This window comes from Flavobacterium sp. PLA-DH12, from assembly GCF_059511845.1.
Genome location: NZ_JCAMPD010000004.1, coordinates 230,687 through 288,357 on the forward strand (window position 1 = coordinate 230,687; position 57,671 = coordinate 288,357).

Below are 57,671 nucleotides of genomic sequence, written 5' to 3' on the forward strand. Positions count from 1 at the left end.
GCTTGAAATTAGGAGTATGAAAAAAAAAGACATAATAAGCATTCCTTTTTTTATGTTTTTCTTAAAAAAAAGAAGACATGATTCCGAAGTCCCCAGTAAAGTTAGTATCCCTATAAAAAGAGCCAGCCATGAGGCTCTTGAATCGGTAATTAGAAGCACATAAAGCATCGAAAAAGAAGAAGCAAATAAAACTGTCTTATAAATCCATGTCTTTAATGCAAAGAAAACAGCTTGATATAATGCAGCTAATAATCCCATCACCATATAGATGCCTAAAAAATTAGGATTTATAAAGGTGCCAACTACGCTAAAATAATCATTTTTAGAGCTTAAAAACTCAAATTTCTGCATTAAGGCTATTATTGATTGGGCAAAACAGCATCCCCAAATTAAATATATGGTTTTATTGAAATTTTTGTTTTTAGTCTCTTGATGTCTATAAAGAAGCCTAAACAAATAAAATAAAATTATATAGCTGATAAAGACCCAGAATCCAGTATATAATGTACTATAGTATGAAAATTTGAAAAAATGGCAGCTACAATAAAAAGTGAATAGAAAAAATAATACATCGGCAGTATATATATTTAATTGTTTCCTTTTATATATATCAAATCCTTTAAAAACAGTAAAAAATGAAGTTACTGTTACAAAAAAAAGCTCTTGACCGTCTTTGATCGAAAAAAGTATAGAAGAATATGATATAAAGGGCGTTGCAAAAACCAAAATTAAAAATATCACCTCGATTATTCCTGTCAAATTTCTTACTAAAAAAAGTTTTTTGAATTCCATTATTTAAATTTCGTTAATGCTCAAATTTAACAATTTAATTAGTAGATTGCATTGCATTATTCTTGTTAAATTGAAAACTTTAAATAAATATCATGTTTTTAAGAAAAATAAATCTTTTAGCTTTACTTGCATTAACATTATGCTCCTTAATATCATTTTCTCAAGTTAAAAAGTTATCGCATGCAGATCGAACTGAAATCCTTAATTATTTTGAAAAAACTCAAAATAAGGAACTATATCAGGCGGCAGTATTTTTAACTGACAATATATCAAATCATTATTCTGTGTCTAATATTTGGTTGGATGAAAAGGATAATCCAATCAAATTTGAAGCAGCTAAATTTAAAGATATTGAAGAAGCAAAGCAAGAGTTTACTATTCTAAAAAAAGAAATTGGTATAAAGCCACAAAAAAAAATCATCCAAGATGTTGATGTAATTGATAAAAAAATGCTGATAAAAAACATTGAATTAGCATATTATTCATGGAAAAATAACCCGTGGTCAAAAGATTATGATTTCAAAACGTTTTGCGAATATATTTTGCCTTACCGCAGTATAACCGAACCTGTTGAAGATTGGAGATCAGAATACCAATTGGCTTTTGAAAAACTTTCTAATGATATGCAAAATCCGAATGATCCAGTAGAATTATGCTCAAAAGTTATTGAAAATCTAAAACATTTTGATTTTGTCACAAATCGATTCGATCCAAAACCCTTTTTAGGGCCTAGTGAACTTTTATTTTGGAGGCAAGGAACGTGTCAAGATCTTGCAAATGTGGCTTTATTCGCTTCCAGAGCATTAGGAATAGCGGTGACTTTTGATTACACGCCTCATTTTGCCGCATCTTCAAATAGGCACTATTGGAATACTGTAATTGACAACAAAGGAATTAATATTCCTTTTAATGGAAATCAAAACTATCCTTATTCTTGGAATCCAAATTCGAAGAGAATGGGAAAAGTTTATAGAGTAACTTATTCTGAACAACCAGGCAATTTAGCTAGCATAATCCCTGAAAGTGAAATCCCCAATGAGTTAAAAAGCAAAAACATTTTAGATGTAACATCTGAATATATTGACGTAAGTGATATCAATTACACTTTCAATGGCATTGAAAATGCAAAGATCGGCTACATCAATGTTTTTAATGTGGGAGAATGGAGACCAATATTTTGGGCAAAAATTATCGGCAAAAATTGTGTTTACAAAAATATGGGGCGAGATATAGTCTATTTGCCAGGCGTGTTTAATTCAGGGAAAATGAAATTAGTAAACTTCCCCGTTTTATTAGACAAAAAGGGTAAAGAAACTATTTTAAAGCCTAATTTTAAAGATTTATACACCGCTAATCTATCAAGATCAAATGAAGAAAAAAGCAAATATACGGATAACAATGCCTTTCAGATAATGAAGGGGGAAAAGTATCAATTGTTGGTTTGGAATGAAAAATGGCAGCTTGTGGAAGAGCAGACCGCACTGGAAGATGACCATATTATTTACGCCAAAATTCCAAAAAATGGTCTTTTTCTGATAGCTCCTTTAAAACCGAATTTTTTTGAAAGAATATTTACTGTAAACCCAACAACCGGCACAATTACATGGTATTAATATTTTTCTTAAATGCTGATCTGGAACATGCCTTTTATTGCAATGATTTAGAATCTTATAAATTAGTCTCTTTTCACAATATAGCTAGTGAACAAATAAAAAAATATATTCATTTGAATAAAATGGCAACAGTATTTTTAACAAGGCAGCTATTCTTCAATGCGACAAAAACTAAAATCTAAAAGGTCAGGGTTTACAGAAAATGTTTCCTAATCATCTAAAATATGCCATATAAGTTTTAGCACAAATTAAATAAAAGAATTAAAATTTAAGTAATGGCAAAATAAATATGAAATAAAAAAACATCAGCAAGCTATTCGCTTGCTGATGTTTAAAAATTGAATTTGTTTTTTTTTTGCACATCCAAAATTTAAGCTATTCTATTCTTCAATATTAGGGACATTACCCATTACTTTTATTTTTTTCAGTTTAATTTTCCGATTATTGAAATCTTCCTCATCTATTATGTAAACCTCTTTAAAATTATTAAGAAGTTCATTAATTTTTTCCATATTTAACAAATTAAGGAATTCATACGTCGCAATAAGGTCTTTATTTTTTTTTAAAAACGATTTTTTTTCATATTTCACTCCAGGGCTAAAGGAATAGTGGTGGGCAAATTGTAAAGAACCATGAGGGGTGCAATTCAATAAAAAAAAATAATTATCATATTCTTGGTTCACATTATTAGTATTCTCCTTATAGTGTAATTGAGTATTCGATTTTTTAAAATAGACATATACAGTATCCGAATTCTTTATTTTATCGAAATTCTGGCAATATGAGGTTGCGCTGTATAATGAAAACAATATTAAAATTAGCCTGGTCATTAATTGTTATTTAAATAGTTCTTAAGATAATTATTATACTGTATAAAGCTAGCTGTTTTTGATGAGTTTACAGTTGTTTGTATATTTCCCTGCGTATCAAAGGTCGCAATTTCATTTTTAAAAAAATTGCAATTTTGCAATCCATTCAAAGAAAGATTAATATACGCGTCTGTCCAATTGAATGGAGTTCCGCTTGCACCCTCAGGTATATGCATGCTTAATGTTAGCATGCCACTATTTTGTGCCGGTGTGACCAAAAGATCTTTCACCTCCGACAAAATTGTTTGCATGGTAGGAAGCATGAAATTGTAAATAAAATCATGCTGATCTTGTGTGCCAGGCCTAAAGCCGTTATAATAGGTGTTAATAACCATTTGAACATCCATATTATTTATGCTGGGAATATCCATGCCGATTGTTGGATCAGCTAATTTTATATTTAAGTAGGCATGTATGCATTCATGGATTATGGTTTTAGCAATTAGCATGGCATTACCGGTCTGCATTAGCGCACGGGAAATAATTATTTTATTATCCATTGGATTATTTGGTAAAATTATGGTTTCACCTGCTGCATTGTTTTTAGTATTTCCTATTTCAAATTTAACTCTTGGCTTGGAACTGTCATTAAACATATCAATAAACAATTCTTTGAATTTGGGTGATTTCATTAATTCACCATAAACATTCATGAAACGGGTTTGATAAAGAAAATCCGGATCATTCGGCCCCTTCGGTATAACGTTAGTTATATCGACATTACAGGGCGATTTTGCAGAAACCTCCGGATGTATTTGCAACGTATTTGACCTCATGTATTCTGCAAGTATTGACTCGGCATTAGCTTTTTGACTGTCTGGCAAGCCATTTGCAACTTTTGAAACAACATTCTGCATGAATTGCTTCCTGCCATTAGCAACATCCGGTATAACTATATCGATATAATGCCTAATTACTTTGTAAGCTTCATCCAAAGTTAATGTTTGTTTATCATATAGCTTAATAGCTACCATAAAAGGAGTTCCCGAAGAAGATGAATTTGGAGTGGTCTCGGGAGGGCTGGCCCTTGGTATTAAGGGGTACGTTACCACCGGTGCGGTGACGGTCCCTGAATTGATGTTCTGGGCTGAATTACTATTTATTCCGGCCGCCTGACTGGCTGCCTGACTGGCTAATTGCGCTGCGCTTTGCGCCGCCGCTGCCGCCGCATCCGCTTTAGTTTGAGCATTAGTGGCATTATTTACTGCCGTTTGAATTGCGGCGACTTGGGCAGCAGTAGCCTGCCCCTGAGCAGCTTGAATAGCAGCATTGGCAGCTTGAGCGGCCAATACCTGGTTTTTAAGTTCTTGGGCGTATGCTAGTGCAGCTTGTGCCTGTAATTGAGCCGCCTGCGCTTGAGCCAGCGCTTGACTGGCGGCATTCTGGGCTTGGGCTTGGTTTAAAGCATTTGCCGCGGTTTGCGCTAATGAAGCAGTATTTGAAGCATTTAAAGCCTGCTGGCCTGCCAATTGAGCCGTATTTAATGAATTGACCGATTTAGTTTCTGCTTGTGCGGTTTGAGTAGAAAAGTAGCTGCAATTAGGACATGTTTGTGTATTCTCAATATCGCCTTGAGAATAACCTATTAAAGTTGTGAAAAGAATGATTAAGCAAATGTATATTCTTCTAATTTTTAGCATGTCCTTTTAGTTTTTAAAAATAATTCTAGAATGTATTTCATTATCTACCTTAATGCGTACTATATAAATGCCAGCCTGAAGTTTGGCTCCATTTAATATATATTGATGCTTGCCAAGGTTTTGCAAGTCTTCATGTTCTAAAGTGATTTTATTTACATTTCCGTTATAATTATAAACTTCAACAGAAACTTTTGCTTCTTTTTCAAGTTCATACTCTATAAAAAAATCGCTTTGAAACGGATTTGGATATAAAACAATAAAATGCTCTTTATTGTTATTTACGGATGCAAGCTGTTCATCAGTCAATTCTTCGTCCAAACCGCCAAATGGCTTCAATATAAGATACATGGGAGGACCTGATTCTTTCCACTTTTTTGAAAAAGTCTGAAGATTGCCTATTAAATATCTGGTATCGCCTATGGCTTTGAACTTCATTTCTGAAGACAGTAACTGCCACTCTATATTATTTGAATTAGGGTCATCACTGAATGACCAATCAAAATTCATCTCATCATTCTTAAATAATAGAGTGTTGTGTTCATAAATCCCAGTATTTTCGATTTTGGCCTTGCTAATTTCTAATTTGTATGAAACCTCATTGCTTTCTATTTTAAATTCGCTTGAAATAGGTATTATTCTAGTAATTTTTTTTCCGGACCAATCAAACTCTATTAATTTGCCTTTCCACTTGCCATTTAGAAATTTTCCATCAACAGTCTTTTCTTGCTCAAATGTTCTGCTTGATTCTGCTACAGTTTGGCTGATTGTCTCTTTAGAGATTACGGTATTAAATTTAGTTTCCTTTTCTTTTAATGCCTTTTCTATAGAATAATCTACTTCTTCTTTTATATTTTCCGCAATATGCTTCAAATACATATCGCTATTTATTGTCTTGCTTTTTGTAAAATAAAGAATGGCTTTGTCTTCATTTTTTTCGACCCCATAGCCAAAATAGTAACATATTCCTAAGAAATTATAAGCCATAGGCCATGATGATAATTCAAACCATTCAATAGCTTTTTTATAATTCTGAGGAACTCCAAAACCTTTAAAATGCATATATCCTAACATATATGCTGCACGCTCATTTCCATGATCGGCAGCAACGCTAAACCAATAAATAGCTTTATCAAAATTTTGGGAGCATCCTGTTCCACGTTTATAAAAATTCCCCAAATTATATTCAGCAGGAGGAAAAGCTTTTTTTGCGGAATTACTGATTAGTTTAAAAGCTTTTTCTTCGTTTCTTTCAACTCCTAGTCCCTGACTATATAATACACCTAAAAGATTTAAGCAATTTGCATCGTCCTGATCAGCACCTGATTGTGCAAGGGATATCGATTTGGGGCAATTATTAGTTTCCCCAATATCATATAAATGAGTTTCTACATAATCGCAAATATTTACTTCATTTTCTTGGGAAAATCCTACGAAATAATTTATACAGCAAATAATAAAAATCACTCTTTTTTTCATAATTAAATATTTAAAAATTTAAAATAATTTTAAGGTCTTACCTCGCTAAATTTACGCAAGGTCTCTTTAATTCCTTTTTCATGCCTAAACTCGACAGCTCTTAGCTTTTGTTGCGATAAGTCCCAATTGTATTTATAATATTCTTCAGTTACAATTTTTTCTGTATTTTTCTCATAAATTAAATCTTTCATTATTTTGCTTTGGTCCTCCGTAAATTGATAAGCATTCTTAATAATTTCAAACTCTTTCGCTGCTTCACGGTTAATCCTATTTTGCATCTGTGACACAAAAACAGTTTTGAATTCTTCTATTTTTAATATATTGCTTAATTGTTCGCGGAAGTCGAGGTAAATAGCATATTCATCATCGCCAGGGTCATGAAAATTGAAGGCATTAGCCGCATCATTCTCTCTCCATGTTTTGAGTCGCTTATCATTGCGTTCCTGCAGGATCTGTAAAGCGAGTATGATCTGATTTATTCTTTCGGCATCTACTTTAGCTTCAGCAAGTTTTTTAATCAGAGTATCTGTTTTAGTGTTTTTAGAATAAAAGAATCCAAAACTTTTTAGCAGTTCACGCTCTTTGTCTGATGATTTTATTTTTTCTTCTGTATAATTGTTCCATGATACATTATCATCATAATTGTAATATTCTTTGATAATGATTTCATTTGTAGTAGTCTCTAATAATAGTTTTTTTAGCTTTGTCTCCTGATCTTGCAGGAACTTGTATCTCTTTTTTAAAATATTAAATTTATCATCGGCAATTATTTTTATTCGAGAATTAAATTGGGGCAGGAATAATTGTTTGAATTGTTCAATTGAGATTATTTCCGATAAAGATTTTACAAATTTTTGATTACTGTATTTAGCGGTTGTTTCTTCATCATGAAAAACAAAGGGATATTTGGCATTCAACTCTTTTTGCAGTTTTGCATCTTCAGCAATAAGCTGGTCATTTTTTACAAGTAAATCTTTGATTTGCAAAATTTGACTTTTTGACAAACCGGCTTCTTTCATTGTAATTTCAAAATTATCAATGAGAGCAGACGTTTTGTTCGACTGGCTGTAAATAAATTTAATTTGGAGTAAAAATAATACAAGAAGCAAAAAAGGTAATTTTTTAATCATATGCAATTTATGGTGTCTATATGTTTTATTTGTAAAAATTTTCATCAAAATTACAACTAAAAGCATATTTTTGTAGTATTATTTTATCAAATCAATGTAGTATTTCGTCGTTTTTGAAAAGCGAATAAAATGTGACAAAAAAGACTTGGATGTGCTAACTTAGCGTGGAGTTTTAGTTAAGGACAAATTCTTTTTTTCATCATCTTTCCTTCCGTTGTTTTCAAAATCTAGAAATAATCCCCATTCAGCGAAGAGTTCCTTGCCAAAAGCTGCAGATGTCTGTAGCTTTACGTATTTTTTTGTTCTGTTAAATTCAAAAAACTTTTTTTTTCGGATTTTTTGTTCTTAATTACAAAAAAACTTCCGATTTCTCTAGAAATAAATCAGATTTTGGCATCAGTGGAACATCAGAGTAATAAGTACAGTAAGTAGTTTATTAGGAAAAGCAATCTGTCTAGTTTTGAATAATTTGCATGTTTTCTAATTTTGAATAGTTGGTAATACAGATTCGAACCTAAACCCGGAAAGCCTTGATTTTACTGGATTTCTTTATCTTAAAAATTCATTGTGCCCCGATTTTGCCACAAAACTTAAAGCGTCTATTTTCAAAATAGATTTTAGATGATTTATGGTAAATTTGTTGCGGAAAAAAGGTTCCTCCGTGAATTATTAAAACCCTAGTAGATACTAGGCTCTATCTAAGAGCAGAGAAAAAAAGCCTACCTCAATTTTAATCAATTTCTTTTGACAAATACGAAGTTAAAAACATAGAAAATGCAAATAGTGATCTTAGATTTTCAGAATTATGGCAATCTAAAATTGATGTAGTTATATTAAGAAACATTTTAAAATTTGTTTTAATACATTGATGAGAGTGTTTTTTGGGTATTAAAAGTTGTTTTGAAAGTATTTGTTTGAAATCTTTTTACATAAATTTCAGTTTAGCAAAATTTGAAAATAGCGGCATAAAAATGTGTCTTCAATTTTAGATAAGACGATTGAATTTTCAATTGAATAGATGATGTATAAGAAAACTTTATTCTGGAAGAAACCATGATACTATATTTTTTACATACTCTGAAGCGTTATTTATAGCTGGTAGAAAAGTAATTTTTCGTTCATCAATTGATTCTACAAACGGTGCAATTTCCTTTATAATTTCTGGGGAAAATCCATAGCGAAGCAAAAGGATATGTTTTGTGTTATTAGTATTATATGTAAATAATTCAATGATTTTTTTTGCTCGATTATCATGAGTCTTTTCATAATAAATCTCAAATGCTGCTATAAAAGTATCTGATAATGAGAAAGAAATAACTTGATCCATATAATCATACGTATCATAGATTATTGAATCATAGCTGACATTTTCTTTTAGAGTTTGTGTTTTAAATAAACTAAAACTATTTTTTAAACTGCTGTCTGGTAGTTTTTTAGCGGGTTGTGAGAAAGCTGCAAAAGCATTTTTCGGCTGGTCTCTGTTTGTTATTAAACTGTATCTCATTCCCACAATTTCACTAAATGAACGACCTTGAGCACTATGAAAAAAAATATCTATTGCTTGATTAAAGACGTTTTTTTCGCCGTCAAATAGAACTCTACCAAGTGAAATTTCATAAATTCGTTTCAAATTGAATTTTAGAAAGTTACGAATATCGCGATTTTTAGATCCTCCTATGCTTTTTCGCAGATCATCTGGATAATTGTAAAAGTATGCTAAAAATTCTTGAATGTATAATAACACCGCTAATGATGATAATCGTTGAACTTTTGATTGTGGAATGTTCTTTTTATCATCAAAGGTGTCATTTTTGATTGAAGTGATTAATTCCCTTGTGTCATTTTCAGCTCCTTCCAGATGAGGTTTTTCGATTTGAGATTGTTCGCTTAGCTTAAATGGAGTTTTTATTCGATCTGAAAAAAGTTTTGCATTATTTGTAAATACATATCCATAATCAAATACCTTCTCAGCTGTAAGGCGTCCTGCTCGTCCTATTAAATTTTTAAATGCAAGAGCACGTTCATGTTCATTGCCGTCGAACCGGTTGTTTTCCAGCCATACTATATCGAATGGCATATTGATGCCCTGAGCAAGAGTACTTGTAGCAAAACAGAGTCTTGAATATTTACTTCTAATGAAATCTTCTATTAAAAATCTTACCTCTAACGGTATTGATCCATGATGGATTACAACTCCTTTCTTTAGTAAATCTACTAATGAAGATTTATGTCCGGATTTATCCGCACCAATCATATGTCGGATGTTTTCAATAATATTTAGAGCTTTCTGATTATTTATTTCAGGAAGATTTGAAATGAAATCTTCAAATCCTTCTTTAAAAGTACCACGATAAATGGAATTCTTAGAAACATATACTAGAATAGAATGCTGTTTTTGCAGTGCAAAACTTCGAAAATCTCCGTCAAATAATTCGTAGTTATTTTTTTTATATCCACCTTCAGTATATGGCGAGAAGTAATAATAGTTGTCATCTCGTTCTACAATAGATAATTTTCCGACTGATCCATGGAGATACAAGCGCCCGTAACTGTCATTGTCAACTAGTTTATGTTTCAAAAATTGGGCTTCTGGATTTTCGATAAAAGGATGTGCAAAAATTATTTTAGCATTTGGAAAATGCTTTTGCACTCGTCTGACAGAGATATCAAACATGACTCCACGCTCATTTTCTTCCGCAATTTGTGCCTCATCGAAAAAAAAGGATTTTATATCAAGTTGATCCTTGTATTTATGTAAATCTTTTGACCGCTCTGGTGTGAGTACAAATATGCGACGTAATTTTCTATCCTTAAATACTAAGTCAACAAATGACGAAATCATTACATCCTTATTGCCTTCAAATTTGCGACGCATTGAGTTCATATATTCTGCTATCAAGGCTCTTGATGGCACTACTATTACAGCATCTCCCGACTCCTCAGCCAGAAAATCTCTAATTGAATAAGATTTTCCTGCACTGGTAGGAGCTGAAATTGAAATGTATTGGTTAGAGTCAATAGCACGACGTATACTTGCCTGCACTGGAGTAAGTAATGCGCCATGTTCTTGCTGATGCTCTTTACCAAATCCTTGCATCAAAAATGAATAGAGATTTTCAGGTTTGTTGATTTTGTAAAAAAGACCAAGTGCCGAAAGTATTTTTTCTTCAAAAGTTTTAAATACTGAAAAATGAAACTCTTTAAAATAACTTAAATTTTCGAGTATGGTAGAGTCTTTTGGGCCATCTCGATGAATTATATCTAGTAGAAGGGATAAGTCCCTTTCTGGATTTTCTGAATTCTTAATTTGCTTTAGAGTCATAGCTTACACCTACAATATAAATATTTTCTGCCAGTTTCAAATTTTCGTATGCGTTCGAGTTAGATAATACATTTTGAAAGACCAGCATTGGATTAACAGCATTAATTGAAAATGCCAGAATAACTCCAAATAAATCTTTATCAAGGTTTTCTGCTGCCTTTTCTCCAGCCAATGATCCTAGATGAACGCCATCCATCAAATGTTTCTTTGCATGAATAAAGCCATCTGCCTGACCTCCAGCTCCTGAACTTTCACCTGTATTTCCGCCATAAGGTGAGGAAGATCCTGAAAATTTAGCTTCGCCAAAATTTATTATTTCATTTGTACAAACGGTATGAAAATCAAATCCTTCATTTTGCGCAAGTTTTGGCTTCCAAAGTTCAGCAATAGGAAGACATCGATGACCAAATACAACTTGCAGTGCTTTTGATGATCCCATTGAAACCATTAGTTCTCCAAATTCACTTGCAACTTTATCGTCTTCAGTTGTTGTTGTCTCGAATACTTTGATTAGAGCCTCAGCAGTCTTTTCAGCTGTAGTTTGATATGCCCTACGTGATCTTAAATCCAGATCAAAAATCCATGCATTATTCATTATAGTTGTTGAGAGTTCTAGAGCAATTTTTTCCAGATCTGCTATTTCAACGTGACATATAAAAATGTTTTCTTTCTGAGTGATACTTTTAATTTCGCTAAAGGTTGCTCCCCAAGTTTCCTCCTTAAAAACTGTTCCATAAGATAAGTTTGTCATATTTTCTTTAACTCGATTTAGTGGTATGATGGATAAAAAGTCATTTTAAAGAATACTATAGAAATAAGATATTTGGGATAATAGTCTTAATATATTTTCAATCTAAGACTAAAGATAATTTGAGTTTCTTATATTTCAGTATATTCAAATTTAATCCTAAAAGCTTTTTTTCTTAAGTGTTTTTAGTCAATTATTAATTAGGAGCTAGTCTTTTTCTTGTTTAATTAAATTTATTTTGTAGCCTACAAATAATGTTTTACTGAACTGAATGTCACTTTTGAAGCGATATAATTATTGCGATTATAGAACCACAAAAAGACACTAAAGAAATATAAAAACTCCAGTTTGTCCTTAAGCGTTCTGTTGCTATTCTTAAATATTTTTTATCTTCATAGGCAAATATTCCTTTATTCGTAATTGAATAACCAGAAGCATCAAAATTATTTCCAGAGTTGTAGTATCTAATCTCTTCATTTGCTAATAAAGAGGACATAATTATTTTAACTTGGTCGTATGATAAGTTTTGTTTTTTTACAATTTGATCTATTGTTAAAAATGTATCTCTTACACCATGTAGTTCCTCAATGTAATTTAAATCAAGATTTGCTAATATGCCTAAAGTTGAATGTTTGGTCTTAAGATAATTCATAATTGGAATTAAGATTTTATTGAAATATAGGTACAGATAATGGTTTCTAAATTATTTATAGCTTAAGTAGTTAATTTTTAAAATTTTTTTTAAAAATTATCCAAAATGTAAATGCAGCAGCAGTACTTGAAGCTAGTACTTTTGCATGAGTTGGTCTACGGTCATTTTCATTTTCATTTTCATTTTCATTTCCTTGCTTTAATATATCTGAGATGCCACGAATTACTGCAATTTCTATATTCTTTCCAGGCTGTCTTTTTGCTGTCATTGCAAATGAAAAACCTTCCATTTCAACTGCCGAAGTATCGTTATAGTGGTTTTCTATCGTTTTTCCAACTTCAGAACCTACGTCTTCAATTAATTGATTTCCTGTCGCAATAATTCCTATGTCAGCTTTTGGCTCCTCGGAAAAATCTCCTACAATTAGTTTTCGCCACTCAATGCCTCGTCGTTCTTGTTTTGCAATTTCAAGTATTGAGGTACTTAAAGTTTCCGCATCCGGTCTTGATTTTAGAGCTCCTTTTGTTGCTTTACCACCCTCGTAGGAGTAAATTTTTTCAGCGATGATTACATCTCCAATTGTAAAGTCATTGGGTTTTCTAGATCCTGCAATTCCAACATAAAACATGCATTCAGGATCAAAATTGTTTATAGCTTTTTCTGTTTCCTGTGCTGTAGCCGAGGTCTTATTGCCACATTCTCTCGTAATAATTCGAGCGATATTAAGTCCATCATGAACAAAGATTCCTTCATCGTAATAAACTCCATTTTTTTGAAATGTTTTTACGTTTTTTAAATGTGATCTCACGGCTTGAAATTCCACATTTAATGCAGTTAATATTACTATTAAAGGAAGCTCGTTTTCGGTAGGTTCTTTGAAAAGATGAATGTTTATATTTTTTGTATATTCTTTTTTCTGCCTATCAGTAAGTTGACCAGTTCCTTTTTGAATAGCTTTAATATTATTACTCAAGTAATTTTCCTTTATTTCATTTTCAATATCGGTAAATTCGGCAGCTGTGTATTTTGTCAATACAAGAGCATTTATTGACAGATTGAGAAGCTTGTAGACCGTTATTCCATTAAGGTATTTTAGATTAGTATCCAATAAATAATCCAAAATTATCCCATCATATGTATTGAGGGCCAATTTTGCAATATAACGTTCGGCGGCCTCCTTTTTAGAAGTCTGAGGTGAAAACAGGGCCTTTATATTCTTTTTTAATTCGCTATTTTCCGCTTCGTTTCTTGGGTAGATTTCTATCTCAGAAAATTCCTCTTTCAAGTAGTTGGAAATTTTGATATAATCTCGCGCATTATCTTCAATAATTAATATTTTTTTCATCAATTTCTATTGGAATTAGTATTTGAAATTTATCGTCAAATTGTCTTATTAAACATTTTTTTCTATATATAATTTGAGATATAGTATTAATAAGGCTTAAGCCTTTTTTTTCTCTTCTATTGTACATTACTCGTTCAATAGTAACAATTGAGGGCTTGAACTCAGGAAGATAGTTGTAGAGGTTGTTGGTAAATACCAAGTAGTTTTGTTCCTCTAGTGTAGATATTCGCACATCAATCATAAAATTGTCATCAGTATCAATAAAATCACTGTAAAGTTTTCTGATATTATAGAATAATTCGAATAGTAATTCCTTATAGAAGAAATCGTACCATAAGATATTTTTATTTGGATCCAAATTAACCTGCATTGAAATCTGATCAGTTTTAATCGGATCTATTTCGGAAAGATCCATATTAAATATTACATCTTGGAATTTTGTGAGGAGCTCTGTTAAAGAAGTAGGAGTCATAGATATTTTGGAAATACTCAATCTTTTTATTGTATCAGAGGCAGAACCACATTTTAAATATTCAGCAATAAATTTTAGTAGCAGGTGCTTATTTAAAATCAGAGTACCTAATATTTCAAATTTCTGGCGGACATTGTCATTATCGATTTCAATTAAAGTATCAGTATATTGTGTCACATAAGTATCAAAACTGTGAGTTATTGCTTTATTGATAATAATTTGGTTCTGTTCTTCGATGTAAGCACGAAGACTATCATTATCTAATTGCTTATTTATAAAATCATTTAGACTGTTTCTTAGAAGTAATAATTGTCTGACTCTTTTAGGATCGAATCGTACAAAATTATAATCGTCAATAATTTCTATATTATCATAAAAACATAGGACGGCAATTGGCAATGCTTGAAATTTTTGGTCCTTTGTTGATTGAATCTGTGAAATTCGTAAGTAGAATAAATTTCGAAACTTATTGTTTTCTAGCTCACAGAAAAAGCTAACGTTCTGATCGTTAATTTTATCGTTCTTTATAAAATGAAATTCTTCATCATTTCCATAAGATATTTCAAAGCATGATAAAGACTGATTGCTTTCTTCTTCCCTAATACCATTAAAGCAGTTGTAAAGTATACTTTCTGAATTTATTCCTGAGGTTTTCATTAAATTACCTCCGCATTCTCCAACAATGGCAAAGTCATCTTCATTAGTAAGCTCAATATCTTTGTTTTTATACTTAACAGCAAAAAAACCACCCCCGTTTTTAATATCTAGTATTTTACAACAGTAGTTTAAAATTGTCTCAATTTTTTCTTTTACAGTAAAATCACTCGAACCTTGATCGCTTTTATCGGTCACAATTGCGGCTTTTAAAAGAATCATATTTTCAAATGAAGCAAGCATTGGTAAATCATCATGAAATTCATTTTTCTTACCATTTAAAACTATTCTAGAAAGCATTTTAGAGGTGTAGCCAAATGAATATGTTTGAGTGTAGTTATAGAGATCTGCCTTGAATTGATCTAAACTTATACTGTCATTCAGATTTTTTAGTGAAACGCGGTTTTTTGTCCTCTTTAAAAATTTTTCAGAAGAAGAATGAAAAATAAAGGTGTTTTCTAGCACTAGCATTCTCAGCAGATTCATGAAGTCATCATTGTAGGTGTTTTTTAAATTTTTGCTAAAAATATCAATTTGAGAATCAATGATTTCTTTGACATTAATTACTGTTTGAAGGGCTTTTGACTCGTGATCTACAATAAGTTCCTGCAAGAGACCGACATAATAGGTTATGAATCCATTGGTATATACCAGTTTAGAAGCTTCATTATCCTCAATGATGCTTAATGTGGAATTTTTTTCTACGGTGGCTTTCCCTTCAAAAAGCTGCAGTTCTAAGTTTTTTGCTTTTATTTGACTTTCAGCAATTTTATAATACTGCAATTTTTTATATTTCTTAATTCCTCGTAAAACTTTTTCAATTGCCCGAAGTGTCTCAACTGAATATATAAAATTAATCTTAAGTTTAGTTCCTCTCTTCAATAAAAACTTCAGGTCTTGATACTGGGTATATTTTGTCGGTTGATCGTTCAGTTTAGCCTGAAAGAACTCGATGTCAATTTCTTCCGTTATTTTAATTTTATTGATCATGAAGATCAGTTCACTGCTAACCCATTTAAAAACACTTTCTCTAATACTTTTAAATTGTATAAATGGCTCAGAACTACATATTTTAAATATTGCTTTTTTTATCTCTGTATCGAATTCGGGTTTAGCTTTTAGGAAATCAATAATTGAAGGACTATTGCGAAGCTTTTCTTCTAGTTCCTTATAGGAATCTGCTTCACCGCTTTCAAAAACTGATGAAATTAAGATGTCATCAATATATTTATTTGTAAGAGTATCATACCTGAAAATTTTATTAAATTCATTAAGTATTAAGAATTGGAATAATTCCTTGCTCGTCCCATAAGATTTCAGTTTTTCAAATTCAGTAGACAGGTCAAGAGGTTTAAAGTAATGTTCTTTCTTTTTAAAATGAACTCTCATCTGATCTAAGACAGATTTAGAAGATAAATCTTCAAATTTTGCGGTTAACTTATCAAAAGGAAATGTTTTTCGATGCAGTATGGGAGCCACGTTAATCTCCGAAAAACTTATTATTTTTGAGTTGTAACTTAACAAATCTTCTCCTTGCAAGTCAAATTCCTCTTGTAGTTTGGTGAAATTATAGTAACCACTTCTATTAATTAGAGTTAGACATAAATCTATTCCGTTGTTCTTTTCCTTTCTTTTTATATTTTTAACGTAATAGTTAATTTCTGTAAAAGTATTTGTCGTAAAAAGTATATCATCAACAAAGATTATGAAGTCTGCGACCTCTAAGGTCTTGGAGTAAAAAGTTTTGAAATTATACAAATAGTCGTCGCTTGGATTATATTGTATAATTGTTGCAGTATCTGAAAAAAGAACGTCATTTACTAAATTTGTAAAACCAGAATTTGATGCAATTGTAGGTGTTATGATGACAATTTTATTGTCTTTTAAATATGCCAGATCTGTACTGAGAGCAATTAGCCAATTTTTTATCTCATTCAGATTCTGCTTTAAGAAAATACCCGCTCGTATATAGTAAATAAAATTATTGTTCAGTTTTTTGAAGTGTTTACGATAAACTATAGGCTCTTCATTACCGCAGATATTAAAAAGCGAGAAAGGATTTTTTTCATCTTGGAAGATTACAGATTTAGGATAGCTAAAAATTAAATTTGGAGTCACCTGATTAATTTTTGTTTCAATGAGGCACTTTTCTAGAAAGGCTTCATCTGGATAGCAGGACTTACATTCATTAATCTTTTCCCATTTAGAAGGAAGATTAATAAAAAAATACTGGCTCAATTCTTTTTTTGGATCGTCTAAACTGACCATGTCAATAGTCATTTTCTGAAGTGAAAAATTCTTCCAACCAAATTCGTATTCTATTGAGCTCTCATCAAATACTGTATCGTTTTTAAGACTTCCATTTGAGATTACTAAGCAGTTTATAATAGGGTTGTGGAAAATTATATCTTTGTTTTGATAAATATCGTCGTCCAGTAATTCCCTAATTTCAGTTTGAATTCTTACTGAAGTGGAAAATGTAGTACTGATTGGAAATATAGAAATTATATTTTTTGAAATCTTATCAGGATTTTTTAAGAAAACTTGGTCTTTCGTAAATATATCATGATTGAATAGGTCTTGGGTTACAGCAGGATGTGAATTCTTCAAGTAGTCATTTAGCATTTTTCGAACATTACTGACAAGTAGCTCGGTATAGTTTTCATAGCCAATTAATGTGATTGCCTTTTCTTTTTCATTACTTGTATGCTCATTTATTTCCAGAGTTTTTTCTATTAGTTCTTTAAATTGATGAAGAATATAACGTGTTATTAAAAAAGCAAATCGGTTTGTATAATAACTGTTGTAAAACAATCTTTTCGTGTAAAAATAATCGCTTATATGCAGGTTTGATCCTAATTCAAAATGTGAATTAGAAATTTTATAACCAGTTAAGTTTTTAAAATAAATATCTTTGTTAATTTTCATTTACAGTATTATCAATTTCAATATTTGTCAATGATTTTAAGGTTTCTTCAAATAATGTTAAGCCATTTTCGTTTTTTATCAATAGTTCAAAATTCAATAACCTTTTTGTAGAAGAAAAGAGCAGGCTATCAATATCACTGTAATTAAAATACAAAGAATTTGAGCTATCGGTAGATTTGTCCAGAAGTGAAGATAAATTTTGATGGTATAAATTAATATCCTCATTTATTTTTAAAAATTTTTCATAATCATTTGAACACAGCAAACTATTAAACCAAAAAACGTTTTCATTGTCATTTTTTACAGGTAGGAAAAATAACACATATCTATCTTTTTTCCAGAAACCTTGAGAGTTTGTGTCAAGATTATTGAAAATTTTCAAGACGTTAATAAATTCTTGATATAATTCTAGATCAAAGTTGATAATTATGATATCTCTAAAATGGCTTTCAGTAAATTGAAGACCAGCAAGGAAACGAACCCAGTCGCTCGAATTTTCCAAAATTTTTGAAAGGTTAGCCGCATCTAAAAGTAAGATTTTCGAATTATCAGCTGTGCCAATCTCTGATCTTAAACTATCTAATTTAGTATATTTATTAAATTGATTGTAATTTCGAACCGCTTTAAAATCATTAATAGAAATGGAACTGTGATTGTCGCTTAATCCATATGAATGTAATTCTTGAAAAACAGACGAAGCTGAACTGGATTGGTTTCCTTCATAGTTTATCTTTTTTATGCTATATTCGAAATTTTCGCTGACCGGAATAGTAAAATTATAGTTAGTGCCAACACTTAAATAATCTGGATTACTTTCATTAATTAAAGTATTATTGCGATTATATAAAAAATAACCAATGTTATCAAATTCATCTATATTATTTGAAGCTAGACTTACAAAGGCCTTTTTATCATAAAGTATTGTCTGCGAAAAAATCAACAATCCCAACCGAGATTTAGTTCTGTTTATTTGGTGCATCAGCTGTAAGGAATCGAAATTAAAAAGATTATTGAGCAGGTAATTTCTTAACTGCTTTATATCTTTCTCATATTCATCTTTAAGTTCAAGTTTTAAAGTAAGATCTTTTAATTCATCAATTAATGGTAGTTCGTTTTCAAGTGTCTGTATATAGTTTTTTATAACACTATTAGAGCCAGAGTCAATCACGTTAATATCCATGAATTTATGGCTGTTGTTATAGTCTTTTAACCATTCAGACGAGATGTTTTTAAGTTCTTTCAGTTTATTTAGCGCATAAATTCTTGCGGAAATTATTCCGTATCCTTCATTTTGTTTTTCCTTCGTATGTTCCACAGTATTTTTTGCAAGTTCCTGTAGTCCGTATGAAACATCCTTGGTGTAATCTATAATTCTTTGAAGGTTGATAACATAAATATCAATAAATTTTGATTTTAAGAATCTTTCCGAATTTTTACTTGTTTCATAATTCTGTAATTTTTTCTTGTCAATTTCATCAACCAAAAATTCGATTTTATTGTACATTTTTCTTAAACTGGTAGGTATTTTAAAAAGATCACTGTTTTGAATAATAAGTGAAAAAATGTAGACCTCGACATCACTGAATAAAAATACGTCATTAGATTCAAGAACTTCCATCACCCTTTCCCTAAATTTCTTTTCATTTTGCCTATCATCTTTAGATTCAATTATTGACAATCCTATTTGATATGTGCTTTTTACGCCATTAGTATTATTTATAAAATATCGAAGTATATATAGCTCAGAAAGAGCTTTTAGTAGATATAATGTACTTAAGTCGTTATGCTGCCAGTTCTCAAGTTTTCCCTTGTCTTCAACAAACAGCTCCTGTATTCTATTCAATACCGGCTCTTTCTGCTGACTTAAAATAATATTATCATTTTTTAACTGCCTTATTTCATATATAAGATTTGATTTGTAATTATTGGAGTTAGTTTTCCTTAAGAATAGTTTTGAGAGAGTTTCTCGGTTAATGATTAAGGGAGGCATATAAGATACGGACTGAGAAACTTTGCTAAACATAAACTCCATATTATCCTTAAATATCCGAAAAAATATTTTTTTTGAATTAATGTATAAGTGTGTTCTGTGATGGGCAATTTTAAATAAGTAGCTATTTGCATTTACACTATCTAAAAAATTATTAAAGTGAAATTCAATTTCAACATTAGGAAAATCTAATTTAAGCAAAGTCAAATACGAGATAAACAATAAATCAAAATCTTCATCAATTTGATAGTCAATTCTTTCTATTGAAAGTTTCAAAAAGCGTATTTCCTCAATGTACCCATTTCCTATTTTTTCTTTTTCAAGGAGTAATAATTTAAAATCATTAACAAAATGCTGTATAAAATTTGCATTAATTGCATTCTGTATTTTAACATTAATTATCTTTTCAGCTGAATTGTATTGAGAATATATATCTAAATTCATAAAGCAATTATTGTTTGTTAATTAAGCCCTTGTTATTTGTAAATTGTCAAAAAAAGTACGGTTTGATTTACAAACAATTTTAGTTAAAATATAAATCGCTTTTACAAAAGGGGATGCAATTTTTTTTTGAAGCTTAAAACAGGTAATTATACGTAGTCTATTTTTTATGGAATACTAATTAACTTTTTGTTTTAGTTATTAAATAGAGGTTGTCATCTAATCGTTATGATGCTGGTTTAAAGAAAGCACGAGACAAAGATTAACAATTATTAAAACGTTTCTGGAAGATTTATTAAGATCCTATAAATACGAGGGTTTATACATTATTTAAGAGCATGCAGAGAAAAAAGTACATCTCGAAATTTTAACGAATTGCTTTGTATAAAGATAGGTTTAGTACGACTTATAAAACAAATATTAACTTTTAATTTACTGAAATTTGGAAATTTAAAATTGATATTTTTCTTGTAATTCATGTTTTTGAAACTTCCTTAAAAAAAGCTCTTATTGCTAGTTTTTAAGTAATTATAATTGTATTGACGTCATTCTGTCTTAAGAGTTTGATTTCTTGCTTTATCAGGAATCTTAAGGTCACTTTTCTTTTTTAAGAACCAGCACGGAAAGCCCTGGATTTTTAATTATCCTTTCCATTTCGCTGTGGATTATTTCCTGAATATCAATTTTAATCTGTAGATAATTTTTCTGGACGATGACATTATCAATGGCTCGAATGATAGGGATTTCCTTGTAAGCAGCTGTTTCTTTTTTTATTTTTTCATGGTCGTTTATAATCTCGCAGTGAAAGGTTTTAAGCTCAATGCGGCAGTCTGGGTTATCGGCTGTCATGCCGACAAATTCACCCGAACTCAGCGTAGAAATCTTCGAGGGCGGCACTGCTGATTCGAGCTGTCTTGAACGACTGATCGAGGTATCGCTGCTGTTGATGGAAAGGCTTTCGCGGTCCTGCATTATTTTTCCGAAACGTTCGGAGAGCTGTTTGGCGGTATCCCCGTTGACTTGTCCGCAGACAATATTTCCAACGATGTTGACAATCACATCAGCCTGCTCACGGCCGTAGTCCTTACGGAGCTGGCTGAAGTCCTGAATTCCAAGACAGGTGCTCACTCTGTTGCTTCTTGCCGTTGCAATGAGACTGTCAATATTGTTGAGATAGATAGTTGGGAACTCGTCAAAAACAAGGCTGCTTTTAAGTTTTCCCTTCTGGTTTACCTGTTTGATAAGGCGGCTGACAAAAAGGGAAAGTACCGCTCCGTAAGTCTGTATTTTCTGCGGATTATTTCCCATTGAAACGATTTTCGGATCGGAAGGATTATTGATGTCAAGCTTAAAATCACTACCCGAGAGCACATAATAAAGCTGCGGAGAGGAGAGCTTCGCCAGCGAGATTTTAGCTGAAGCGATCTGGCCCTCCAGCTGGTCGACTGCCTCGTTCAGGAACGCGCTGACAAAGGGATTGATGAGGACTTCGATTTCTTTTTCGGTTCTCAGAATAGTGAAAAGGCTCTCGTAATCTGTCTGTATCATTTCAATGACATGTGGCAGGGTGCAGTATTCGCCGTCGCTGTATTTTCTGAGATACCAGATTACGGCGGTCAGGAAATTTATGGGCGATTCCACAAAGAAATCCCCTTGTTTTTTGATCCATTCCCTGTTCAGCCCCATAAGAATTGTGCGTGCGGATTCAGCTGCATCGGTAATGTCTGACATTGCTGCAGGATCAAGGGGATTGCATCTGTGCGTACGGGAGAGGTCATCAAAATTTATGATGTAAAATTTTGGCTCCAAGGCATAAAGATGGCGGAATTCCAGCCAGGAATTATAGGCAATAATGGTTAGGTCGTCGAACTTAAAGTCGTAGATGAACATGGCAAATCCTTTGCGTATGTGCTGGGTGATTACATGGCGGATTACGAAGTATGATTTTCCAGATCCCGGAGTTCCGGGAACCAGAATGCCGCGGAAAGGATTTATGATGTTAATCCAGCTGTCACGCACTTTGTCTTTGAGATGATAGCGGGCAGGAAGGTTGACGGAATACTCATTTTCAATAAGCCTTTCCTCTTGCGGAAAAGTTTCATTTTCCTTATTGAAAATATCTCCAGAGGAGAGCTTTCTGCGGATAATGCGAGAGAGGAGGGTGCCGCCGGAAAGCGTCAGCAGATAACCCAAAGAACACAGGGACATATATAGCACGGTACACAGCTCACTATCCAAAAGGATTACAAGACCTAAATAAGATCCAAAGTAAAAAATCAATCCAAGGCCGATATAATAAAACGCGGTTTTAAAATGCAGTTTTTCATCTTTTCTTCCTCTGGCGCCCATAAGGGAAATAACCAGCAGTCCAAGGGCAAAAAGCTTTGATCTATGGAAGCTGTCCAGAAGACCGGTTCGATGGATATTCTCCAGTATCCTGCGGGCAAAATGCGGCGCAAGATTCCACTGCAAGAAAGAATGGAAGCAGTAAAAATAAAAATGGATGAGCAGCACTGCGATGCCCATCAGTCTAGTCATGTCTAAAATCTTTCTAAGCGCCTGTTCATTTTCTCCTGTCTGCATGCTCATGATTTCTGCGTGTTAATTGTTATCGGACGGTCCTTTTCTTTTTCTTTTTTTACGTTTGTTTTTAAGCTGTTTGGGAATGTAATCTGACGGCGCTGCTGCATACAGCACATCATCAATTATGCGCTGCACCTCGGCTGCGGAAATAAAAGAATTCTTTTGGCTAACCGGTTTTTCCAAAACAGCCGACTGTTTTCCAAATTCAGAAGATCTGCCAATACGCTCAAGGAGCCCTTTGGCTGCGTAAGCTGGTCCGAGACTGCTTCCGTTGAATACGCATCTGGTGTTATGATCTATGTAGGTCATGCCGTAGATTAAACCGTTCTCATTTTTTCTGGCTACAGCAGTGATGCCCTGATTAGCCAGGCGGGTTTCAAGCTGGGAAAGCGTAATGGAAGGGTATTTCAAAAGCAGCAGGTCCACAGCATTTCGCGTTCTTCTCATGTTTACCACACGAGAATTTTTGGATGCAGTAAAATTAATTTCGAGCTGGGAAAGGGTAGGCTTGAAATAAAAACTGCTGGCTTTTATCGGAACGCCGACAGTCTTTTTATTCCCGTCCAGAATCTGGTAGACCAGCCCTTTGTTCTGAAACATTTTTGAATTTTCCTTTCCCCTTTCCGCCTTGACGTTATACAGGTTCAATACTGCGTTCAGCTCACCCAGCGTGGTGTATTTGTAGTGCGGAATGACTGCATTTAATACGGAGCTGATGGCTCTTTTGGAATCCACTGCCCCGTATTTTATTTTTTCTGCATCAATCGCATTAATAAGTGCAGGACTTTGTTTTTTTCTTGAATCTGCCCGAATCAGATTAAAAGAGATTTCCAATTCCCTGCGCGCTGTTTCGGACTGGTTTCTTCCAATGTTGTGCATGTTGATCCTTGATCCGTCTGCTCTAACATTTATCGAAGCAATATGAATATGCGGATGCCCTGCATCGTGATGCTGATAGACCAGATAAGGCTGCGAGCCGAATCCTATTTTGTCCATATAGGAAGCAGCAATCTGCATGAGTTTTTCTTTTGATAAATCCGTGTCGGAGCGGTCAAAATTCAGTGAGATATGCACTGCGGAGCGCTTTACATTTTCATTGAGCTGGAGCTGTTTTAAAAATACGCCGAGCTTAAAATTTTCTGACATTTTTTCAAGATCCATCGGATAATTTCCCTCGCCGATGCACAAGGCACAGCCTTGCGAAACTTTGTTCTCATTATAGGTGAAAATGCCTCTTATAGAGTGACCTGTATTTATGACTGCAACCATTTTTGGGCGAGATTTTCAATGCTTTTTTTTATTTCTTCAATGAGGGAAAAATATCTGTTTCTGTCTGATTCAAAAGACAGTATCCATATTCTGAAATCGGAAATTTCAAAAAGGGTATGAAGTTTTTTAACGCTCTGATTGAAATTATTACCCATGAAATTCAGCTGGATCCGCAGCTGTATCAGCTCCTGCAAAAGTTTATCCAGCGACTCATTTCTGTACTTCATTACAATGGGTTTGCGCAATAGATTTCTACGTACAAAATCGCTGCGCTTGCGGCAGACTGATGCCTTGAAATTTTTATCAATTAAATCCAATTCTTCCGTGTTCAGCCGGATGTGGAGCCATCTGTTTCTGCCGCTGTTTTGCTCTTCCATAATCTTTTCTTTTTCATTATATACATTTCATTAAATCTAAAAGTTTCACTGCCAGCGAGTTCCGAGCAGAGGGGCAGCAAGATTTTTGGTTGTGATACAACCAGACATCTTGCTGACTGCTAAAAACCGCAGTCCGTAAGCTTCTAAAATGCTTTTTTCAGCTATAGCAATCAGCCAAGTAGAAGCTGTCATCCCTATTAAAATTTAAAGAAAACTGATTCCAGAATCTATTTTAAAAATTTAAATGCACCAATTGGTGTGGTATTAGGGATTTACTTGCAACTAAATTAGAAAAGGCCTGCAAGCCCTGCAATCCTCCCCAAATTTTGAGTAGGGTAAAAAGGCATGATCCTTTTTAATTTTACACTGAGTGAAGTATTAATTTTTAAATGATAAAGTATGATTACAGCAAATGATGCAGCCAAGGTTTTTGATACGGTGCTAAGTATCCCTGGCATGAATGATACGGTGAAAATGGATCTGAAAATTTCACGAAAAAATGTGCTGCTTTTAAGCCATCTGATACAGGACGGGCTAAAGGTAAGGGAAGGATCTTCGGTTCTTCTGGAGAGCGTAAGCGAGCAGGGAAAAACAGAATTGGAGAGCCTCTCCCAAGAGTGCCTTCAGAAGGCAGGGCTTATAGAACTGCATGAAAAACTTGCAGAAATCAGCGCCTCCATAAAAGGCTGATTCCAAAAATGACCCACTATGATTTAATGCCTGCACTATTCTTACAAAGTGCGGGCATTTTTTTTGATGACAGTAAAAATATAAAACAGCCTGATTTTCAAAGTTTTTAGCTTGATTTTTAAAGTATGTATAAGAATTATCCCATTTAAATTTGTATTGACAACAACTTACAGTTTAAGTATGAATGAAATTTATAATACACTTTAAAAATATTAGATCATGATGATAAGCATCCGCACCAAATATTTTATCAGAGACACTATATGTCTGCTCTTTGTCCTGCTGTTCATTTACGCTTCGGCAAGCAAATTAATGGATTTCCAGCATTTTAAAATAGAGCTTGGACAGTCACCGCTTCTGAGTGCATTTGCCGATCAGTTTTCCCTATTTGTGCCGGTATTGGAAATTATTATCTGTGTGCTTCTTTTAATCCCCAGATTTAAGCTTGTGGGACTTTTTGCAGCGTACGGGCTAATGGTTATGTTTACGGCCTATATTTTTATAATCCTGCACTACACCTCTTTCGTACCTTGTTCCTGCGGAGGTGTTTTGGAAAAAATGAGCTGGAATGCCCATCTTGCTTTTAATGTTGTTTTTATTTTCTTGGCGATAACTGCTATACTACTTAGTGCAAATTTTGATAGGCAAAATATCAGCACAAGTTACAGGAAAAGCTTGATTTGGATTTTCGGTATTGCTTTCAGCGGTACTGCTGCGGTTATCTTTTTATTTATCTGTTCGGAACGGATAATGCATTATGAAAATCCTTTTATTAGGAGATATCCCCGCCATGCAGCAATGTTTCGCAATGAGCTGGACTTAAAATATAATTCTTATTATTTTGCAGGCACTTCCAGCGGCCGAATTTATCTGGGCAATTCTACGGCACCTCTTCAGCTTTTTTCCGTAGATAAAAATTTAGGAAACCAGAAGGTTGACAGAATTATTTTCAATGGTGGGAAAATATTATTCCACAGACCAACTGTAAAAGTTCAGAATCATTATTTCTATTTAACTGACGGAACGGTCCCAGTTGTTTTCAGAGGAAGCTCAAAAGACTGGACCCTAAACAAAAAATTCAATGGACTGCCTTATTTTGATCAGGCGCTGCCTATGGACAGCAGCAGAATAGTGCTTCGATCCAATAAGGGAAATGATCTTGCCAATATTCTAGGTGTATTTGATAATGATAGTGGGCGGTTAAACTACAATGAACGGCTGCTTCAAAAACAGCTAGACGGCGTTTTTGATACGGATGGAAGACTTTTATACGACGAAACTGCCCAAAAAATAGTGTATGTGTATTTTTATCGCAATCAGTTTATCGCTGCAGGAAAAGATGCTGAATTAATTTCGAGAAGCCGAACAATCGATACCACAAGCCATGCCAGGTTAAAAGTCTCTTATGTGAAAAACAGTACGGAAAGGAAAATGTCTGCTCCTCCCTATATTGTGAATGCGGGTGCTGCCGTCTGTGGAAATCTTCTTTTTATCCATTCGAAAGTGAGAGGGAAATTTCAGGATGAGACAACCTGGAAGCAGGCTTTCATAATTGATGTTTACGATATAAGCAGACAGGCTTATATAATGAGTTTTCCAATTTATAAAATCAAAGATGAAAAGCTAAAAAACATCATGGCAACGAGAGACCATTTATATGCCATCATCGGAAATTCATTAGTAGTTTATGATTTCAAGGCAATTCTAAAAAAAGAAATGAAAAGTGCTGAATAAAATGCAGCAATTATAATATACCGGCCAGTATCAGGAAATAAAGATCGAACACCTGTAGAAAAAAGTAGATCAGAGTTTTAATTTAATATTTATTATTATGAAAACGCAATTTTTAAAAAATGCTGTTCCATTTGCAGTACTGGCACTTGGACTTTCAGGAGCCTTTGTTACTACTTCAATGCAGAAAGCTTCTGCAGCAGCTCCAGAGCCTGGATATCAATTGGATGCTTTGGGTAATTGTACCAATATTGAAGCAGACTGCGACACTCAGGAAAATGATTTTGTCTGCCGTATCAATGGCACTACAGGAGCGCAGGCTTGGGGGAAAGACAGTAATGGCGACTGTGTGGTAAAACTGTATCGCCCCGAGTAAACAAATTGAATTATTAACCCATATAATGATGCCGTTCCAATGGAACGGCATTTTAAATTTCCATAGAATCATAGTGTCCCAGCTGTAATCCACTCGGCTTTATTTTGATCTTTCAGATAGTAATCAAACCATTGCAGGATGCGACGCGATAAATCTTCCTGATTCATTGGATCCATCAGCGTATGGTCTTCTTTAGGGTATTGAAGAAAGATGCATTTCTTGCCTAGCCTGCGGAGCGCCAGATAGTATTCCATACTTTGAAAAGGGTCTACTTGCGTATCTTCTTTCCCGCACCACATCAGCAGAGGGATATTTAAATTTGTGACAGATTCCAAAGGAGAATTTCGATCAAAATCCAAGCGGTCGCTGAACGGCGTTTTTTCCCCCAGACGCCATCCGCCACTGGAAAAACGCCACATTTCAGGCATAGCCATATTGGCTCCAAAAGTCAAAAATCTGCGGGTAAGATCAAAAATTCCTCCGCTGGCAACTGCGGTAACAAACAGATCTGAATGATTGATAACAAAAGCAGTCTCATAGCCTCCGAATGAATGTCCCATCAAAGCTATCCTTTTTGGATTTACAAGCCCCATTTCAATTATTTTTCTGGTGCCTGATTCAACGCAGTCAAGTGTTGACAAGCCGACGTTTTCATTTTCATGAATTATATCCGGTCTGAATACAAAATAGCCTTCTGCTGTGAAAACAGTGGAGTTGTAGCCTGGTTCGTTAAGCAGTGTCGGATTGATGTATTGGTGCAGGAGATGCGACTGCTTTTCATATATTCCCACTATCATCGGATAATCTCTAGATGGCTTATAATCTGCAGGATAATATAGAACACCTTTTAGATTTTGTTTTTTTGAATTCTGAAAGGTGACCAGTTCAGTTTTCCCCCAGAAATAATTTACCTGTTGCGGATTGCTCTGCACTATGACGCGAGTTTCACGTTCCCCTTTTTTAGAAATGATTCTAGGAGGGATATTAAATTTCTGCTCAACCATTACAGCAGTTTTGGTTTTCACATTGAAGATGAATCTATCAACATAGGAATCTGTAAACAAAATTTCCTTTTCTCCTTTATGACGGCTCCAACTCCAATAGCCAGTCTTTCCGTCATCGCCTGCAGCACTGAGATACAGTTCATCATTGAGATTGAAAGTTTCATTAAGCGGTGCATCATATAATGATTTTCTAAAGTTCTGCTTATCGACATGAAGACGGAATCTGATTTTTTTCTCCCTTCCGCGGGTGAGTCTTCTGGCCGAACTGCCGTCAGGTTTCAGCGCCCAAATATCAAATTCATCATAAAGCAGGATTTCATCGTTGCTGCGGCTCCAGCCGGGATTTCCATACGGATCGTCCGATGCCAGCAGATTTACCTTTCCGTAAAAGGGATATTTGAGTTTTCCGCTTAAATTGACATGTGTTTTCCTTTTGACATTGTAAGCCCACCAGTCATTGTCTTTAAAATAGGAAATGTATTTTCCGTTAGTCGAACCATACATGTATTCTTGTGCTGCAGATTGTTTTAAAAGGAGGGTATCTTTTTGGAAATTATCCAGATCTAATATGTAGTAATCCCTTGGGCCGCGATGTTCAAATTGAGGCTCGTATTGTTTGGGATTTGAAAGTACCGCATAGCTCAAATCCCGACTCAGCATAACCGATGGAAAAGCCTCAGAAGTAATCGGAAGCAGGGATTCCTTCTTAGGTTTCCAGAGCATTAATTTAGGACTCAAGTCAAATCTGCCATAGCGTTGGTTCTGTCCATAAACCCATTTATCATTCCCGTTCCATATTTCAACACTAGATTTTTCAATGCTGTCTTTTTTTTTGTCTGTTCCTACAGAGAACAGAACCTTTTCCAGATCATCTGAAATCAATATTGGATTCAGCGCCGAGTTAATGATTCTGCTTTCCGGCTTAAGGCCTTTATGGCTGCCGGCATCAAGAACATAAAGCCTGCTTTGTGTAACGACATAATAGTATAAGTGGCTGGAAGATTTTTTACCTGACTGCCCATTGAAAACCAAGGACCTGCTGTTTCTGCTCCAGGCTGAAAATTTATATCCAATCTTACTGTCTTGAGCCATGCTTTTTAGCATCTGGTTTTTGCGAAGGTCAAATAGCAATGCGGAATTTTTCCCATCACTGTAAAAGGAATAAGCAAGCAATTCTCCGTTTGGACTCAAGGAGAAATCCGACACACCGGTAATCTCATTTTTGCTGTCTGCCAAAGGACTCTTAGTAATCAGTTTTTCTGTGTTGTCTTTTTCCTTACATAGGATGATAAGCTTATTTAATGCCAAAGAGTATTCATATCGGCTAACACTTTCAAAACTTTCGTTCCTGCCCGTCGCAGGATCCAGTACATGCAGCTCATTTTTTTTCATAAAAATGAAGATGTTTTCCTCTGTAAAAAGTGATTTTGAGCCTGAAGGCAGCGCGTATTTTTCATTGCCGGCGGTACTGGCGACAAAAAGTGTATCTGCACCGTTTTCATACTGGACAGCATAGCTGATCCAATGTGAATCGGGTGAAGATTTTTCCAGTCTAAGCTGTCCCCAAAGCTTATAGTCATTAAAAGTGAGTTTTCTCTTTTGCACCGCCTGTCCCGAAACGGGACAGGTTACTAATGGCAAAATAAAAAAAACATGAGCCAAAGCTCTAAAAAGGGTTATTGCAATATTTTTAATACCAGTGTGAATCATGATTATTTTTTTAATATCCTGGATTTTGCGGAAGAAGTTTTGGATTGTTTCCCAGTTCGGTCTGCGGAATTGGGAAAAGGCGGTCTTCAGTATTCCATCCTGCTTTGACAGGCTGTAATTTAGCATCAAGCATGTCCAGCCTTTTAAGGTCAAAAAAGCGATGTCCGTATTCCGTAAAAAGTTCCCATCTTCTTTCCTCCAGTACAGCGCTAAGCAAATCTTCTTTGGAGAGGGCTTGTGTTCCTGGCAGACCAGAACGCAGCCTAATTTTATTTAGGTCTTCTTTTGCACCTATTAGATCGCCCTGCATTGCTCTGGCTTCAGATCTTATAAGGTATTGTTCTGCCATCCTCAGCACTACCGAGTATTCTTTTGAGACTGAAGTATTGGTCTGTTCTTTATATTTATACGGATGATACCAGATTTCACCTGCTTTTGATACGGCTTTTAACCATTTTGATTTTCTCTGGTCAAGCGCAGCAAATGAACTGGTGAGTATCGTGCTTGCCGCAACAGATGCGGGAGGGCCGGCTGTAAATATGAAGATAGGCCCCTCTTTCGTATTTTGTCCTGCGGAGGCTGATTCAAACTGCCAGATCGTTTCTTTTGAGTTGATTAAAAAGACATTGTTGAGATCTGATTCGAGAGCATACAAGGCAGTACTGTTTATGAGCGCAGATGCTTCATTTGCCGCTTCAGGATATGACTTGTTATAGAGGTAAACTCTGGCCAGCAATGCACGGCATACAAATTTATTGGCTCTGCCTCTCGAAGCACTACTATAGGTTTCAGGCAATAGTGCCGATGCGGTCTGAAGGTCGGAAATTATGCTTTTGTATATTTCCGCGCTTCCGACTTTGCCAGCCGTGTTGTTCTTCTGATAGTCTGTTGTAGTAACATAAGGCACATCACCAAAAAGATTAGTCAGATAAAAATGCACCACCGCCCTAAGAAAAAGCGCTTCCCCTAAAAGCTGTTTCTTATTTTTCGTTGTAATCCCGCTGCTGTTATCAAGACCTTCAATTACTGCGTTAGCAGCATAAATCTGATTGTAGGATGCGTTCCATAAGTTTGATATTACTGTCGATCCGGGCAGCAGTGCATTATTATAAAAGGCCATATTGGTGCTTGTTGCACCTCCGTATGCAGTCAGCTCGTCGGTGTAATTTCCCAATATATTGGAAAGTCCGGTACCGGTGCCTGTAAGCAGTCCAGCATCACGAAGTTTAGCATAAACGTTCATCAGCGCTGCATTTGCCGTCTCATTGTTTTCAAAAACGGAACTGCTAGCAAGCTGTGATTTTGGCAGATCTGTTTCGACAAATGAATCGCATGAGGAGAATGTCAGAAGGACAATCAGTATTGGAAGTTGTTTATAGAATGTTTTCATGATTATAAGTTTAAAAGGTTAGCTGGATCCCTGCTGTAACTGTTTTAAGTGGAGGGAGAAACCCGTAACCGGTAAATTCCGGGTCGCCGTCTTTGTATTTTGTGAAAGTCAGAAGGTTTTGCCCCTGTAAAATAACCTTGCAGCTAGTCTCTGTCAGATTAAGAGGCAGCTGATAGGTGAGTGCGATATTTTTGAGCCTTATAAAGGAAGAGTCGGAAATCAAGGCGTCGCTTTCAGAAAAATAAGAGTCGGCATTTACTGCTGCACTGTTGACACCGGTAGTATATATCTGATATGGTCTGCTGTCGCCTGACTGGAGCCATGCGTCAGCGATCCTCGCTGGCTGATTGGACATTGACCCTGCAGCTCCCATAGGAATCAAACGGTTCTGTTGTTTTGTAAATTGAAATAGAAAATCTAGATTCCAATTTTTATAAGCCAGCTGGTTTTGAAGGCCGCCATAATATTTTGGATTTAGGTTTACCGCTTTCTGCCTGTCTAGAGGATAAGAAATTTTGCCATCCCCATTTATATCCTCAAATTCATATATTCCTGTCTGCACATTTACTCCTTTGAGCTGATAAACTAGGGCAATATTTAGCGGCTGTCCGATCCTGTATCTTTGGCTGTAGGTTGAACTTTCAAGCCCTGGAAACGAAACCAGTTCGTTTTTTGGGAAAGTAAGATTGAAATTAGTCTGCCACTGGAAGTTTCCCCTTTTAATATTTACTGTACGCAAAGTCAATTCCAGACCCGAGTTTGCGACTTCCGCATTCAGGTTTGCCTGAATGGAAGCAAAACCGGTAACGCCGCTAAGAGGTATGCCGACCAGCTGATTTGAAGAACGGTTGGAATACCATGAAAAGGTTGCAAAGATTCTGTCATTAAGAAAACCAGTTTCCAGAGCCAATTCCAATTTTTTATTTATTTCCCATCCAAAATCGGGATTGAACAGTCTTGAAGGCTGCATTCCTATGGTTCCATTGTAGCTGATTCCTGTAATTGTATAGGTATCCAGATATTGGTAATCTCCAATCTGGTCGTTTCCGGTCGTGCCGTAACTGCCTCTGATTTTTCCAAAGCTCATCCATGAACTGTTCTTTAAGAATTTTTCATTGCTGAAAAGCCACGCAAATCCTGCCGCTCCGAATGTGGCGAACTGCCGGCCGGGCCCAAATCGGCTCGATCCGTCGCGTCTGGCGGTCAGATTTATGATGTAGCGTTGCTGATAGCTGTAAAACAAACGGGCAAAAAAGGCCTGATATCGGTATTGCGTCTCATCATCTGCAAGAATGGATACAGTTTTAGCCGCCGCAAGATTGTAAATCAAACTGTTTGAACTAAAACCTGTACCGGACTGGTATAAGGCGCTGTTGTTCTGGTTTTGGAATGTGGCTCCAATCAGCAATCCTGCTTTTCCGAAATCACCATCTTTCTCCCAATTAAGCTGCGGTTCAACAATCCAGGATGACCTGCCGGTAATATTGCTAAACATCGAAGAACGCGCACTGCTTATATTATAGATGGGATTATAGATTGTGGAGGGTGTGGTTCGGCTTTCATTAGTTTTCAGGTCTGTGTATCCAAAGCTGCTTTTAGCGGTTATCTCCGGCGTAATTTTATATGACAGTAGTGCGTTTGCAACAAGATCTTTTGTCTTGGCCTTAAATTTAGAATTCAGCATTGCAAGAGGATTCTGCCAGGTTTGATTCTCCCAGTTTAAACTTCCATCTGAATTGTAAAGTGAAGGGGCATTTGGCGCAAGCGTCTGTGCGGTATAAGTCAGTTCATTTGCAGGAAGGTTGCTATTCTGTATATTATATACTCCCGAGAAATTAATCTGAAATCTATCATCTTTTGAAACGTGGTTGAGGCTTAACTGTACTCCTCCTTTTTTATATTTGAAATCGCCTGTGTAGACAGTGGTTTCCTGATGATAGTTTCCGCCGATTAGGAATTGTGTTTTATCAGATCCTCCCGATATAGTGCCCAGCAGATCATTTCGCTGGGAAGTACCTCCCATAAGTTCTTTCTGCCAGTCGGTATATCGATTCTGGTTCCAGGTTCCGTTTATATCATAATCCGAAGCGCCGTAAGTTGCAATACCATCATTTATAAACGCCTGTTTTCTCATAGCAAGATATTGCTGCGTATCCATCAGTTTCATGAATTTTGTTGCTTTTCCTGCTCCGCTAGAGCTTGAGAGAGTGAACTTTGTATGGCCTGATTTTCCTTTTTTGGTAGTTATAAGCACAACGCCATTTGCACCCCTTGATCCATAAATGGAAGTGGCATCGGCATCTTTAAGCACTTCAATGCTTTCTATTGTTTCGGGATTGATGCTGTTTAAAGGGCTTGTACTGCTCGGATATATAGTGGAAGTCTGCGAATATCCGATAGGGTCAGAAGCATAGGGAACTCCGTCTATGATATAAAGCGGGTTATTTGCCGTAGCTCTAAGACTATTCTGTCCTCTGATTTTGATATCAAATCCGCCTCCTGGCACACCTGTGGTCTGGATTATATTTACTCCTGCCATTCGGCCCTGCATGGCGGCAAGGATATTGGTTACAGGCTGGGTTTCGATGTCCTTAGAAGTAATTCGTGCAATATTGCCGGTGCGCTCGCTTTCTTTAACCGAGTAATATCCGGCATTAATCTTCACTTCCTGCAGGGTTGTGGTATCAAACTGCATCACAATGGTGATTTTGGTTCTCCCCACGACTGGCATATTAAGAGTTTTAAATCCCAGAAATGAAATAATAAGCGTGTCGCTCGGCGACACATTGATTGAGAACTGTCCATTATAATCTGTAATGGTACTATTATTTGATCTGCTTTTTACAGCAATAGTTACTCCGGGAAGGGGAGTTATGCCGTCGGTGACTGTTCCCTGTACCTGATGCTGTAAAATGGTTTTGAAATGCCGTTTTGAAATTGTGGCGTACGACGATGAAAAAGATAACAGTATGCCAGCAAAAAATAGGCAATAAAGAACTCTTCCATCCTTAAATAATGAAAAATAATTCATAATATTGGGATTGGTTAGTTAAATGGATATTTGATTAGCTAAGGTCCTCTGCTCTAGTTTGGTCGCTGCAGCTGAGGGCCATTTTTTATGCATTAAGTAAACGGCTTAATGAAATAAATAAAGTTTTTTAGGACACAGGCAAGAAGGATTTAACAGTTCTACGTTTGATTTAAAACGAAACTTTAAATAAAAAAAGAAGAATTAAAAACACTATGAATTCAACAAAAGTTTATGACATAAAAAAGGGCATGGAACTCAGCTTATTGTTTCAAAGGTACTTGGCATACCCACCCACAGATAAGTGAGCCCACGCCCGTAAGCGTGAGCAATTTACTTATCATCCTGTGGGTTTAAACTGCCAAGTTTTTTGAAACAGGATTCAAAGCGAAATGCTTCAAATATTTTATATGAAGAATCGCAAAATTACACTTCTATTTAGAAGAATTAAAACAAATATAATAAAAAAAGTATTACGGTACCTTATGAGGTACCAATAGTTTTGTTTTTTCCTATGAATTTTAACAAATGAACGAAATTGACTTTAACGAGCAAAGAATAAAATTTGGGAAACATGTTTTGAAATTAAGACGAAAAATTAAAAGCGTCGAATACCAAAACCGGTCAATTTCTCAACAAGAGCTTGCGGATCGAAGTGATTACATAACGAAAAAGACTCTAGGCCAAATTGAGAGAGGTGAGGTAAATTTTCAATTTGAAACTTTAGTAGCTTTAGCGCAGATATTAAATGTTTCATTAAAAGAACTTCTAGATTACTAATGTTATCATTTCAAATAAGATTTAATAAAAGATGCCGCTTAGCATCTTTTTTGTCATTAATGTAATTCTAAAACAGGTAATTTTAGGCTACACTTCACAGAAATAAAAAACTACTTTTCCATTTATTAAATGGCCTCTCCTTATAAATTAAAGAGAAAATTAAAATTTATGAATATATATGGGAAATCATTACAATTACAAATTAGGAATAGCCTTGATATTTGGAACGAAACATTAAGTAGGAAATTTCGAAATAAAATACTTCCAAAATGGTATTGAAACATCTAGAGAAAAATTAAAATAATAACAATGGCTAAAATTGAATACAGTGACTTTGGTACTATTATTATAAATAATCGAGAAAGGGACTTGCAAGGTTTAAAGCAACTTTGCCATTCTGATTATGTTTATGAAGCGAAAAATCGCGGAATAATATGTAATAAGTATAAAATTCCAAGAGAACTACTGAATGAGTGGATTGAAAGTGAAGATTGGGAATTTGATAAAAAAGACTTTTGGCAAAGGCCGTATAGCTACAGAATTGATAATGCTTTAATTTCTCTAATTAATAATGTGCAGCATCTGACTGAAATTCAAAACGAAGTTGACACTATAGATTTTTTGCCTGAGAATTTATTAAGCCGAATAAAAATAGATATCGAATATAAATCAGAGAATGAATTCAAAAGCTATAAAACATTTGTAATCGAAAAATATATAATTAAAATTGAAGATTTTGATGAATATACAGGAGAAAAGATTGAATTTGAAGACGAAATAAGATACAAGACAAGCCTGAGTGAAAATGAAATACTTATAAGACACGCAAAAGTTCAGACAGCAAAATCTAAAAAGTAAAAGATACAAGTTTCTTTCCAGTCCCGATTGAAGCAGAAATCCTTTTTGGCAAGGGCTATGCCAAAAAGATTACTTCGTCAGTTCGCTATCGCTCGTGTGCAGCGAAAGCGGGATTAAGCTGCCAAATAATTAAAACAGTACATTGCGTCTCCAATATTTAAGCACATTTTCAAAAAAAAAAAAATCTGCTCACGGCAAAATAAAAAAATGGGGCGTGAAACCCCATTTTCTCCTTTTATTTAAGTAAGAATAATAAAAATTATTTCTTAGATTCTTCAATAGAAACTTTTCTAAACTCTTTTAAAAGTTTTTCAATTTCCAAAGATGATTTTCTAGCTCTAGCCCCTGCAGCTTTAACTCCTTTTTCAGCTACAGCTTCAGATTCTGTTTTAAACGTTTCAATTTCAGCGTTGATTTTTGCAACTAGGTCTTTCATTATTACAATTTTTTTTAATTTAGAGGGCAAATGTAAAGTTTTGCCTTAAATGAAAACGGTATCGCTGAAAAAATATTTTCATGAATTCTCTTTCCTCAGCTCTTTAAGGAAATAACTGACCGAAATTCCTGTTCTGGAGTGGAATGCATTGGTGAATCGGGGAGTGGAAGTAAAACCGGCTTCCTCAGCCAGGGAGCCAATGGAGTAATTTCTATGCAAGCTCGTGTTTTGCAGCAGCTCCACTAGATAATCAATTTTTAGGTCATTGATATAATCGGCAAAACGCTTGCCGCTTCGATGGTAGATCACTTTTGAAAGGTATTTGCTGTTTGTATTAAACCGTACAGTCAAGGTGGCTAGTGTTGCCTCTTTGTGCAGGAATTTTTTATCCCTTTCAAATTTTTCAAGGTGCCTTATTATCTGCTGTACAGTTTCCTGCGAAATGTCGGTTATCTCGAATTTATCGGGTGACTGTTTCTCGATGCTTCTTTTTTCATTTTTTTCCAGAAGGAGATCAAATCTGATCTTATTGCGCTTTTTGGTTTCAAAGTGGTTATAGGTGCCGTAAATGACAGCGGAGAAAAGAACAACCACCACGCTGATCAAAATAACGTCGTAATATTTCTCCTTTACAAGCTGCTGCTGTATTTTTTCTTTTTCCAGCAGAATTTCCTTCGTGTCATACTGCTTATGGATTTTTCCCATCAGATACGTATTTGCATCTGTTAATACAGAGTCCGCTTTTAAAAGCTGGTCCATGTAATAAAGCTGGGATTTCAGATTATTTTCCTTCTTGTAATATTTGATCATTAATTCAAAGACTTCCCTTAAATCCGGACGGATGTAGCCTTTCTCAATAAATGCTTTTTCCACTTTTTTAAAGTAGGGCACTGCTTTTGCGGGAAGCTGAAGTTTCCAATAGTTTTTTCCTATATAAAAATTTGCGATTGATACGTTGGCAAATTCTGTCATGCTGTTCAGCTGAGGTATGACCTCCTGAAGCATTTGGATGGAAGTATGATAGTTATTTAGGAAGAACTGGTTGATTCCTTCCGAATGTTTAAAAAACAATTCCATTTCAGGAATTTTCAGCCGTTCACATTCAGCAAGCCCCAGCACATTAGTCTGGGAACATCTGCTGTAATCGCCAACCTTATTATAGCAGACACTTAATGAATGCAGTGAATTCAAATAAGGGCGAGCCTGATTTTTTTTAAAATATGCCAGGCATTCATTAAAGAGTGAAATGGCCTCGTCATAAAAGCCGAGATAATATTTAATCTGCGCAATATGATATTTGGTTTTGTAGATCAGGTAATCATTTTCAGTTTTGGAAATGCTTTCGTTTGCCTTAATGTAATAGTCATATGCTTTCACATAATTTTTTTGGCTGTAATAGACGATCCCTTTCGATAGATTAGCCGAGCCGATCAGTTCATCGCTTTTTGATTTTTCAGCTGCGATCACCATGCTGTCAGCATATTTCAAACGCAGATTCATTGGAGACTGATGCAGTATGTTTTGGTATGCGTTAACCGTCTCTTCATAATTCTTCTCCTGTCTGGCTTTCTTTAAATAGGCAAATAAATAAGGAGCTGCTTTCAGGCTGTCATTTTTGTATTCATAAATCCTATCATCCAAATAGGCATATGTTTTAAAAAGAAGAGAATCGGGAAGTGATTTTGAAATCTTCTGCGCACTTAATGAATGGGATAAAAATAAAACCAGCAATACAGGTAATGTACATTTCATAATACATGGAAACTTTAAGCTTACGCCTTGGAAAAAAGCATAAACAGATTAATATTTAAAAATGCGGAAACGATCTGTGAGAAGCATTCAAAAATACTGTAAATATTTGGAAAACAGCGTAATAATGTAAGAAAAACACTTTATCGATTTCATGGAAATCAGTAGTGGATTTTCCGAAAACCCACACATATGTTCTTGATTAATGGTTTTTTGCGCTCTAGATTTGCTCTGAATTCAACAGCAAAGATTCAGTAAAGCACTGAGCAAAAGTTCTGCTGGCCCGGGCAAAATGGACTGAGATAATTCTCAATTAACCAAACCATTCTGCATTATGAAAAATTTATTATTAACTGGTTTAATTATTTTCTTAGGCTCTTGTTCAAATGATGATTTTGACAATTCCGATTTAAGTGCGGTTTCGAAAGAAACAAATAACAAAGAGAGAAGTTCAGATTTAAAAAAAGGAACTTCTTCAGAGGACAACTTTGGAGAAGTTCGGGCGGGAAATTATATACTTCTGATACCTGCCCATATTAAAGGCAGAGTGATGTCAGTACTCAGAGATCAGGTTTCCAGCGGTGCATTACAGATTTCTGAAAAAAACAATCCTGATTCAGATACGATTTCTTCTGATGAGGATCCTCTCGGCACCTTGCTGATCATCGCTGATGAAAGCGCACTCGGATCATCTTTGAAACTTGATGTCAAGGGATATATTGTCAATCTCGGAAATCTGCGCGGGCAGCAGTACCACATTGTAGATGATTTTATAATTCAATACGAGATTTCCAAACGCCAAGATTCAACGCTTCTAACAAATGAGAAAGAAACAATCCTGTCCATTTCTTCTATTTCGGAAGCAGTTTTATTTACTGAAAAGGCTAGAAAGGATAGGGACTGGGAGACTTCTACAACCAGTAAGCGCAACGGAAATTGAATTTTTTAGTAAGGGCAGTGCATCTAAATAATGCACTGCTTTGGCAAAAGGCATTTAAAAAAAATCCTATGAATTATGAAAAAGCGGGCTCTGTTTTATATTTTATTATTCTTCTTCAATCTTTTGAGCCTTTATTTTATAATGAAGCTTTTTGCCGCCGATCAGATTGTGAGTTACGTCTTAAATGAAGACTATAGTACTGAGAGCCCGCGATTAACAGCGTATGTTTTATACACCTGCTGTCTGTCAAATCTGTATTTCCAGTTTCTGATATGGATGGACTATTTCTTCAAGGATAAAATCTAAAAGCACGATCTGCACAAAAGAAAAAAAATGATTAGAGAAATCTTAAATACAGAAATTAAAAGCATTGAAAATGACGGCATCGATGTGCTGCTGCTTACAGAGTACAAGGTGAAAAATGAGGTGCATGTCCCATTTTCCATTTCGAATTTTTCAGTGCTTTTAATCAAAAACGGTAAAATGAATATCAGATTTCGTGACGAGGCCGATATATTGAAACGCAGAGATTTGTTGCTCATTCCTAATAATTCAATCTGCACCAAACTTGAGGTGACGCCTAACATCCAGCTTTATATTATAAGGACAAATTTCGATTTTGCCTTTAATAACTGTTATGAGAAAGAGCTTTTGGATGCATTTAGTTTTTTAATGCTGAAATCTGGCCAAAAGATTGGCCTTCAAGAAAAGGATTTTAAAGTTTTATCGGTAATTTATAAATTAATGAACGCGCTGCAATGCGGCAATGAAAGACCTGCGATTATTAGTAAGCTGCGCCGGATATGCTTTAATCTGTTTATACACGAACTCAAGTTTATACATTCCAAATATAAACCGGAGCTTGATCTTGACTTTTCAAGAAGGGAAAGCATTGTAATCCATTTCCTGACTTTGCTTTCAATACACTTCAGAACACAGCACCACGTACAGTTTTATGCGGGTGCTTTATTTATTACTCCAGGACATCTGAACAAGATGGTTAAAGAGAGCACGGGAAAAACTGCCAAATCTTTTATAATTGAAGCTCTCGTCAACGTTTCGAAAAATCTTCTTACTGATTCCAACTATACTGTGGCTGCTATTGCCGATGAACTAGAATTCAGCAGCCCTGAAAACTTTGGCGTATTTTTTAAAAGACATACCGGTATGCTGCCAACAGAATTTCGTTCCACTAAAAAGTAAGCGGCCTAACGCGGTCCTTATTCTGCCAGAGATTGTTTAATTAAAACGATAAGACGATGATTAAAATGTATCCTTTGGAATGGTTCGATTCGCTGATTATAAATTCATTTGATGCAGGAAATTCCTCAATAAGCGTATCAGAAAGCGAGCTGGAAATTTTGAATGAAAAAATAGTGAGTGAATCAAAAAAAATTAAAATCCATATTAAAAATTCTTTTTTTGAGCTCAAAAGCAAAAGGCAGATCAGGCTCCTTATACGAAAGTACCATTCTTCATTGGTTTTTTTAATAGATAGGGTAATAGAGATAAGAAAGAAAGAGCAATTCAATTCTCCTGATTTTTTTAGAGTATTTGACCTGATCGTTAGTTCCCTGGACGATTTGCTGTCATTTGTAGAAATCAGATATTCGTCCTTTATGAGTTTGGACCAAAGGGTGTCCTACAGGTATTTTTCAATTTGGAAAAAAGAAGCACTCGAGGTTTTAAAGAATCTGATTAAAAAAAAAGAAAATACTGGAGATAATGATCCAGAACTGAAATTTGTTGTCGATCTTCTTGCTGCGCCACTTCAAAACAGCAGAAAGAGCAATTATACCTATCGCCAGATTTTGTATTATCGAGAGATAATCATGGAATTTGAAAAATTAAACGATCAAGTTACGGAATCTGAAGGTTTTTCAAATCTTGATCTTATGCTTATAAGAATGAATTTTAATTCCAGAGAATATACCGAGAGACTGGTTAATAGAATAGGCAGGTATTTAGAAGGTTTTGAGAATTTGTCTGAAAGACTTGAAAAGCTGCTATACTTCTGCAAGAAACTGTCTAAAATAAACGCAGATTTAAAATTAAGCTTTAATCCATCTCAACAGAATCTTATCTCATTTTTGGAATACTGGTTCTCCAGCGAAATCAGATTTGCTGAAAAAAAGGCTGCAATTCTAATGCAGGAACAGATTGATGGTTCTATCGGGAGTGAATTTGTGGAGAAGGCAGATTCAAAACTTGAATGTATACTTTCAGGAGATCAGATTGGACTTATTTTAAGGGCGACAGATGAGGCGAGAATTATTAAGGCCAAGTCTATGAACTACATATTTAAAAGTATAGTACCATATCTCTCTACTCCAGTAAAGAGAAATCTTTCTTACCAGTCAGTAAGAAGCAAATCATACAATGCGGAAGAGCGTGATAAGGAAATTGCGATTGAAAGTCTTGAGAGAATAATCCGCAAGATAAAAACGTATTAGATTTTATTGCCGTTTATAATCTGACAACGCTTTAAATTCGGGCATTTTGAAAGGGTACAAAAAGGGTACAGAAAAGTTGTACTTGTAGAAAATTTATTCTTATCGTTCCTTTGGCCTGTAGAATAAATCACATCAAAATTTAACGGATAGTGAATTTCATAGAGGAGGATAAAATGTTGAACGATAAAATGAGGAGCTATGTTTACAAATATTTCATGGGGCAGTTATCTGACCGCGGCTGGTATTGCTATAATTTTTTGGTATTTAATAATCTTTCTTAAATTTCACAGTGGTGATTTAAAGAAAATCTTTTCAGGTGAAAAGAAACTCCCGCTAAAATTTTTAAAGAAATCTTCAAGTAATCTGCAAGAGGTAAAATCGATATCCGATTCATTTCCAAAATCTTTCGATACGCTGCAAGATGCGGAAAAACTGTCCCAACGGATTAAAGATGCCGCTAAAGAATGTTCTGAAAAGAATCTATCAAAACAGCAGTTTGAAAACTACTTAAGAATGCTTCTTGAAGAATATCCTTATGTCAAAATTTCTTCTCTCAAAGAAAACATTAACCAGCTTATGGTTTCCGAGTCCCTACTATATCCCAATCTTGTTTTAAGCCTGAGCGAAGCAGACAGCCTCTGGGAAGGATCGGTATTTTAAAAAATTCAGAAGAGGAATATTCCCCGTTCTCTCTGGTGCGGTATGGCTTTATGTGACAAGGAAAATAGAGCTGCAACGGCGTTATTCCTCTTCTTTTTACTAAAAAATAACTTTAAAAATGATTTGTGATGAAAAAATGCAAATGGAAATTAAAAAGTCTTTTTAGACGATTTAAAGCTATGGGATCGTCGCTGCTGGTGATTCTGCTTAGTCATGCTATTTATGCTCAGGATGGCGTGGCGGGAATAAATGAGGCCAACCAGAAAGTGAGAAGCTACTTTGATGCCGGCACTGAATTAATGTACGCAGTAGGAGCAATCCTCGGGCTGATAGGTGCCGTAAAAGTGTACCAGAAATGGAATGCCGGCGATCCTGATACAGGAAAAGTCGCTGCTGCCTGGTTTGGAAGCTGTGTGTTTCTGGTGGTAGTTGCTACGGTAATCAAGTCCTTTTTCGGTGTTTAAACGATAGATACTAGAAATGAGCAGCAGTGTTTATTCGATCAATAAAGGAATCAATCAGAGCATAGAATTTAAAGGACTTAAAGCGCAGTACATCTGGTATATGGGCGGAGGTGTTGTCGGTCTTATGATTGTGTTTGCTGTATTGTATATAATTGGAATTCCTTCCCTTATATGCATTGCATTTATAGGAACAGCAGGAGCTTTTCTCGTTTTTAAAATATACAGAATGAGCAATACTTACGGCGAGTACGGAATGATGAAAGCTCTGGCGGGCAGGCAGATTCCTAAATGTGTAAAGGTTTACAGCAGAAGTGTTTTTATAAAATTATAGCTATGCAACGTTAATTATGGATAAGTATGAAAGTTCTAAACTTATATGCGGGAATAGGAGGCAATAGGAAAGATTGGAAAGGTGTTTCAGTGACAGCCGTAGAGCTTGATCCTGTACTGGCGGCAATTTATGCGGCAAGGTTTCCAGAAGACAATGTTATCGTTGCAGATGCGCATCAGTTTCTTTTGGATCATTATAAGGATTTCGACTTTATCTGGTCGTCTCCTCCATGCCAATCGCATTCCTCCTTCAGGCAGAATATCTGCGTGAGGTTCCGGGGCACTTCTGCCGTATATCCTGATATGAGGCTTTATCAGGAAATACTATTTCTTCTTCATAATGCTTCCTGTTTTTGGACAGTTGAGAATGTGAAGCCTTATTACAAACCCTTGATTGAGCCCAATGCTGTTCTGCACCGCCATCTTTTCTGGTCGAATTTTGACATTCCTCCTGCTGATATTCCTCCTGACATTAAAATAAGATATGCACAGATACCTGCTCTTGAAGAAGCGCTTGGTTTCAGCTTAAAAGAATTTAGGGTAAAGAACAAAAGGCAGATTCTGCGCAACTGCGTAAATCCGCGGCTTGGCCTGCATATTCTTAGATCGGCTGGAGTCTTAAAATAAAGATGGAAAGTTCCTAGGATAGGACTTAATTAGAAAAATGCGAAGTATGAAGAAGATGGAGGGAATACTGCCTGTTATGGCAGTGGAGCATGACTGCATATTGTCAAAACAAGGCGATGTAACTATGGTTTTTAAGGCGGAACTGCCTGAGATCTTTACAATGTCGGATCAGGAATACGAAGCTTTCCACCAGTCTTGGATAAAGGCTGTTAAGGTACTGCCGAAGTTCTGTGTTTTTCATAAGCAGGACTGGTTTTTGGAAAGTTCCTACAAGGCCGATTTTTCAAGCGAAGACAGCAGTTTTCTGACCAGAAGCAGCGAGCGTTTCTTCAATGAAAGACCTTTTTTGGATCATTCCTGCTATATAATGCTGACCAAGAAACCGGCGGGAAGAAGAAATTCAACCTCATTGTTTTCTAATCTGCTGCGAAGCTCCATAGTTCCAGAAGAAACTTTAAAGCCGCAGATGCTGCAGGATTTTGCAGATGCCTGCGGGCAGTTTAAAAGGATTTTGGAAGACAGCGGATTTATAAAACTGGTGCGTCTGAAAAATGACTCGCTTAGAAGCGGGAGCAGAAGAATAGGGCTGGTGGAAAAGTACTGTTTTTTATCAGAGAGGGAAGAATCCTTTATTTTCAAAGATTTGCAATTTGATGAAGGACTGAGCGTAGGGGATAAGCACTGCCAACTCTTTACCCTTGGCGATGCAGCTGATCTGCCGGGACTGTGCGGATCAAGAATAAATTATGACCGCTATTCGACCGATAAGACCAAATTCAGCGTTGGTTTTGCTTCAACACTCGGCCAGCTTCTGTCCTGCAATCATATTTACAACCAGTACATCTTCATTGAAGATTCACAGAAAACCATCCAGAAGCTTGAAGGCAAGCGGTTGAGGCTGCAGTCGCTCTCGGCTTACAGCAGGGAGAATATGATTGCAAGAGATGCCACGAATGATTTCCTTAACGAAGCGGTATCACAGCAGAGGCTTCCGGTCAAAGCGCATTTTAATGTACTGGCTTGGAGCACCGATAAGGAAGAACTTAAAGAGATTAAGAACAAAGTGTCATCTGCTCTTGCCCAGATGGATGCCGCAGCCAAACAGGAAACAGTCGGCGCTCCGCAGATCTACTGGGCAGGGATTCCGGGAAATGCAGCGGATTTTCCAATGAATGATACCTTCGACACCTTTACGGAACAGGCGGTATGCTTTCTGAATATGGAAACGGGATATAAATCTTCCCTGAGTCCCTGCGGCATCAGGCTGGGAGACAGGCTGACAGGAAAACCGGTTCATGTGGATATCAGCGACGAGCCTGTAAAGATGGGGATCTGCACCAACAGAAATAAATTTATACTGGGGCCATCAGGAAGCGGAAAATCATTTTTCACCAACCATATGGTAAGGAGCTATTACGAGCAGGGAACCCATATAGTACTGGTGGATGTCGGGCACAGCTACAAGGGGCTCTGCGATATGGTCAAAGGGTATTATTTCACATACGATGAAAAGAATCCTATCCGTTTCAATCCTTTTTATATTTCTGAGGGAGACAGTCTGGATACCGAGAAAAAAGAAAGCATTAAAACGCTGCTGCTTGCACTCTGGAAAAAAGACGACGAAACCTTTAATCGGAGCGAGTATGTAGCGCTCTCCAATGCTCTGCAGATTTACTATGAGAAGTTGGATATAAATGGAGAAATTTTTCCCTGTTTTAACAGCTTCTATGATTTCCTAAAAGAAGATTTTATCTCGATTTTGGAAAGAGATAAGGTAAAGGAAAAGGACTTTGACGTGAATAATTTTCTGTATGTCCTTAGGCCTTATTACAAGGGAGGCGAATTTGATTATCTGCTGAACGCCACGGAAAATCTGGATCTTCTGAAAGAGCGTTTTATTGTCTTCGAGCTTGATAATATCAAAGACCACCCGATTCTTTTTCCTGTTGTGACCATCATCATTATGGAAGTATTTATAAATAAGATGCGCAAGCTTAAAGGGATCAGAAAAATGATACTCATTGAGGAAGCATGGAAAGCACTGATGAAGGAGGGTTTTGCAAATTACATAAAATATCTTTTTAAGACCGTGCGCAAGTTCTTTGGCGAAGCAATCGTGGTCACGCAGGAAGTTGAGGATATTATTTCTTCTCCTGTTGTGAAACAGGCTATCATCAACAACAGCGACTGCAAGATTCTGCTGGATCAGAGCAAATACCAAAATAAGTTCGGCCAGATTCAGGAACTTTTGGGACTCACTGATAAAGAAAAGGCATTGGTTTTATCAGTAAACAAAGCAAATGATCCCGCTAGGAAATACAAAGAAGTGTTTATCTCTTTAGGAGGGATGCTTTCCAAGGTATATCGCACGGAAGTTTCTCTTGAGGAATATTTGGCGTATACGACGGAGGAAAGCGAGAAAGTGAAAATGAATGCCTATGCCAAGAAGTTTGGCGGTGACATAAGAAAAGGAATAGCCGCAATGACTCAAGATATGAAAGTTGGAATTAAATGAAAAGGAAAAATGAAAAGGAAATTAATTGTCAGTTTGGTCTGCCTTCTTTTGGCAAGCACTCCGGCAAGACCTGCTGAAAAGGTCGTGGTGCTCCCGATTTTGGAAATTGTAAAAGCAGTAACTAAAAAAGTAATCAAGGCAATCGACCTTCGAATCCAGAGGCTGCAGAACAAGACCATTTGGCTTCAGAATGCACAGAAGCAGGTGGAAAATGTACTGTCCAAATTAAAACTCGATGAAATCTCGGACTGGACCCAGAAGCAGAAAGACCTCTATAAGGGCTATTATGAAGAGCTGGCTAAAGTAAAATCAATTATAACGTATTACCAGAGAATAAAAGAGATTACAAAGAAACAGACACAGCTTGTTCAGGAATACGAAAGAGCTTGGAATCTTTTCAAGCAGGACAGCCATTTTAAAGACAGCGAAATCCAGTATATGGAGCGAGTCTACACCGGAATACTGGAGGAAAGCGTGAAGAATATCGACCAGATTTTTTTAATTCTGGATTCTTTCGCCACACAGATGAGCGATTTCAAACGGCTTGAGATCATCAATAAGGCAGCCGATGGGATAGATGCGAATTATGATGACCTTACAATGTTTAACCAGCAGAACATACTGCTGAGCCTACAGAGGGCCAAAACGGAAGCAGATGTAAACCGGGTGAAACAATTTTACGGAATTCCATAATTCAATAAAAAAACATGAAAAAGATAGCTGTACTACTAGTAGCGCTCTGTGTTTTTAATCAAAGTATGAGCGGGCAGTCAAAGCAGAGGAAGGAACTGATCCTTCAGATAGCGGCGCTTCAGGTTTATATAGACTATGCAAAGAAAGGATATTCGGCGGTATCGAAGGGACTCAATTTCATCGGTGATGCCAGAAAAGGAGAGCTGAATCTGCACGGCGATTATTTTACGTCGCTTTTAAAAATCAATGCAAAGATCAGGAACTATTATAAAACAGCTGAGATTATTTCCATGCAGTTTAAGATAATGAAACTCTGCCGAAAGACTTTGGCAGACCTTAAAACGGCAGATTTGTTTCATGGAAGCGAACTTGACTATATAGAGAGGTCTTTTGGAAGGCTGCTTCAGAGCTGCAGCCAGACTCTCGATGAGCTGCTGGTTATTACCACCGATGCAGAACTGGAACTGAATGATGATCAGAGGCTCAAACGAATTGATAACCTGCATAAAAATATGCAGCAGGATTATAATTTCTGCCTTTCTTTCTGCAGCGAAGCCAGACTGCTGTCGGTTTCAAAAACTGCCGATAAGAAGGATTCTAAGAATGTTGAGGAATTATATGGATTATAAATTAAGCTATGAAAAAGATTTTGATTTTGACAATATTGATCACTTTGTTAATGATTCCAGTTAAATCAATGGGGCAGTCAGCAGAAATTCAGCAGCTGATTTTGAATATAGAAAAGCTATCCCAGTTCAAGAAAATTCTCAGTGATATGAAAAAGGGGTATGAGCTGCTTTCAGGTGGATACAAAACGGTTAAGGATATGACTGAAGGAAATTTCAGTCTTCATAAAACCTTTCTAGACGCACTTATGCAGGTAAGTCCGGCGGTTAGGAATTACAAAAGGGTAGGAGAGATAATTGATTATCAGATTTCAATAGTCAAAGAAAGCCGAAACGGAATGAACCGATTTATAAAAAACGGGAATTTCAGCGGAGGTGAAATAAATTACTTTGAAAAAGTCTACGGAAACCTGCTTAATCAGAGCCTGCGCAATCTCGATGAACTTACGATGGTCATAACAGCTGATAAGCTCAGGATGTCGGACGACGAAAGACTAAAGGCAGTTGACGATATCTATGAGCAGATGCAGGATAAACTGCTTTTTCTCAGAAATTTTAATACCACATCGAATGTGCTGGCTCTTCAGCGAACAAGGGAGAAAAATGATGTTTACACGTCAAGAGGATTACAGGCAATTAAAGACTAAAGAATGAAGATGTTATTAAATAAAAAAGTACTACTAGCTGTGCTTATGGTATCAGTGTTTCCATTGAGGATAATGGCACAGGGACTCGGGGATGAGATGAGCAGTCTTCATGGGGTCTTAGACCAGCTGTATGATGTAATGATGCCGTTGTGCAGCAACCTTATTGCAGTCGGGCAGGGAATAGCCGGTTTTGGAACTATATGGTATATCTCTTCGCGCGTTTGGAGGCATATAGCAAGCGCCGAGCCGATTGATTTTTATCCGCTCTTCCGTCCTTTTGTTATTGGATTCTGCATTATGATTTTTCCTTCGGTGCTGGCTCTTATCAATGGGGTTATGAAACCAACCGTAACAGCTACTGCTGCTATGGTAACAGGGTCTAACAATGCAGTTGCCGTACTTCTTAAAGAGAAAGAAAAAGCAATCAAAGAAACCGATCCATGGAAGATGTACGTGGGGGATGCTGGAACGGGTGATCGTGACAGGTGGTACAAGTACACGCATGACGGTGCTGATCCATCGGATGAGAGCATGCTCGCAGGCATAGGGAATGACATGAAATTTGCGATGGAAAAAGCTTCTTACAGCTTTCGGAATTCGGTCAAGGAATGGCTGAGCGAGGTGCTGAGGGTTTTGTTTGAGGCCGCGGCCTTATGCATTGACACCCTTCGCACATTTCAGCTGGTGGTGCTTTCTATTTTAGGGCCACTGGTGTTTGGAATCGCGGTATTTGACGGTTTCCAGCATACGCTGACTGTCTGGCTTGCCCGATATATCAATATTTACCTGTGGCTTCCCGTGGCCAATATTTTCGGCAGCATAATCGGAAAAATTCAGGAGCTTATGCTCAAACTGGACCTTTCGCAGGTGCAGGCAACAGGCGACACTTTTTTCAGCAGGACCGATATGGCATATTTAATTTTTATGATAATTGGAATCATAGGCTATTTTACTGTGCCTTCTGTGGCCAATTACATTGTTCATGCAGGCGGAGGAGGAGTTCTGGGGCATAAAGTGACAAGCATGTTTGGCAATTCAGCCAGTTCTGTTGTGAGGACTTCTTCAAATGCGGTTGGAATGGCCGCCGATGCAATGGGAGATGCGGATCGGAGAATGACCAGCAGCATGGCCGCGACAGCGGGAAGCAGCCCATATTTTCACGATCAGGGAAATTATATGAATGACAGGCTTAAAGGAAATTCCAAACAGACTTAAAACCAACATCTCATGTTTACAAAAATGAAGAACATAGACACTGCTTTCAGGTATGTAAGAGGTTTCACAATGCTGGTAATTTTCGGATGCACCATAATAAGCTGTTACGCTGTCTATAAAAGTTTTCAGGCAGTAAGCCTTATGCAGGATAAAGTATACATTCTGGCAAACGGAAAAGCGCTGGAGGCTTACGCTTCGGAAAGAAAAGATAATATTCCTGTGGAAGCCAAGGATCATGTAAAGACCTTTCACAAGTTTTTCTTTACCCTTGATCCTGATGATAAGGTAATCAAAACCAATATTACAAAAGCCCTTTATCTGGCTGATGACAGTGCCAAACGGATTTATGATGACCTTAAGGAAAACAATTTTTATTCCGGCATCATATCGGGGAATGTAAGCCAGACCATCCAGATCGACAGCGTGAGTATTGATATCCGTGAGTATCCCTACCGCTTTAGGTGTTATGCCCAGCAGAGTATTATCCGCACTACCAGCATTATGAAAAGAAGCCTGCTTACCGAAGGTGCGCTCCGCAATGTATCAAGAAGCGACAATAATCCGCACGGTTTTCTTATCGAGCGCTTCAATACTATTGAAAATAAGGATATCTCGGCTGAAACCAGAAAATAAAAATGTATGAAATCCTTATTTAAAAAACGGACTGAGCCTTTTACGTATCACAAGTATTATCTGCTGCTGCAGAAAAGATGGGCAGAAAAAATGCAGAGAGCCACAGCTGGGCTCTCTAAAAGAAAACTGACTTGGGGACTTATGTTCTTTACGGTTCTGGCATCGGGTTATTTAATTTATAGCCTGTACAGGACCTTTTATAAAGAATCCGGGGTTCCAGCAGTTTCAAAAATTAAGACAATCAACTTAAAGAAATAAAATTATGCAAGAGAAAATAGTATCTCCAAAGGAATCTAAAAAAAGAAAGATGCTTTTAATGCTGCCTCTTATAACATTTCCGTTTCTGACATTCCTATTTTATACCTTGGGCGGAGGACGGATTGAAGCTAAAACAGCAGATAGTGGTGAAAAGAAGGGATTTAATTTTAACCTGCCCCTGCCTAAATTTAGAGAAGACTCGGCACTGGATAAGATGAGCTATTACGACCAGGCGGCAGCTGATTCGATAAAACTGCGGGAGCTGATAAAAAAAGATCCCAACTATTTTGATAATAAAGCCTCGGAAGAAAAAGCAGATTCTTTTTCTACAGGCGATTTTGAATCCCGAATGTTTCCAAAAAACAGATCGGCTTTTAATTCGCAGTCTTTTCAGGACCGCAATGAACAGAAGGTTTACGAGAAGCTCAGGGCTCTTGAAAAAGCAATCAGCCAGCCTTCTGTACCGGCTTACGGTCAGGACATGAGGGAATTTGAGAATTATGGCACTTCTGGTGGTGAATCAGAAGAAATCAGAAAGCTCGAAGGACTCATGTCAGCGATGAACGCACCGCAGGAAGCTGATCCTGAACTTCAGCAGCTAGGCGGCATGCTTGAAAATATTTTGGATATACAGCATCCGCAGCGCGTGCAGGAAAGGCTTAAGCAGACATCTGACAGCAAAAAAGGGAAAATATATTCAGTGCAGAAAAAATCAGCAGAGAATAACATAAGCTCACTCCAGCGCAATGCCGATTCGCAGTCCTTATTGAAATCAAATGCATTTTATTCTCTGGATGAAGCGCCGCCTGCTGAAGAAATGCAAAACTCCATTGAAGCGGTTGTGCATCAGACCCAGACCATTGTCAATGGCTCAGTGGTTAAATTAAGGCTTATGAATGATATTTTCCTGCAGGGAACAATTATACCCAAGAATACTTTTCTGTATGGGATGGCGGCTTTAAAAGGAGAGAGGCTGGAGGTAAAGATCACAAACATCCAGTACAATAGTTCGATATTTCCTGTCGATCTGGCTGTTTATGATATGGATGGCATTGACGGCATCTATATTCCCGGAACGATCAGCAGGGATGTTGCCAAATCTTCGGCTGACCGATCTATTCAGACTCTGGGCCTTAGCGGTATATCTGATTCATGGGGAGCGCAGGCAGCAGGTATGGGCATCGAAGCGGCCAAAAGTCTAATGAGCAAAAAGGTAAAGCTTATAAAAGTAGTGGTTAAAGCCGGTTATCGTGTGCTGCTGTATGATGAAAAACAAAAGAATTTAAAACCTTAAAAAAGTGAAAAATGAAAAGAGCGGATTATTTGTTTTTAATAAGCTGGATGCTGATTTGTATTTCAGTGTATTCTCAGTCAAACGAAAAAGGTAATATCTTTTACGAAGACCAATATTCGAATCTGCAGATTGGCTTTTCCAAAACCACAAGCATCGTTTTCCCTTATGCAATAAAGAGCATTGATAAAGGGAGCACAGATGTGCTGGTTCAGAAAGCAAAAGGTGTAGAGAATATATTGCTTGTAAAAGCGGCAAAGCAGTATTTCATCCAAACCAATCTGACAGCCGTCACTTCTGACGGCCGATTGTATGTGTTTGTGCTAAACTATAATGATGAGTGCCCGGATCTAAACATTAATACTGAAAATGCAGTGGCGGCAAGCAGGGAGGTACTGTTTTCTTTAGAGAACGACAATCAGAAAAAAACTGAAAAATGTGCTTTACTCGCGTTGTCCAAAAAGAAAAAGACCAGCGGATTAAGAAAATCCAAATATCAGATCAGACTGGAGGTAAACGGCATCTTTATACATCAGGACGTTTTATATCTGCGTGTTGTTTTTGAAAACAAATCAAAGATTAACTACGATATTGATCAGTTTCGTTTTTTTATCAGAGACCAGAAGAAGTCAAAACGCACCGCATCGCAGGAAATAGAACTGCAGCCCTTGTACACGACTTCATCTTCTTCTGTAATTCCTTATAAGTCTGAAATAATAAAAGTTTATGCGCTGGAGAAATTTACCATCCCGGAGAATAAGTATCTGACCCTTCAGATGATTGAAAAAAACGGCGGAAGAAATTTGGAAGTGGATATTAATAATAATCTGGCTGATAAGGTAATTCCGATTACAGAATTCAGTATCGACACTTTTTAAGCTTTAAAAAACTTATGATAATCAATCTAGCTGATACTGAAATGATGCTTTCGTTTGCCGAGGAAATGGCTTATAACGGGCATCGGTTTGCTGCCTTTAATACAGATGAGGTAACTGATACCTACAGCATCGAGTTTTTTAGAAACCAATTGGATGCGAAGGAGTACTGTCTGGTTATGACCAATGATGCAGACTATTATAAGAGTGTGCCGATTGAATCAGTTATCGATGACTTGCGGTCAGTTTTGAATAGCGGGGCAGATACTTCCGAAAATGAAGCAATAGAACTTACTGGATTTGCCACAAGTGAAAGAGATAGGAGAGAATTTTTAGAGAATAATTTAAATGCAAACACAATGAATGAGAAAAATTTAGAATACCTGAAAGACCAGTTAAAATATACTGGATTTGGAGAAACGTTCGATGCTGAACTGCGAGAGAACATAATGAAGGGAGATAAGGATTTTAAAATCATGCACACCGGCATTATGAACAATGGTCTGCCAAATAAGGATACGTTAACTGTAGAGTTAAACTTCAAAAGGTCTGAGCAGACAGATATGTACTTTTTTAATTCCTATCACGTCAATCTTCAGAAAGAAGAAAACAAACCTGGTTTGGAACAGACCTTCTACATCAACAAAGACAGCGCCAGCATAACAATGAAGGAGGCTTATAATTTGATGGAAGGCAGATCTGTCAATAAAGATCTTAAAAACAAAGAAGGGGAGAGCTATAATTGCTGGCTTAAAATTGACTTTAAACAATCGGAAAATGGTAATTTTAAGCTGAACCAATACCATCAGAACTACGGCTATGATCTGGAAGCAAGTCTGGCAAAACATTCAATCAAGGAACTGAATACTCCGCAGTATAAAGAGGATCTTTTGAATTCGCTTAAGAAAGGAAATCTTCAGTCGGCGACTTTTGTTGTCGGCGGTGTTGAAAGCAAAATGTATGTGGAGGCAAATCCCCAGTTTAAGACGGTCAATGTCTATGATGCAAACTTCCAGCGAATCAACCATCGAGAGAGTAAGGAAGAAAAAAAGGCCGAATCTCAAAAAGAATCAGTTTCTAAAGATAACAAACAGAGTCCAGATTCAGATGAAGGGGATTCAGGGAAGAAGGATAATAAAGTAAAGAAAAGAAAATCTCCTTCACTTTAAAATTATGGATACTTTAAAGCCTTTATCGGATTTTTTCACCGCAATAAAGAATGATTACCGGATCAGTCCAATGCATATTGCCATTTATGCGGCTTTACTGCAGTTCAGATCCGTTAAGGGCTTTATTAATCCAATTTTTGTATTCAGCTCGGATATTATAGTTATTGCTAAAGTTTCATCTGCAAATACATATCATAAATGTGTCCAAGAGCTTCACCAATATGGATACTTAAAATATAAACCATCTTTTAAGAAAACACGAGGGAGTGAAATATATTTTTTGTTTTCAGCCGATGCGGACATCTAAAGGTTCTGCAATTAATAACTTTTATATAATCAAAGGATGAATGAATTTGTGACAAAGGAAGACTTAAAAGAGTTTGGTATTCTTCTGCTTGATAAAATACAGGCCATATTTAAAGATAAGGATTCTGGGCTGAAAAAAAATTTGGAGCCAGAGTGGATTAGAAGCAAGTCTGTGAGAAAACTGCTTGATATTTCAGCGGGCTCTGTACAGAATCTTAGAATAAGCCAAAAAGTCCGTTTCAAAAAAGTGTTTGGCTCGTATTACTACAATAAGGAAGATCTTCAAAAACTATTTGATGATGAAACAAAACAATAGATTAAAAGAAAGAAATATTATGGATTACATCTCATTGTATATTGATGATCCTAAACTGAATGTCTGGCATCTGTCGATTTTAATAGCAATATTGGGATTAGGGTACAGGCAGGGGCAGAGAAGAAGGATTAAAGTCAGCCGCAGCAAGATTATGGAACTTTCACATGTGAATACGCTGCCCACTTATCATAAATATTTTAAACAGCTCCAGGATTTAGGATACATAAAGTACACCCCATCGTATCATCCGGGTTATAAGAGCGAAGTTAAACTATATAGAAAGAGGCTATCTCAAAATTGTTGAGATAGCCTCTTTTCGGTTGAATATATTTAAATTATTGATCAAGAAGAAATGTTATATTTCTGTTTTATAGCTTGTATTTCTTTTTCCAGTCTTGTGAGAACCGCAAGGTCTGGTTTAGATATTTTGGACTCATTCTTGTTTAGCTTTTTATTCAGAATAGACATTTCACGTCCAATAGTCGCCTGCTCTGTGATAGCGTATGCTTCGGTCTGCTTTACTGATGCATGGCCGAGCAGTTCTTTAACTACGTTTATGGGAACATTGTTATTGAGGGTTACTGTGCTTCCGAAAGTCCGGCGGGCCATATGTGTGTTGAGCGTAAAAGGAAAACCGCACAATACAGCAATTTCTTTCAGGTACTCATTCATTTTCTGGTTGGATGAAACAGGAAGCACGGTTCCACGCTTCATACATAGGGGATGCTCTTTATATTTTTCAACTATTTTCAGTGCGTGGGGAAGAAGAGGGACATTAAATGATGAGTTTGTTTTCTGCCTTTCGGACATAATCCATAGATTGCCGTCAATGCCTTCTTTGATATCCGTTTTCTTTAATTGATAAGCGTCTATGTAAGCAAGTCCGGTGTAGCATTGGAAGACAAATACATCCCTTACGACATTCAGCCTGTCAGTTGTGAAATAATGGCTCTCAAGTTCGTATAATTCCTGTGCGGTGAGCGGTTTTTTTACCAGTTTTGTTTTACGTCCCTTAAAGTTCCTGAATGGATCCTTGGAAATTATTTCCCTATCGATGGCGCGGATTACAATCTTTTTGAAATTTGCAATATACTTGAGGGTGGTGTTGTTGCTGCAGTCGCGTACAGTTCTAAGGTAAAACTCAAAGTCCTTTACAAACTCAAGGTTCAAATCCGCAAATTCAAGATCATCCTTTTTAAGCTTGAACTTTATAAATGCAGTCAAATGGTTTTTGGTAATGGTAAACCGGTCAAGGGTGCCTTTCGCATAGCCTTTTCCAAGAAGCGCTTCCATTTCATCATTATGTTTCTGGAATTCTTCCAGCACCTTAATCTTTGGGGCTGTCCTTCCCAGAATCTCGTCCATAATTTTCTCAGCGGTTATGGTTTTGCCGCTGTACATCATTTCGGTTTTGATTTCATTGATTTTTAAAGTGAGCGAATCCAAAAAGAAGTTCAGCGATTTTGCATCTTCCTTTGAGCCGACCGCTCTTTCGAACCTTTGATCCCATCGTGTATTATCCCATCTTCTCTTAGTTGAGCTTTCCCTGCGGATACCGTCAACAGTTACTCTGAAATATACGATCCATTCTTTACTTTCTATTCTGGGCCTTTTTAAAAAGAATCCCAAACCAAAACTGCTTTCCAACATAATCCTACTTTTTAAATTAATAAATGTAGAATAATATCACTTCCAAATCAAGTCGTTAATCTCGTTAACCCCTGTAATATAAGGGATTTTCGCTATTTCTGGTGCACTTTTCTGCGCGCCGGAAAGTGCACCGATTTTGCACCTTTAATTTTGTGGGGATTTATAAATATTGAAAATAGGCTTAAAACGAAAAAAACCTGCAAATCCTTGAATTTGCAGGTCTTCAGACATTTTTTGCGGCTTTTTGAAAAGATTGAAAACTTTAAATTTTCAGGCTTTTCAGCCTTTCCGTGGGGAGAGCAGGATTCGAACCTGCGAAGTTCACACAGCAGATTTACAGTCTGCCCTCGTTGGCCGCTTGAGTATCTCCCCGATCTCAGCTTGTTGTGCTTTGTTGTTCTAAGCGGTGGCAAAGATAGGAACTCTTTCTACATTTCCAAACAAAAAAACGACTTAATTTTAAGTTATTTTATAGTTATTTTTTAATTCATTGGAATTGAATAAAATAAAATTCGATTGAATATTCTTTTTTAAAATTTATTTACCAAAGTAGGATTAGGATTACGATAGGTATAAGATCTTTTCTTTGAACTTAATCTTTCATAAACTCTTCACTTATTGTATTTATTGATCCTTGGAGTGAAATGCTGAAAAAACAGAAACTATAATGTGATAAGCTGAAATTTTATTTCTTCTTATGAATTTTTATTTCTAAGTTTATGGATTATGCCGTAAAACAAAAAAATCTCCACTAGGGAGATTTTTTTTATTTCAAGATATATTATTTAGCTAGCAATTCTTGAATCTTTGCTTTCAATTCATCACCTCTTAAATCTTGTGCAACCACTTTTCCTGATGCATCAAGAATGAAAGTAGCAGGAATAGCTTCAACATTGTATTGTCTAGCAATTGGATCTTCCCAGAACTTTAAATTAGAAACCTGAGTCCAAGTTAAACCATCTTTTGCAATAGCTTCTTTCCATTTCGCAGCATCTTTATCAAGAGATACTCCAACAATGTTTAATCCTTTCGAGTGAAATTCTTTGTAAAGAGCTACAACATGAGGATTTTCTTGTCTGCATGGTCCGCACCAAGAAGCCCAGAAATCTACAATAGTAACTTTGCCTAAGCTTTCTTTAAGCGAAACCATTTTTCCTTCTGGATTTGGAGCAGAAAAATCTGCTCTTCATTTAGCGCTGCCTACCGCTGGAGCTGTAGCACCAACAGATGGCATTTTTGCTTGACCAAATCTAGTTTTGATTTCTTTACCTGGAGCAGTATTTTTTAAAGACTCATCCAAACCATTGTAAAGTCCTTCTAATTTTTTCATGTCAGCTGTTGGATCATTCAATAAACTTTGAATAATTAAAGCTGTAATGAAAGATTTTGGATGACTTTCAGCATAAGTCATGTATTTCTTTTTGCTGCTTTCTTGTACTTCTTTCTGAATTTCCATGTATTGTTTCATCAAGCCATTGATAACTGCTGTATCTTGTGCTTGTTGAGCTTGTTTCATTTTATCGTTGTTCTTTTTTTGGAAATCAATTAAACTTTTTTGAGTTTTGTTCATATCTTCCATGAAAGCAAAGTACTCATCATTGTTGTAAGTTCCAGAGATTTTAGATTTATGGATACTATCTTTATCGATAGCAACATTAATTTCTCCAGTTTCAAGAATGAATGGAATAGGACCATTAGCACCTTGTAAAATTAATGTATGGAAAGCTGGTTCTGTAACTTTTCCTTTTATTTCAAATTTTCCATTTTCAACTTTTACTGTATCAAGAGAAACTGGCATTCTTGTAGCTGGGTCTTGACCTTGCAAAATGATCGTTTTTCCGTTTTCAATTCCTGTAGCAGTACCAGTAATAAGGTATTCTCCATCTTTAACTTTGCTGCAAGAAATGATAGCTGCAGAAGCTGTAAGTACAAAAAGTATTTTTTTCATTA

45 protein-coding genes, 1 tRNA gene and 1 pseudogene (1 of these 47 cut by a window edge) are annotated in these 57,671 nt (G+C 36.1%); 24 read left to right on the plus strand and 23 right to left on the minus strand.

All coding sequences use genetic code 11. The features are described 5' to 3' along the window. On the minus strand, positions 1–792 hold the 5' end (the start) of the coding sequence (locus AC5ZCW_RS09690; protein ID WP_496119405.1) for an O-antigen ligase family protein. Its footprint begins 1,011 nt before the window's first position; the window shows 792 of its 1,803 coding nt (coding positions 1–792); the start codon lies at positions 790–792; its stop codon lies off the left edge, out of view. A 92-nt stretch (positions 793–884) separates the two neighbouring features. Here AC5ZCW_RS09690 and AC5ZCW_RS09695 point away from each other — a divergent pair, with 92 nt between their 5' ends. After that, entirely contained in the window at positions 885–2,405 is a 1,521-nt protein-coding gene (locus AC5ZCW_RS09695; RefSeq protein WP_492445331.1) for a transglutaminase domain-containing protein, read from the plus strand. A 380-nt stretch (positions 2,406–2,785) separates the two neighbouring features. On the opposite strand, the gene AC5ZCW_RS09700 is transcribed toward AC5ZCW_RS09695, so the two are convergent. From AC5ZCW_RS09700 to AC5ZCW_RS09760, 13 genes are all read right to left on the minus strand, one after another. Then, the gene (locus AC5ZCW_RS09700; RefSeq protein WP_496119407.1) at positions 2,786–3,088 is read right to left on the minus strand and encodes a hypothetical protein; all 303 of its coding nucleotides are present in this window, start codon (positions 3,086–3,088) and stop codon (positions 2,786–2,788) included. A 146-nt stretch (positions 3,089–3,234) separates the two neighbouring features. Continuing rightward, positions 3,235–4,914 carry a SprT-like domain-containing protein gene (locus AC5ZCW_RS09705; RefSeq protein WP_492445335.1) on the minus strand — a complete coding sequence of 560 codons (1,680 nt, stop codon included), beginning with the start codon at positions 4,912–4,914 and terminating at the stop codon, positions 3,235–3,237. Positions 4,915–4,920: 6 nt separating this feature from the next. Further along, positions 4,921–6,390, minus strand: coding sequence for a T9SS type A sorting domain-containing protein (locus tag AC5ZCW_RS09710; RefSeq protein ID WP_492445337.1), 1,470 nt, complete (start codon positions 6,388–6,390; stop codon positions 4,921–4,923). Between the two features lie 29 nt (positions 6,391–6,419). Then, positions 6,420–7,586, minus strand: a complete 1,167-nt coding sequence (locus AC5ZCW_RS09715) for a hypothetical protein (RefSeq protein WP_492445339.1) — start codon at positions 7,584–7,586, stop codon at positions 6,420–6,422. A 970-nt stretch (positions 7,587–8,556) separates the two neighbouring features. After that, positions 8,557–10,842: a DEAD/DEAH box helicase gene (locus AC5ZCW_RS09720; protein ID WP_496119410.1), complete on the minus strand. Its 2,286-nt coding sequence runs from the start codon at positions 10,840–10,842 to the stop codon at positions 8,557–8,559. Beyond that, a complete protein-coding gene (locus AC5ZCW_RS09725; RefSeq protein ID WP_433831337.1) occupies positions 10,823–11,593 on the minus strand; it encodes a hypothetical protein in 771 nt (256 codons plus the stop codon). Before AC5ZCW_RS09725 ends, AC5ZCW_RS09720 begins: the two co-directional genes overlap by 20 nt. A gap of 271 nt (positions 11,594–11,864) precedes the next feature. Further along, the gene (locus AC5ZCW_RS09730; protein ID WP_496119412.1) at positions 11,865–12,242 is read right to left on the minus strand and encodes a hypothetical protein; all 378 of its coding nucleotides are present in this window, start codon (positions 12,240–12,242) and stop codon (positions 11,865–11,867) included. 70 nt (positions 12,243–12,312) lie between these two features. Further along, positions 12,313–13,587: a 5'-methylthioadenosine/S-adenosylhomocysteine nucleosidase family protein gene (locus AC5ZCW_RS09735; protein ID WP_496119414.1), complete on the minus strand. Its 1,275-nt coding sequence runs from the start codon at positions 13,585–13,587 to the stop codon at positions 12,313–12,315. Further along, positions 13,565–17,641, minus strand: a complete 4,077-nt coding sequence (locus tag AC5ZCW_RS09740; protein WP_433831331.1) for a hypothetical protein — start codon at positions 17,639–17,641, stop codon at positions 13,565–13,567. Before AC5ZCW_RS09740 ends, AC5ZCW_RS09735 begins: the two co-directional genes overlap by 23 nt. Next, on the minus strand, positions 17,631–20,075 hold the full coding sequence (locus tag AC5ZCW_RS09745; RefSeq protein WP_496119416.1) for a hypothetical protein: 2,445 nt from the start codon (positions 20,073–20,075) through the stop codon (positions 17,631–17,633). Before AC5ZCW_RS09745 ends, AC5ZCW_RS09740 begins: the two co-directional genes overlap by 11 nt. A gap of 591 nt (positions 20,076–20,666) precedes the next feature. Continuing rightward, entirely contained in the window at positions 20,667–22,655 is a 1,989-nt protein-coding gene (gene mobC / locus AC5ZCW_RS09750; protein ID WP_496119418.1) for a conjugal transfer protein MobC, read from the minus strand. Positions 22,656–22,673: 18 nt separating this feature from the next. Further along, on the minus strand, positions 22,674–23,924 hold the full coding sequence (locus AC5ZCW_RS09755; protein ID WP_496119420.1) for a relaxase/mobilization nuclease domain-containing protein: 1,251 nt from the start codon (positions 23,922–23,924) through the stop codon (positions 22,674–22,676). Continuing rightward, positions 23,909–24,301, minus strand: coding sequence for a plasmid mobilization protein (locus AC5ZCW_RS09760; protein ID WP_496119422.1), 393 nt, complete (start codon positions 24,299–24,301; stop codon positions 23,909–23,911). The genes AC5ZCW_RS09755 and AC5ZCW_RS09760 overlap by 16 nt, the downstream gene beginning before the upstream one ends. A 399-nt stretch (positions 24,302–24,700) precedes the next feature. Here AC5ZCW_RS09760 and AC5ZCW_RS09765 point away from each other — a divergent pair, with 399 nt between their 5' ends. The 3 genes from AC5ZCW_RS09765 to AC5ZCW_RS09775 all read left to right on the plus strand — a co-directional run bounded on the left by AC5ZCW_RS09765 (position 24,701) and on the right by AC5ZCW_RS09775 (position 27,098). Further along, the gene (locus tag AC5ZCW_RS09765; protein ID WP_496119424.1) at positions 24,701–24,991 is read left to right on the plus strand and encodes a hypothetical protein; all 291 of its coding nucleotides are present in this window, start codon (positions 24,701–24,703) and stop codon (positions 24,989–24,991) included. Between the two features lie 219 nt (positions 24,992–25,210). Further along, positions 25,211–26,725: a MauE/DoxX family redox-associated membrane protein gene (locus tag AC5ZCW_RS09770; protein ID WP_496119426.1), complete on the plus strand. Its 1,515-nt coding sequence runs from the start codon at positions 25,211–25,213 to the stop codon at positions 26,723–26,725. Positions 26,726–26,822: 97 nt separating this feature from the next. Next, complete coding sequence (locus tag AC5ZCW_RS09775; RefSeq protein WP_496119428.1) at positions 26,823–27,098, plus strand: hypothetical protein; 276 nt, start codon at positions 26,823–26,825, stop codon at positions 27,096–27,098. A gap of 68 nt (positions 27,099–27,166) precedes the next feature. Here AC5ZCW_RS09775 and AC5ZCW_RS09780 read toward each other — a convergent pair whose 3' ends face one another. The 3 genes from AC5ZCW_RS09780 to AC5ZCW_RS09790 are packed head-to-tail and all read right to left on the minus strand — an operon-like array spanning position 27,167 to position 34,233. Next, the gene (locus AC5ZCW_RS09780) at positions 27,167–29,812 is read right to left on the minus strand and encodes an alpha/beta hydrolase family protein (protein ID WP_496119430.1); all 2,646 of its coding nucleotides are present in this window, start codon (positions 29,810–29,812) and stop codon (positions 27,167–27,169) included. A 10-nt stretch (positions 29,813–29,822) separates the two neighbouring features. Beyond that, on the minus strand, positions 29,823–31,202 hold the full coding sequence (locus AC5ZCW_RS09785; protein ID WP_496119432.1) for a RagB/SusD family nutrient uptake outer membrane protein: 1,380 nt from the start codon (positions 31,200–31,202) through the stop codon (positions 29,823–29,825). Between the two features lie 10 nt (positions 31,203–31,212). After that, positions 31,213–34,233: a SusC/RagA family TonB-linked outer membrane protein gene (locus AC5ZCW_RS09790; RefSeq protein WP_496119434.1), complete on the minus strand. Its 3,021-nt coding sequence runs from the start codon at positions 34,231–34,233 to the stop codon at positions 31,213–31,215. Positions 34,234–34,758: 525 nt separating this feature from the next. Here AC5ZCW_RS09790 and AC5ZCW_RS09795 point away from each other — a divergent pair. Then, positions 34,759–35,010, plus strand: coding sequence for a helix-turn-helix domain-containing protein (locus tag AC5ZCW_RS09795; RefSeq protein WP_496119436.1), 252 nt, complete (start codon positions 34,759–34,761; stop codon positions 35,008–35,010). A 309-nt stretch (positions 35,011–35,319) separates the two neighbouring features. Next, positions 35,320–35,868, plus strand: a complete 549-nt coding sequence (locus AC5ZCW_RS09800; RefSeq protein WP_496119438.1) for a hypothetical protein — start codon at positions 35,320–35,322, stop codon at positions 35,866–35,868. 259 nt (positions 35,869–36,127) lie between these two features. On the opposite strand, the gene AC5ZCW_RS09805 is transcribed toward AC5ZCW_RS09800, so the two are convergent. Next, the gene (locus AC5ZCW_RS09805; RefSeq protein WP_042565375.1) at positions 36,128–36,304 is read right to left on the minus strand and encodes a BF3379 family histone-like protein; all 177 of its coding nucleotides are present in this window, start codon (positions 36,302–36,304) and stop codon (positions 36,128–36,130) included. A 78-nt stretch (positions 36,305–36,382) separates the two neighbouring features. Further along, the gene (locus tag AC5ZCW_RS09810; RefSeq protein WP_496119440.1) at positions 36,383–38,056 is read right to left on the minus strand and encodes a helix-turn-helix domain-containing protein; all 1,674 of its coding nucleotides are present in this window, start codon (positions 38,054–38,056) and stop codon (positions 36,383–36,385) included. Between the two features lie 331 nt (positions 38,057–38,387). On the opposite strand from AC5ZCW_RS09810, the gene AC5ZCW_RS09815 reads away from it, so the two are divergent. The 18 genes from AC5ZCW_RS09815 to AC5ZCW_RS09900 all read left to right on the plus strand — a co-directional run bounded on the left by AC5ZCW_RS09815 (position 38,388) and on the right by AC5ZCW_RS09900 (position 54,071). Next, the gene (locus AC5ZCW_RS09815) at positions 38,388–38,993 is read left to right on the plus strand and encodes a hypothetical protein (protein WP_496119442.1); all 606 of its coding nucleotides are present in this window, start codon (positions 38,388–38,390) and stop codon (positions 38,991–38,993) included. 333 nt (positions 38,994–39,326) lie between these two features. Then, positions 39,327–40,196 (plus strand): helix-turn-helix domain-containing protein, encoded by an 870-nt coding sequence (locus AC5ZCW_RS09820; RefSeq protein WP_496119444.1) that lies wholly within the window; start codon positions 39,327–39,329, stop codon positions 40,194–40,196. A gap of 56 nt (positions 40,197–40,252) precedes the next feature. Then, positions 40,253–41,446, plus strand: coding sequence for a hypothetical protein (locus AC5ZCW_RS09825; protein WP_496119446.1), 1,194 nt, complete (start codon positions 40,253–40,255; stop codon positions 41,444–41,446). 198 nt (positions 41,447–41,644) lie between these two features. After that, positions 41,645–42,106 (plus strand): hypothetical protein, encoded by a 462-nt coding sequence (locus AC5ZCW_RS09830; RefSeq protein WP_496119448.1) that lies wholly within the window; start codon positions 41,645–41,647, stop codon positions 42,104–42,106. Positions 42,107–42,234: 128 nt separating this feature from the next. After that, on the plus strand, positions 42,235–42,570 hold the full coding sequence (locus tag AC5ZCW_RS09835) for a DUF4134 domain-containing protein (RefSeq protein WP_496119450.1): 336 nt from the start codon (positions 42,235–42,237) through the stop codon (positions 42,568–42,570). A 16-nt stretch (positions 42,571–42,586) separates the two neighbouring features. After that, positions 42,587–42,901: a DUF4133 domain-containing protein gene (locus AC5ZCW_RS09840; protein WP_289057407.1), complete on the plus strand. Its 315-nt coding sequence runs from the start codon at positions 42,587–42,589 to the stop codon at positions 42,899–42,901. Positions 42,902–42,927: 26 nt separating this feature from the next. Next, positions 42,928–43,527 carry a DNA cytosine methyltransferase gene (locus AC5ZCW_RS09845; protein ID WP_496119452.1) on the plus strand — a complete coding sequence of 200 codons (600 nt, stop codon included), beginning with the start codon at positions 42,928–42,930 and terminating at the stop codon, positions 43,525–43,527. A 37-nt stretch (positions 43,528–43,564) separates the two neighbouring features. Beyond that, positions 43,565–46,042 (plus strand): TraG family conjugative transposon ATPase, encoded by a 2,478-nt coding sequence (locus AC5ZCW_RS09850; protein ID WP_496119453.1) that lies wholly within the window; start codon positions 43,565–43,567, stop codon positions 46,040–46,042. A 9-nt stretch (positions 46,043–46,051) separates the two neighbouring features. Further along, the gene (locus tag AC5ZCW_RS09855; RefSeq protein WP_496119454.1) at positions 46,052–46,735 is read left to right on the plus strand and encodes a conjugal transfer protein TraI; all 684 of its coding nucleotides are present in this window, start codon (positions 46,052–46,054) and stop codon (positions 46,733–46,735) included. Between the two features lie 14 nt (positions 46,736–46,749). Beyond that, positions 46,750–47,364: a hypothetical protein gene (locus AC5ZCW_RS09860; protein ID WP_496119456.1), complete on the plus strand. Its 615-nt coding sequence runs from the start codon at positions 46,750–46,752 to the stop codon at positions 47,362–47,364. Between the two features lie 8 nt (positions 47,365–47,372). Next, positions 47,373–48,008 carry a TerB family tellurite resistance protein gene (locus AC5ZCW_RS09865; RefSeq protein WP_496119457.1) on the plus strand — a complete coding sequence of 212 codons (636 nt, stop codon included), beginning with the start codon at positions 47,373–47,375 and terminating at the stop codon, positions 48,006–48,008. A gap of 3 nt (positions 48,009–48,011) precedes the next feature. Beyond that, positions 48,012–49,223: a conjugative transposon protein TraJ gene (gene traJ / locus AC5ZCW_RS09870; protein WP_496119458.1), complete on the plus strand. Its 1,212-nt coding sequence runs from the start codon at positions 48,012–48,014 to the stop codon at positions 49,221–49,223. A 12-nt stretch (positions 49,224–49,235) separates the two neighbouring features. After that, the gene (gene traK, locus AC5ZCW_RS09875) at positions 49,236–49,856 is read left to right on the plus strand and encodes a conjugative transposon protein TraK (RefSeq protein ID WP_496119459.1); all 621 of its coding nucleotides are present in this window, start codon (positions 49,236–49,238) and stop codon (positions 49,854–49,856) included. Positions 49,857–50,118: 262 nt separating this feature from the next. Next, the gene (gene traM / locus AC5ZCW_RS09880) at positions 50,119–51,408 is read left to right on the plus strand and encodes a conjugative transposon protein TraM (protein WP_496119461.1); all 1,290 of its coding nucleotides are present in this window, start codon (positions 50,119–50,121) and stop codon (positions 51,406–51,408) included. 11 nt (positions 51,409–51,419) lie between these two features. After that, positions 51,420–52,283, plus strand: a complete 864-nt coding sequence (gene traN, locus AC5ZCW_RS09885; protein ID WP_496119463.1) for a conjugative transposon protein TraN — start codon at positions 51,420–51,422, stop codon at positions 52,281–52,283. A 14-nt stretch (positions 52,284–52,297) separates the two neighbouring features. Then, a complete protein-coding gene (locus AC5ZCW_RS09890) occupies positions 52,298–53,449 on the plus strand; it encodes a hypothetical protein (protein ID WP_496119465.1) in 1,152 nt (383 codons plus the stop codon). A gap of 4 nt (positions 53,450–53,453) precedes the next feature. Continuing rightward, positions 53,454–53,756 (plus strand): hypothetical protein, encoded by a 303-nt coding sequence (locus AC5ZCW_RS09895; protein ID WP_144219353.1) that lies wholly within the window; start codon positions 53,454–53,456, stop codon positions 53,754–53,756. A 36-nt stretch (positions 53,757–53,792) separates the two neighbouring features. Then, positions 53,793–54,071: a DNA-binding protein gene (locus AC5ZCW_RS09900; protein WP_144338991.1), complete on the plus strand. Its 279-nt coding sequence runs from the start codon at positions 53,793–53,795 to the stop codon at positions 54,069–54,071. Positions 54,072–54,413: 342 nt separating this feature from the next. Here the strand turns inward: AC5ZCW_RS09900 and AC5ZCW_RS09905 are convergent, their stop codons facing one another. The 4 genes and pseudogenes from AC5ZCW_RS09905 to AC5ZCW_RS09920 all read right to left on the minus strand — a co-directional run bounded on the left by AC5ZCW_RS09905 (position 54,414) and on the right by AC5ZCW_RS09920 (position 57,669). Further along, complete coding sequence (locus AC5ZCW_RS09905; RefSeq protein ID WP_496119468.1) at positions 54,414–55,721, minus strand: site-specific integrase; 1,308 nt, start codon at positions 55,719–55,721, stop codon at positions 54,414–54,416. 291 nt (positions 55,722–56,012) lie between these two features. Continuing rightward, positions 56,013–56,093 (minus strand) — tRNA-Tyr (locus AC5ZCW_RS09910). A gap of 409 nt (positions 56,094–56,502) precedes the next feature. Continuing rightward, a pseudogene (locus AC5ZCW_RS09915) lies at positions 56,503–56,889 on the minus strand (TlpA family protein disulfide reductase); the annotation flags it as partial. 18 nt (positions 56,890–56,907) lie between these two features. After that, the gene (locus AC5ZCW_RS09920; RefSeq protein WP_281633126.1) at positions 56,908–57,669 is read right to left on the minus strand and encodes a DUF4369 domain-containing protein; all 762 of its coding nucleotides are present in this window, start codon (positions 57,667–57,669) and stop codon (positions 56,908–56,910) included. Positions 57,670–57,671: the final 2 nt, after the last annotated feature.

What these genes read in the sequence shown, in the direction of transcription:
- AC5ZCW_RS09695 (WP_492445331.1), top strand. Translation starts at nt 885, where the DNA reads ATGTTTTTAAGAAAAATAAATCTTTTAGCTTTACTTGCATTAACATTA.
- AC5ZCW_RS09705 (WP_492445335.1), bottom strand. Translation starts at nt 4,914, where the DNA reads ATGCTAAAAATTAGAAGAATATACATTTGCTTAATCATTCTTTTCACA.
- AC5ZCW_RS09710 (WP_492445337.1), bottom strand. Translation starts at nt 6,390, where the DNA reads ATGAAAAAAAGAGTGATTTTTATTATTTGCTGTATAAATTATTTCGTA.
- AC5ZCW_RS09715 (WP_492445339.1), bottom strand. Translation starts at nt 7,586, where the DNA reads ATGCTTTTAGTTGTAATTTTGATGAAAATTTTTACAAATAAAACATAT.
- AC5ZCW_RS09720 (WP_496119410.1), bottom strand. Translation starts at nt 10,842, where the DNA reads ATGACTCTAAAGCAAATTAAGAATTCAGAAAATCCAGAAAGGGACTTA.
- AC5ZCW_RS09725 (WP_433831337.1), bottom strand. Translation starts at nt 11,593, where the DNA reads ATGACAAACTTATCTTATGGAACAGTTTTTAAGGAGGAAACTTGGGGA.
- AC5ZCW_RS09730 (WP_496119412.1), bottom strand. Translation starts at nt 12,242, where the DNA reads ATGAATTATCTTAAGACCAAACATTCAACTTTAGGCATATTAGCAAAT.
- AC5ZCW_RS09735 (WP_496119414.1), bottom strand. Translation starts at nt 13,587, where the DNA reads ATGAAAAAAATATTAATTATTGAAGATAATGCGCGAGATTATATCAAA.
- AC5ZCW_RS09740 (WP_433831331.1), bottom strand. Translation starts at nt 17,641, where the DNA reads ATGAAAATTAACAAAGATATTTATTTTAAAAACTTAACTGGTTATAAA.
- AC5ZCW_RS09745 (WP_496119416.1), bottom strand. Translation starts at nt 20,075, where the DNA reads ATGAATTTAGATATATATTCTCAATACAATTCAGCTGAAAAGATAATT.
- mobC (WP_496119418.1), bottom strand. Translation starts at nt 22,655, where the DNA reads ATGCAGACAGGAGAAAATGAACAGGCGCTTAGAAAGATTTTAGACATG.
- AC5ZCW_RS09755 (WP_496119420.1), bottom strand. Translation starts at nt 23,924, where the DNA reads ATGGTTGCAGTCATAAATACAGGTCACTCTATAAGAGGCATTTTCACC.
- AC5ZCW_RS09760 (WP_496119422.1), bottom strand. Translation starts at nt 24,301, where the DNA reads ATGGAAGAGCAAAACAGCGGCAGAAACAGATGGCTCCACATCCGGCTG.
- AC5ZCW_RS09765 (WP_496119424.1), top strand. Translation starts at nt 24,701, where the DNA reads ATGATTACAGCAAATGATGCAGCCAAGGTTTTTGATACGGTGCTAAGT.
- AC5ZCW_RS09770 (WP_496119426.1), top strand. Translation starts at nt 25,211, where the DNA reads ATGATGATAAGCATCCGCACCAAATATTTTATCAGAGACACTATATGT.
- AC5ZCW_RS09775 (WP_496119428.1), top strand. Translation starts at nt 26,823, where the DNA reads ATGAAAACGCAATTTTTAAAAAATGCTGTTCCATTTGCAGTACTGGCA.
- AC5ZCW_RS09780 (WP_496119430.1), bottom strand. Translation starts at nt 29,812, where the DNA reads ATGATTCACACTGGTATTAAAAATATTGCAATAACCCTTTTTAGAGCT.
- AC5ZCW_RS09785 (WP_496119432.1), bottom strand. Translation starts at nt 31,202, where the DNA reads ATGAAAACATTCTATAAACAACTTCCAATACTGATTGTCCTTCTGACA.
- AC5ZCW_RS09790 (WP_496119434.1), bottom strand. Translation starts at nt 34,233, where the DNA reads ATGAATTATTTTTCATTATTTAAGGATGGAAGAGTTCTTTATTGCCTA.
- AC5ZCW_RS09795 (WP_496119436.1), top strand. Translation starts at nt 34,759, where the DNA reads ATGAACGAAATTGACTTTAACGAGCAAAGAATAAAATTTGGGAAACAT.
- AC5ZCW_RS09800 (WP_496119438.1), top strand. Translation starts at nt 35,320, where the DNA reads ATGGCTAAAATTGAATACAGTGACTTTGGTACTATTATTATAAATAAT.
- AC5ZCW_RS09805 (WP_042565375.1), bottom strand. Translation starts at nt 36,304, where the DNA reads ATGAAAGACCTAGTTGCAAAAATCAACGCTGAAATTGAAACGTTTAAA.
- AC5ZCW_RS09810 (WP_496119440.1), bottom strand. Translation starts at nt 38,056, where the DNA reads ATGAAATGTACATTACCTGTATTGCTGGTTTTATTTTTATCCCATTCA.
- AC5ZCW_RS09815 (WP_496119442.1), top strand. Translation starts at nt 38,388, where the DNA reads ATGAAAAATTTATTATTAACTGGTTTAATTATTTTCTTAGGCTCTTGT.
- AC5ZCW_RS09820 (WP_496119444.1), top strand. Translation starts at nt 39,327, where the DNA reads ATGATTAGAGAAATCTTAAATACAGAAATTAAAAGCATTGAAAATGAC.
- AC5ZCW_RS09825 (WP_496119446.1), top strand. Translation starts at nt 40,253, where the DNA reads ATGATTAAAATGTATCCTTTGGAATGGTTCGATTCGCTGATTATAAAT.
- AC5ZCW_RS09830 (WP_496119448.1), top strand. Translation starts at nt 41,645, where the DNA reads ATGTTTACAAATATTTCATGGGGCAGTTATCTGACCGCGGCTGGTATT.
- AC5ZCW_RS09835 (WP_496119450.1), top strand. Translation starts at nt 42,235, where the DNA reads ATGAAAAAATGCAAATGGAAATTAAAAAGTCTTTTTAGACGATTTAAA.
- AC5ZCW_RS09840 (WP_289057407.1), top strand. Translation starts at nt 42,587, where the DNA reads ATGAGCAGCAGTGTTTATTCGATCAATAAAGGAATCAATCAGAGCATA.
- AC5ZCW_RS09845 (WP_496119452.1), top strand. Translation starts at nt 42,928, where the DNA reads ATGAAAGTTCTAAACTTATATGCGGGAATAGGAGGCAATAGGAAAGAT.
- AC5ZCW_RS09850 (WP_496119453.1), top strand. Translation starts at nt 43,565, where the DNA reads ATGCGAAGTATGAAGAAGATGGAGGGAATACTGCCTGTTATGGCAGTG.
- AC5ZCW_RS09855 (WP_496119454.1), top strand. Translation starts at nt 46,052, where the DNA reads ATGAAAAGGAAATTAATTGTCAGTTTGGTCTGCCTTCTTTTGGCAAGC.
- AC5ZCW_RS09860 (WP_496119456.1), top strand. Translation starts at nt 46,750, where the DNA reads ATGAAAAAGATAGCTGTACTACTAGTAGCGCTCTGTGTTTTTAATCAA.
- AC5ZCW_RS09865 (WP_496119457.1), top strand. Translation starts at nt 47,373, where the DNA reads ATGAAAAAGATTTTGATTTTGACAATATTGATCACTTTGTTAATGATT.
- traJ (WP_496119458.1), top strand. Translation starts at nt 48,012, where the DNA reads ATGAAGATGTTATTAAATAAAAAAGTACTACTAGCTGTGCTTATGGTA.
- traK (WP_496119459.1), top strand. Translation starts at nt 49,236, where the DNA reads ATGTTTACAAAAATGAAGAACATAGACACTGCTTTCAGGTATGTAAGA.
- traM (WP_496119461.1), top strand. Translation starts at nt 50,119, where the DNA reads ATGCAAGAGAAAATAGTATCTCCAAAGGAATCTAAAAAAAGAAAGATG.
- traN (WP_496119463.1), top strand. Translation starts at nt 51,420, where the DNA reads ATGAAAAGAGCGGATTATTTGTTTTTAATAAGCTGGATGCTGATTTGT.
- AC5ZCW_RS09890 (WP_496119465.1), top strand. Translation starts at nt 52,298, where the DNA reads ATGATAATCAATCTAGCTGATACTGAAATGATGCTTTCGTTTGCCGAG.
- AC5ZCW_RS09895 (WP_144219353.1), top strand. Translation starts at nt 53,454, where the DNA reads ATGGATACTTTAAAGCCTTTATCGGATTTTTTCACCGCAATAAAGAAT.
- AC5ZCW_RS09900 (WP_144338991.1), top strand. Translation starts at nt 53,793, where the DNA reads ATGAATGAATTTGTGACAAAGGAAGACTTAAAAGAGTTTGGTATTCTT.
- AC5ZCW_RS09905 (WP_496119468.1), bottom strand. Translation starts at nt 55,721, where the DNA reads ATGTTGGAAAGCAGTTTTGGTTTGGGATTCTTTTTAAAAAGGCCCAGA.
- AC5ZCW_RS09920 (WP_281633126.1), bottom strand. Translation starts at nt 57,669, where the DNA reads ATGAAAAAAATACTTTTTGTACTTACAGCTTCTGCAGCTATCATTTCT.